General features: G+C 37.1%; 56 protein-coding genes and 1 other annotated feature. Of the genes, 32 read left to right on the top strand and 24 right to left on the bottom strand.

All coding sequences use genetic code 11. From position 1 onward, the window contains the following. Positions 1-255: 255 nt before the first annotated feature. Positions 256-2091 carry a DNA ligase D gene (locus tag M3610_RS21015; protein ID WP_251462215.1) on the bottom strand — a complete coding sequence of 612 codons (1836 nt, stop codon included), beginning with the start codon at positions 2089-2091 and terminating at the stop codon, positions 256-258. Between the two features lie 129 nt (positions 2092-2220). Between M3610_RS21015 and ku the strand changes: the two genes are divergently transcribed. The 4 genes from ku (at position 2221) to M3610_RS21035 (ending at position 5003) form a co-directional block, all read left to right on the top strand. Beyond that, positions 2221-3051, top strand: a complete 831-nt coding sequence (gene ku, locus M3610_RS21020) for a non-homologous end joining protein Ku (RefSeq protein ID WP_251462217.1) — start codon at positions 2221-2223, stop codon at positions 3049-3051. 110 nt (positions 3052-3161) lie between these two features. After that, the gene (locus M3610_RS21025; protein WP_251462220.1) at positions 3162-4124 is read left to right on the top strand and encodes a nucleoside hydrolase; all 963 of its coding nucleotides are present in this window, start codon (positions 3162-3164) and stop codon (positions 4122-4124) included. A gap of 290 nt (positions 4125-4414) precedes the next feature. Beyond that, a complete protein-coding gene (locus tag M3610_RS21030; RefSeq protein ID WP_066256683.1) occupies positions 4415-4615 on the top strand; it encodes a cold-shock protein in 201 nt (66 codons plus the stop codon). 184 nt (positions 4616-4799) lie between these two features. After that, positions 4800-5003 (top strand): cold-inducible protein YdjO-related protein, encoded by a 204-nt coding sequence (locus M3610_RS21035; RefSeq protein ID WP_180230153.1) that lies wholly within the window; start codon positions 4800-4802, stop codon positions 5001-5003. Positions 5004-5038: 35 nt separating this feature from the next. On the opposite strand, the gene M3610_RS21040 is transcribed toward M3610_RS21035, so the two are convergent. Continuing rightward, positions 5039-5332, bottom strand: coding sequence for a DUF6509 family protein (locus M3610_RS21040; protein WP_098575039.1), 294 nt, complete (start codon positions 5330-5332; stop codon positions 5039-5041). A gap of 302 nt (positions 5333-5634) precedes the next feature. Between M3610_RS21040 and M3610_RS21045 the strand changes: the two genes are divergently transcribed. From M3610_RS21045 to M3610_RS21055, 3 genes are read left to right on the top strand one after another with little or no spacing between them, the layout of a single operon-like run. Further along, positions 5635-6387 (top strand): DeoR/GlpR family DNA-binding transcription regulator, encoded by a 753-nt coding sequence (locus tag M3610_RS21045; protein ID WP_098575012.1) that lies wholly within the window; start codon positions 5635-5637, stop codon positions 6385-6387. Next, positions 6384-7298, top strand: coding sequence for a 1-phosphofructokinase (pfkB, locus tag M3610_RS21050; RefSeq protein ID WP_251462223.1), 915 nt, complete (start codon positions 6384-6386; stop codon positions 7296-7298). Before M3610_RS21045 ends, pfkB begins: the two co-directional genes overlap by 4 nt. A 13-nt stretch (positions 7299-7311) precedes the next feature. Continuing rightward, positions 7312-9177, top strand: a complete 1866-nt coding sequence (locus tag M3610_RS21055) for a PTS fructose transporter subunit IIABC (protein ID WP_098575010.1) — start codon at positions 7312-7314, stop codon at positions 9175-9177. Positions 9178-9205: 28 nt separating this feature from the next. On the opposite strand, the gene bcbE is transcribed toward M3610_RS21055, so the two are convergent. Then, complete coding sequence (bcbE, locus tag M3610_RS21060; protein ID WP_285851413.1) at positions 9206-10492, bottom strand: bacillibactin exporter BcbE; 1287 nt, start codon at positions 10490-10492, stop codon at positions 9206-9208. A 222-nt stretch (positions 10493-10714) separates the two neighbouring features. Further along, positions 10715-10963, top strand: a binding site (T-box leader). 60 nt (positions 10964-11023) lie between these two features. On the opposite strand from bcbE, the gene trpE reads away from it, so the two are divergent. The 8 genes from trpE (at position 11024) to mnmH (ending at position 18690) form a co-directional block, all read left to right on the top strand. Then, entirely contained in the window at positions 11024-12412 is a 1389-nt protein-coding gene (gene trpE / locus M3610_RS21065) for an anthranilate synthase component I (RefSeq protein ID WP_098575007.1), read from the top strand. Beyond that, the gene (locus M3610_RS21070) at positions 12409-13020 is read left to right on the top strand and encodes an anthranilate synthase component II (protein WP_251462226.1); all 612 of its coding nucleotides are present in this window, start codon (positions 12409-12411) and stop codon (positions 13018-13020) included. The genes trpE and M3610_RS21070 overlap by 4 nt, the downstream gene beginning before the upstream one ends. Further along, a complete protein-coding gene (trpD, locus tag M3610_RS21075) occupies positions 12992-14020 on the top strand; it encodes an anthranilate phosphoribosyltransferase (RefSeq protein WP_251462230.1) in 1029 nt (342 codons plus the stop codon). The genes M3610_RS21070 and trpD overlap by 29 nt, the downstream gene beginning before the upstream one ends. Continuing rightward, entirely contained in the window at positions 14021-14812 is a 792-nt protein-coding gene (gene trpC, locus M3610_RS21080) for an indole-3-glycerol phosphate synthase TrpC (protein WP_251462233.1), read from the top strand. Continuing rightward, complete coding sequence (locus M3610_RS21085) at positions 14809-15426, top strand: phosphoribosylanthranilate isomerase (RefSeq protein WP_251462235.1); 618 nt, start codon at positions 14809-14811, stop codon at positions 15424-15426. Before trpC ends, M3610_RS21085 begins: the two co-directional genes overlap by 4 nt. 6 nt (positions 15427-15432) lie before the next feature. Then, a complete protein-coding gene (trpB, locus tag M3610_RS21090; protein WP_251462236.1) occupies positions 15433-16632 on the top strand; it encodes a tryptophan synthase subunit beta in 1200 nt (399 codons plus the stop codon). A gap of 3 nt (positions 16633-16635) precedes the next feature. Continuing rightward, positions 16636-17421 carry a tryptophan synthase subunit alpha gene (gene trpA / locus M3610_RS21095; RefSeq protein WP_251462238.1) on the top strand — a complete coding sequence of 262 codons (786 nt, stop codon included), beginning with the start codon at positions 16636-16638 and terminating at the stop codon, positions 17419-17421. Between the two features lie 174 nt (positions 17422-17595). Next, a complete protein-coding gene (gene mnmH / locus M3610_RS21100) occupies positions 17596-18690 on the top strand; it encodes a tRNA 2-selenouridine(34) synthase MnmH (protein WP_251462244.1) in 1095 nt (364 codons plus the stop codon). A gap of 23 nt (positions 18691-18713) precedes the next feature. Here the strand turns inward: mnmH and sda are convergent, their stop codons facing one another. After that, positions 18714-18848, bottom strand: a complete 135-nt coding sequence (gene sda, locus M3610_RS21105) for a sporulation histidine kinase inhibitor Sda (RefSeq protein WP_088088631.1) — start codon at positions 18846-18848, stop codon at positions 18714-18716. A gap of 199 nt (positions 18849-19047) precedes the next feature. Between sda and M3610_RS21110 the strand changes: the two genes are divergently transcribed. Continuing rightward, positions 19048-19251: a DUF6501 family protein gene (locus tag M3610_RS21110; RefSeq protein WP_026563761.1), complete on the top strand. Its 204-nt coding sequence runs from the start codon at positions 19048-19050 to the stop codon at positions 19249-19251. 61 nt (positions 19252-19312) lie between these two features. Continuing rightward, the gene (locus M3610_RS21115) at positions 19313-19903 is read left to right on the top strand and encodes a GNAT family N-acetyltransferase (protein ID WP_251462247.1); all 591 of its coding nucleotides are present in this window, start codon (positions 19313-19315) and stop codon (positions 19901-19903) included. A gap of 73 nt (positions 19904-19976) precedes the next feature. On the opposite strand, the gene yidC is transcribed toward M3610_RS21115, so the two are convergent. The 5 genes from yidC to M3610_RS21140 form a co-directional block, all read right to left on the bottom strand. After that, positions 19977-20771 carry a membrane protein insertase YidC gene (yidC, locus tag M3610_RS21120; RefSeq protein WP_098574998.1) on the bottom strand — a complete coding sequence of 265 codons (795 nt, stop codon included), beginning with the start codon at positions 20769-20771 and terminating at the stop codon, positions 19977-19979. Positions 20772-20799: 28 nt separating this feature from the next. Next, positions 20800-21093 (bottom strand): hypothetical protein, encoded by a 294-nt coding sequence (locus tag M3610_RS21125; protein WP_251462249.1) that lies wholly within the window; start codon positions 21091-21093, stop codon positions 20800-20802. A 175-nt stretch (positions 21094-21268) separates the two neighbouring features. Continuing rightward, on the bottom strand, positions 21269-22021 hold the full coding sequence (pflA, locus tag M3610_RS21130) for a pyruvate formate-lyase-activating protein (RefSeq protein ID WP_098574996.1): 753 nt from the start codon (positions 22019-22021) through the stop codon (positions 21269-21271). A gap of 57 nt (positions 22022-22078) precedes the next feature. After that, positions 22079-24304 (bottom strand): formate C-acetyltransferase, encoded by a 2226-nt coding sequence (gene pflB / locus M3610_RS21135; RefSeq protein ID WP_098574995.1) that lies wholly within the window; start codon positions 24302-24304, stop codon positions 22079-22081. 334 nt (positions 24305-24638) lie between these two features. Further along, positions 24639-25088: a cupredoxin domain-containing protein gene (locus M3610_RS21140; RefSeq protein WP_098574994.1), complete on the bottom strand. Its 450-nt coding sequence runs from the start codon at positions 25086-25088 to the stop codon at positions 24639-24641. Positions 25089-25370: 282 nt separating this feature from the next. On the opposite strand from M3610_RS21140, the gene mprF reads away from it, so the two are divergent. After that, entirely contained in the window at positions 25371-27899 is a 2529-nt protein-coding gene (gene mprF, locus M3610_RS21145; protein ID WP_251462252.1) for a bifunctional lysylphosphatidylglycerol flippase/synthetase MprF, read from the top strand. Positions 27900-28042: 143 nt separating this feature from the next. Then, a complete protein-coding gene (locus M3610_RS21150) occupies positions 28043-29212 on the top strand; it encodes a D-alanyl-D-alanine carboxypeptidase family protein (protein ID WP_251462255.1) in 1170 nt (389 codons plus the stop codon). Positions 29213-29363: 151 nt separating this feature from the next. Here the strand turns inward: M3610_RS21150 and M3610_RS21155 are convergent, their stop codons facing one another. Further along, positions 29364-29606, bottom strand: a complete 243-nt coding sequence (locus M3610_RS21155) for a YkuS family protein (RefSeq protein WP_098575037.1) — start codon at positions 29604-29606, stop codon at positions 29364-29366. A 102-nt stretch (positions 29607-29708) separates the two neighbouring features. Here M3610_RS21155 and M3610_RS21160 point away from each other — a divergent pair, with 102 nt between their 5' ends. Then, positions 29709-29840: a YuzL family protein gene (locus M3610_RS21160; RefSeq protein ID WP_098574991.1), complete on the top strand. Its 132-nt coding sequence runs from the start codon at positions 29709-29711 to the stop codon at positions 29838-29840. Between the two features lie 39 nt (positions 29841-29879). Here M3610_RS21160 and M3610_RS21165 read toward each other — a convergent pair whose 3' ends face one another. Beyond that, positions 29880-31499 carry an ABC-F family ATP-binding cassette domain-containing protein gene (locus tag M3610_RS21165; RefSeq protein WP_251462257.1) on the bottom strand — a complete coding sequence of 540 codons (1620 nt, stop codon included), beginning with the start codon at positions 31497-31499 and terminating at the stop codon, positions 29880-29882. Positions 31500-31687: 188 nt separating this feature from the next. Between M3610_RS21165 and M3610_RS28065 the strand changes: the two genes are divergently transcribed. Next, the gene (locus M3610_RS28065) at positions 31688-31822 is read left to right on the top strand and encodes a hypothetical protein (protein WP_257148543.1); all 135 of its coding nucleotides are present in this window, start codon (positions 31688-31690) and stop codon (positions 31820-31822) included. Between the two features lie 74 nt (positions 31823-31896). Here M3610_RS28065 and M3610_RS21170 read toward each other — a convergent pair whose 3' ends face one another. After that, on the bottom strand, positions 31897-32499 hold the full coding sequence (locus M3610_RS21170; protein ID WP_251462260.1) for an SCO family protein: 603 nt from the start codon (positions 32497-32499) through the stop codon (positions 31897-31899). Between the two features lie 610 nt (positions 32500-33109). On the opposite strand from M3610_RS21170, the gene M3610_RS21175 reads away from it, so the two are divergent. Next, the gene (locus M3610_RS21175; protein ID WP_251462263.1) at positions 33110-35044 is read left to right on the top strand and encodes an endonuclease MutS2; all 1935 of its coding nucleotides are present in this window, start codon (positions 33110-33112) and stop codon (positions 35042-35044) included. Between the two features lie 48 nt (positions 35045-35092). Here the strand turns inward: M3610_RS21175 and M3610_RS21180 are convergent, their stop codons facing one another. Continuing rightward, entirely contained in the window at positions 35093-35230 is a 138-nt protein-coding gene (locus tag M3610_RS21180) for a hypothetical protein (RefSeq protein WP_251462267.1), read from the bottom strand. 46 nt (positions 35231-35276) lie between these two features. On the opposite strand from M3610_RS21180, the gene M3610_RS21185 reads away from it, so the two are divergent. Further along, on the top strand, positions 35277-35495 hold the full coding sequence (locus M3610_RS21185; protein WP_251462270.1) for a cold-inducible protein YdjO-related protein: 219 nt from the start codon (positions 35277-35279) through the stop codon (positions 35493-35495). A gap of 56 nt (positions 35496-35551) precedes the next feature. On the opposite strand, the gene M3610_RS21190 is transcribed toward M3610_RS21185, so the two are convergent. Together M3610_RS21190 and yhfH are read right to left on the bottom strand one after the other, a co-directional pair. Continuing rightward, the gene (locus tag M3610_RS21190; RefSeq protein ID WP_180230149.1) at positions 35552-35725 is read right to left on the bottom strand and encodes a hypothetical protein; all 174 of its coding nucleotides are present in this window, start codon (positions 35723-35725) and stop codon (positions 35552-35554) included. Between the two features lie 139 nt (positions 35726-35864). After that, on the bottom strand, positions 35865-35999 hold the full coding sequence (gene yhfH, locus M3610_RS21195; protein ID WP_081825336.1) for a protein YhfH: 135 nt from the start codon (positions 35997-35999) through the stop codon (positions 35865-35867). Between the two features lie 290 nt (positions 36000-36289). Between yhfH and M3610_RS21200 the strand changes: the two genes are divergently transcribed. Both M3610_RS21200 and fdhF read left to right on the top strand, forming a co-directional pair. Further along, a complete protein-coding gene (locus M3610_RS21200) occupies positions 36290-38446 on the top strand; it encodes a PAS domain S-box protein (protein WP_251462273.1) in 2157 nt (718 codons plus the stop codon). A 143-nt stretch (positions 38447-38589) separates the two neighbouring features. Then, complete coding sequence (fdhF, locus tag M3610_RS21205; RefSeq protein ID WP_396953666.1) at positions 38590-40650, top strand: formate dehydrogenase subunit alpha; 2061 nt, start codon at positions 38590-38592, stop codon at positions 40648-40650. Between the two features lie 62 nt (positions 40651-40712). On the opposite strand, the gene M3610_RS21215 is transcribed toward fdhF, so the two are convergent. Together M3610_RS21215 and M3610_RS21220 are read right to left on the bottom strand one after the other, a co-directional pair. Beyond that, a complete protein-coding gene (locus tag M3610_RS21215) occupies positions 40713-42014 on the bottom strand; it encodes a NarK family nitrate/nitrite MFS transporter (protein WP_251462276.1) in 1302 nt (433 codons plus the stop codon). Positions 42015-42235: 221 nt separating this feature from the next. Next, the gene (locus M3610_RS21220) at positions 42236-43732 is read right to left on the bottom strand and encodes a nitrate/nitrite transporter (protein WP_251462279.1); all 1497 of its coding nucleotides are present in this window, start codon (positions 43730-43732) and stop codon (positions 42236-42238) included. A 180-nt stretch (positions 43733-43912) separates the two neighbouring features. Between M3610_RS21220 and M3610_RS21225 the strand changes: the two genes are divergently transcribed. Then, a complete protein-coding gene (locus tag M3610_RS21225) occupies positions 43913-45064 on the top strand; it encodes an acyl-CoA dehydrogenase family protein (protein ID WP_251462282.1) in 1152 nt (383 codons plus the stop codon). A gap of 75 nt (positions 45065-45139) precedes the next feature. On the opposite strand, the gene M3610_RS21230 is transcribed toward M3610_RS21225, so the two are convergent. Beyond that, on the bottom strand, positions 45140-45319 hold the full coding sequence (locus M3610_RS21230; protein ID WP_098574980.1) for an H-type small acid-soluble spore protein: 180 nt from the start codon (positions 45317-45319) through the stop codon (positions 45140-45142). Positions 45320-45403: 84 nt separating this feature from the next. Continuing rightward, positions 45404-45583 (bottom strand): hypothetical protein, encoded by a 180-nt coding sequence (locus tag M3610_RS21235; RefSeq protein ID WP_098574979.1) that lies wholly within the window; start codon positions 45581-45583, stop codon positions 45404-45406. A 446-nt stretch (positions 45584-46029) separates the two neighbouring features. On the opposite strand from M3610_RS21235, the gene ltaS reads away from it, so the two are divergent. The 4 genes from ltaS to M3610_RS21255 all read left to right on the top strand — a co-directional run bounded on the left by ltaS (position 46030) and on the right by M3610_RS21255 (position 49797). After that, positions 46030-47979, top strand: coding sequence for a lipoteichoic acid synthase (ltaS, locus tag M3610_RS21240; protein WP_251462285.1), 1950 nt, complete (start codon positions 46030-46032; stop codon positions 47977-47979). A gap of 85 nt (positions 47980-48064) precedes the next feature. Continuing rightward, positions 48065-48958 (top strand): thermonuclease family protein, encoded by an 894-nt coding sequence (locus tag M3610_RS21245; RefSeq protein WP_251462288.1) that lies wholly within the window; start codon positions 48065-48067, stop codon positions 48956-48958. Positions 48959-49019: 61 nt separating this feature from the next. Beyond that, positions 49020-49250: a hypothetical protein gene (locus tag M3610_RS21250; RefSeq protein ID WP_251462290.1), complete on the top strand. Its 231-nt coding sequence runs from the start codon at positions 49020-49022 to the stop codon at positions 49248-49250. 34 nt (positions 49251-49284) lie between these two features. Continuing rightward, positions 49285-49797 carry an HD domain-containing protein gene (locus M3610_RS21255; RefSeq protein WP_251462292.1) on the top strand — a complete coding sequence of 171 codons (513 nt, stop codon included), beginning with the start codon at positions 49285-49287 and terminating at the stop codon, positions 49795-49797. A gap of 38 nt (positions 49798-49835) precedes the next feature. Here the strand turns inward: M3610_RS21255 and M3610_RS21260 are convergent, their stop codons facing one another. After that, positions 49836-50312 carry a hypothetical protein gene (locus tag M3610_RS21260; RefSeq protein ID WP_251462294.1) on the bottom strand — a complete coding sequence of 159 codons (477 nt, stop codon included), beginning with the start codon at positions 50310-50312 and terminating at the stop codon, positions 49836-49838. 196 nt (positions 50313-50508) lie between these two features. On the opposite strand from M3610_RS21260, the gene M3610_RS21265 reads away from it, so the two are divergent. Beyond that, positions 50509-53916 (top strand): hypothetical protein, encoded by a 3408-nt coding sequence (locus M3610_RS21265; protein ID WP_251462296.1) that lies wholly within the window; start codon positions 50509-50511, stop codon positions 53914-53916. A gap of 123 nt (positions 53917-54039) precedes the next feature. Here the strand turns inward: M3610_RS21265 and M3610_RS21270 are convergent, their stop codons facing one another. After that, positions 54040-54243, bottom strand: a complete 204-nt coding sequence (locus tag M3610_RS21270) for a hypothetical protein (protein ID WP_251462298.1) — start codon at positions 54241-54243, stop codon at positions 54040-54042. Between the two features lie 29 nt (positions 54244-54272). On the opposite strand from M3610_RS21270, the gene M3610_RS21275 reads away from it, so the two are divergent. Continuing rightward, positions 54273-55433 (top strand): cation:proton antiporter, encoded by a 1161-nt coding sequence (locus M3610_RS21275; RefSeq protein ID WP_251462299.1) that lies wholly within the window; start codon positions 54273-54275, stop codon positions 55431-55433. Between the two features lie 65 nt (positions 55434-55498). Here the strand turns inward: M3610_RS21275 and M3610_RS21280 are convergent, their stop codons facing one another. The 3 genes from M3610_RS21280 to M3610_RS21290 all read right to left on the bottom strand — a co-directional run bounded on the left by M3610_RS21280 (position 55499) and on the right by M3610_RS21290 (position 57503). Then, positions 55499-56965 (bottom strand): cbb3-type cytochrome c oxidase subunit I, encoded by a 1467-nt coding sequence (locus tag M3610_RS21280; RefSeq protein WP_251462301.1) that lies wholly within the window; start codon positions 56963-56965, stop codon positions 55499-55501. Between the two features lies 1 nt (position 56966). Continuing rightward, positions 56967-57203 (bottom strand): cupredoxin domain-containing protein, encoded by a 237-nt coding sequence (locus tag M3610_RS21285; RefSeq protein ID WP_251462304.1) that lies wholly within the window; start codon positions 57201-57203, stop codon positions 56967-56969. Positions 57204-57272: 69 nt separating this feature from the next. Further along, the gene (locus M3610_RS21290) at positions 57273-57503 is read right to left on the bottom strand and encodes a hypothetical protein (RefSeq protein ID WP_251462307.1); all 231 of its coding nucleotides are present in this window, start codon (positions 57501-57503) and stop codon (positions 57273-57275) included. Positions 57504-57671: the final 168 nt, after the last annotated feature.

A 57671-nucleotide genomic window follows, 5' to 3' on the forward strand; every position in this document is an offset into this window, starting at 1 on the left:
TAACCAAGTAAGCGAAGAAGCGAAAATAGCTTCTCTTCTTAGAGTTGGTCAAAAATAAACCAAAACCGAGTTTAAGTAGGGAGCCTTGACAGTTTCGTTCATATCAGGAGGCTCCCCGGCACGCCCGTGGAAAGCGAAGTGCCTGGAGCGCCTATCAACAAGACCTGTTTAAAGTTTATAGACCAATATTATCTGATAAATTAACTCGGTGAAATTTTGAAGCGATTGAATAAAAAAAGAAGTCCCTATCCTCATTTATTTGCCCCCATTTTTTAATACCTCCAATACAGGTCCAAATGGTTGAATGGATTTTGTTTGAAAATAATCTGAAAAGGGATCTCCTTGTTGGCGAATTCGTTTTAATGCATTTTCCATATTAAACGAAATAGGTTTGAGTTTTTCAGTTACTTCATCCCAATATAGGGGTGTGGCGACACCTGCATGTTCATTTCCCCGCATTGAATAGGGGGCAACAATGGTTTTCCCCTCGCTATGCTGCACATAATCAACATAAAGTCTGTTTCCGCGGTTTTTCTTCATTCTTTCAATTGTAAAGGAATCAGGATCCTTTGAAATCAAATATTCAGCAATAAAGCTTGTAAATAATCTTGTATCGTCATAAGTGAATTCATTTTCCGGCAAAGGCAGGTAGACTTGCAATCCTTTATTTCCAGACGTTTTAATGAAAGCGATTAAATTTAATTGATCGAGAACTTCTTTAATTAACAATGCTGCTTTTACCGCCAACTGAAAGTGCTCCTTAGAGGGCGGATCTAAATCAAAAACAATTTCACTTGGTCCCTTGCTATTGATGGTTTGAAAGGGGATGTGGAATTCAATCGCTAATTGATTGCCAAGCCATACGAGCGTTTTTAGATTATTGCAGAGGATGTAGTCAATCCCCTCATCAGCATGTGTTTGTACAAAGTCAGGTGCATAATCTGGACAATTTTTTTGATAAAACGCTTCACCGAACATCCCGTGCGGATAGCGGATGACGGTTAATAAGCGATTGTTCAAAAAGGGCAGTATATAGGGTGAAATTTCTCGCAAGTAGTGAATATAGTCTGCTTTTTTAATAACTAATTTTTCCCATAATGGTTTATCTGGATGGGTTATATCAAGGTCCCCTGGCAGGTTTTTTTGTGCATAGATAAAACGATCATATGTACACTCAGTAGGTTCTAAATCAAAGCGAAATCGATCAAAATGGGGTTCACGAAGTTGGTTTTCATAAAGCTCTAAATATTTCACCTCCAGGCATATGGCCGGTTCGACAATTATTAATTGAGCTTCTTCACGAAGCATATTTTGTTTTATTGTGTGTTGAAGTGCTTGTTTTTCTTCTGGTTTAAATCCGAATAGGACCTGACCTATTGGATGGATTTTTTTGTCCTTATAAACACTTACATAAAAATATCCATTGGTTTTATCATAGGCGTTGATAAAACAACTTACATATTTCCAATTTTTATACTTTAACCACTGTAGGGAGCGTTTTCCCTCCTCCCAAAGACTGTTTTTTTGTTTGGCAATAATTCCTTCCCCATCAGACAATACAACTTTTTCCCAAAGCGGCTCAAATTCTTCATGTGCCTGAACAAGTTGAAGGAGTTGTTCGTTGTAGGGGTCAGCCTCAAGTTCAAAGCCGACTTTTTCGAACAATTTGATGAGTTCCTTTTTGCGTTGTTGAAAATCAAGTGAACGTAATGATTTCCCAGCGCTTTTCAGTATGTCAAACACCATTAGGCGACAAGGGGATTTACTGGCTTGCCCGCGAATCTTTTTTTCTGATCTTAATCGTCCGCGCACTTGAATCATCGCGAAATTGGCTTTGTGTGTGTTTTCTAATGAGACAAGCTCTCCGTCTAATTGTAGTGGTAGAAACGGTTTAAAGTGATTTTCGTGTTTTAATAAAAATTCCTTTATTTCTGGGAATTGGGGGAGAAGAGATTTTTCATTCCGGCTAATAAGTTCAATTCCATGAGAACTCCATTCTAAAAGCGCTCGAAATCCATCATATTTTACTTCGTAGAGCCATTCAGGATGAACAGGGAGATCAAATGTAAGGCTGGGCAGCATCGGCTTCATGGATAAATGGTCCCTTCTTTTTCATTTATTTTGTTTAAAAATACTTAGATTCATTCTTTTCCAAATGTTTTTAGGAATGTGAATGTCTTGGGAACGCAAAATAATAACAAAAAGATTGGAGAAATAAATATGCATACGATGTGGAAGGGAAGTATTAGTTTCGGACTTGTAAATATACCCATCAAACTCCATACGGCAACAGAAGATAAAGATATCAAACTTCGGACCCTGCATAACAAATGTCATGCTCCGATTAAATATGAGAAAATTTGTTCTGTCTGCGAGGAAGAAGTGAAACCAGAGGATATCGTTAAAGCGTATGAGTATACAAAAGGGAAATTTGTCGTTCTGGATAATGAAGAGCTTGAAAAGTTACGTAAGGAAAATGAGGATAAAGCAGTTGAAATTATTGATTTTGTTAAAATGGAACAAATTGATCCAATTTACTTCGATCGCAGTTATTTTATGTCTCCAAGCGAGGGGGGAGGTAAAGCCTATTCCCTGCTGAGAAAAGCATTACTAGAGTCAAAAAAAGTCGGTCTTGCCAAGATTATCATCCGTTCGAAAGAGCAATTAGCAGTTATACGTGTGTATGAAAATGTGTTAATCATGGAAACCATCCATTATCCGGATGAAGTTCGAAAAGCGGGTGATGTGCCAAGTGTACCTGCTGATGATAAGGTAACCGAAAGAGAACTTGATACTGCAATCATGTTGATTGATCAATTGACATCAGATTTTAACCCTGAAAAATATACGGATGATTACAGAACTGCATTACTTGAACTAATTGAATCGAAACGAAAAGGACAAGAAACCGTATCAGCAGCAACGAAGGAAGTCGCTTCAAATGTTACAGACTTAATGGCGGCATTACAAGCATCCATTGACCGGACGAAGCCTCCAAAAACGGCTGCGCCAAGAAAGAAAGCAGCGCCAAGAGTCAAAAAACGAGCATAGGGAAGTGTTGACAAAACCGATTCGAATCAATGAATCGGTTTTTATATTAGTTCTTTCATCCAAAAAATAAGCATATTTTTTAAAAATATAATTTTTTGGGGGAGATACTTTTGGCTTATAATGTGCTCATGATTGCTGATCCGGGGATTGATGATTCTTTTGCCATAATGTATGCCTTATTAAATCCAAAAATCAACCTAGTGGGTATAGTCAGTGGTTATGGCAATACACCAAAGGACAAATCAGTTAAAAATACAGCCTACTTGTTAACATTAGGCGGCAGAGCTGATATTCCAATTATTGCAGGAACCGCAGGACCGTTATTAGGTGAACCGATTACATATTACCCGGAGATACATGGCGAAGAAGGATTAGGACCTATTAAACCTCCTGATACAATAAAGAATGTGAAGGTATATGACATAAACAAAATCAGTGAGATAGTTACCCAATATGAAGGTAACCTTATAATTGTTTCGGTAGGGAGATTGACCGAGTTAGCCTTAATGTTCATCTTATATGGAAATGAAGCACTTAAAGGAGTAAATGCTTTCTTTATTATGGGTGGGGCTTTTTTAGTCCCAGGGAACATTAGTGCTGAAGCCGAAGCTAATTTTTATGTTGACCCAATTGCTGCACATACGGTGATGGAAAAAGCACATAATATCAACTTATACCCATTAAATGTTACCAATAAAGCACTCATCACGCCCGAAATTATTGACTTTCTTAGCCAAAACAGCCCCACACCTTTCCGCCCGCTATTAAAACCGGCTTTTGATTATTACTTTAAAGCCTATCAGAAAAATGTCCTGGGTATAAAAGGAGCACCGCTTCATGACGTAGTCCCGCTGATGGCGCTAAGTGAACCTGATTTAGTGAAATATATCCCAAAACGAGTGAGAGTGGAGCAATTTGGGAATGCCAAGGGAAAAAGCATTGCAGACTTTCGACCAAAGCCAGATCAGGAACCCACTGAAACACTTGATAACATCGGGATGGAAATTGATGTAACGAAATTTTCTGCCAACTTTGTAGAAATATTCTTACAAGGTGAATTTAATAAGGAATAATGAAACTAACTTCGAGTTTCATATACTGTTAGTATGAGACAAGTTTTACAAGTTATTATTATACTGAAATATTTTCTCTGAATTTCCTGGTTTTTGAAATTCAAATTGACGGTATGGCCAAAATCTGTTAAAATGAAGGTACGCTTTTAAGTTGGTTAAATATATATTGGTTTCAGTAGCCGTAACTGCACGAACATGTGGGGGATGTCTATTACCCGAACGTGTCAGTACGTCTTTTTTATTTTTTTTAACTGAAAATTAAAGTGAACAATTATTTTGGGGGTTAATTCATGAATAACGGTAAAGTTAAATGGTTTAATGCAGAAAAAGGCTTTGGATTTATCGAAGCAGATGGCGGTCAAGACGTATTTGTTCACTTTTCAGCAATTCAATCAGAAGGCTTTAAAACTTTAGAAGAAGGCCAATCAGTATCATTCGAAATCGTTGAAGGTGCGCGTGGGCCACAAGCTTCTAACGTTAAAACAGTTTAATTCTATTAAAATAAAAAGGTGATGCACTAGATTTAGCATCACCTTTTTATCTATAAAATTTATATTTGATAAACTAGTTTCAGTTGGCAATGGAACACACTGCTAAATGATGTATTTCCATGTTATTTAGCTAACAAACAAAAGAGTAAAAACAGTCATGCACTAATTATAAGGGGTGATCGTTTTGGCGTTTGGTAGAAAAAGTGATGAGGAAATCAAATTAGAAGAAACGAAAATATGGGTGTGTAACTCAGCAACTTGTAAATGCTGGGTACGTGACAATTTTAAAAGCACGGATGTGCCATTATGCCCGATTTGTAAAAGTGAAATGAGTTTAACAACAAAAGAATTACAAGTGATTCATAACCATAGTAAAAACTTTATGTAATAAAAAACAGGGAGTGATTCATCACTCCCTGTTTTTTATTCTGATGCATGCTCTTTACAATAGGCAAGGACCAGTGCCTCTTCATCTTCCTCAAGTACAAAGTCTAGAACATTTTCACTCCCTTGTTCATAAAGGTAAAAATTGGTGATTTTCTCACCATTTTCATCGCTAACGAAAATAGTTCTTAGGCCAATTCCTTTATCCGAATATAGCTCATCTTCTTCATCAACCTCTAGTTCGAGGAAAAACTCATAGCGGTCACCTGATAATAAACCGAATGGATCTTCTAATTTTTCAACTGTGTGTCCAGTAATGTTCAAGTGTATCATCCTCTGCAAAATATTCATCCATCCTATTATACACATTTTTGTTTCAACAAGAAAAAATTGAATCAATTTTGATATGTTTAGCGTATATTGTGATTTTTATATATAACGCCATAAATCTCTGGCGTTTTTTTTATATATTGAAAAACAGGAAAACCTACATATTATAATGTGGTAATTTATGAACTTTCAGAAAACGTTCAAAAACATTCAAAAAATGATTGGTTTTGAAAGAAAATGATTGAAATATGCAATCGGTTTCAGTATTATGTAGTTACCGAATAAAAAAACTAGGTGGTGATGACATGTTAACACCAGAACGTCATCGGATTATCATGCAATTATTAAAAGAGAAAAATGTAATAAAAATTAATGAAATTATGGAGTTAACAGAGTCTTCGGAGTCAACTATACGACGTGACCTCTCACAATTAGAGGAACAAAAGTTTTTAAAGAGAATTCATGGAGGTGCCTCAAGATTACAAGGTAAACTTCAAGAACCCAGTATGATTGAGAAATCATCCAAAAACCTTCAAGCAAAGCGGTTGATTGCACAATATGCAGCCAGTTTAGTGGACGAAGGTGATAGCATATACCTTGATGCTGGCTCAACAGTTATTGAAATGATAGAATTCTTGAACTTTAAGGATATCGTTGTAGTCACGAATGGCTTAATGCATTTAAAACCTTTATTAGATAAAGGTATATCCACTTACTTAATTGGGGGCTTGGCAAAGCCTAATACCAATGCATTTATCGGAAGAGGAGCTTTAGCAGGTTTGGACCTTTACCGTTTTGATAAATGTTTCATGGGTGTGAATGGTATTCATCCGCAATTCGGCTATACAACACCGGATCAGGAGGAAGCTTTGGTAAAACAAAAGGCAATGGCTCTTTCAAGAGAGACATTTGTGCTATCGGATAATACAAAATTTGCTGAAATTTCATTTTCCAAGATTGCTGATATTCACGAAGCAGTCATTATCACGAATGAATTAGATGACGAAACACAAAAGCAGTACTTAAATAGAACTACAATAAAGGTTGTGACAACATGATTTACACATTAACGTTAAATCCCTCTGTTGATTATATCGTTAAACTAGAGAGCTTTCAGCTCGGGGAATTAAACAGGACAGTGGAGGAAGCAAAATTTCCAGGTGGGAAAGGAATCAATGTGTCAACAGTTTTGAAGCATTTTGGCACAAGCAGTATAGCACTAGGTTTTATTGGTGGTTTTACCGGTGCGTACATTGAACAGTATCTTCAAAAGGAACTGATTGAAACAGATTTTGTCCAGGTTGATGAAGATACACGAATCAACGTAAAACTAAAAACGGGTCAAGAGTCAGAGATTAATGCAAATGGACCGAAAATCACGGCAGAAAACTTTTCATTATTAAAACAAAAAATAAAGAAACTAAGTGCCGATGATTTATTGGTATTGGCAGGAAGCATTCCTAGTAGTTTACCGAAAACTACCTACGAGGAACTGGTCAAAATCTGCAGTGAAAGCAGTGCACAATTTGTGGTGGATGCAGAAGGGGATTTATTAAAAAAAGTTCTTCCTTATCGTCCATTATTAATCAAACCAAATCATCACGAGCTTGGGGAATTATTTGATGCAACTATTACTACTGCTGAAGAAGTCATTCCATTTGGGAAAAGGCTCGTAGAGATGGGTGCGAAAAATGTAATAATTTCGCTCGCTGGCGCTGGGGCGGTGCTGATTAATAGTGAAACAACACTTTTGGCAGAAGTTCCAAAAGGAGAAGTAAAAAATTCAGTAGGTGCAGGTGACTCAATGGTCGCAGGTTTCTTAGCAGCCTATGTAAAAACTCGAAATATTGAGGAAGCTTTTCGCTATAGCGTGGCCTCAGGAAGTGCAACAGCCTTCTCACTTGGTTTATGTACCAAAGAAGAAGTTGAAGAACTCCTGCCACAAGTTCATATAAAAGAGATCCTTTAAGGGAGAGAAAATCATGAAAATTACTGAATTGTTATCTAAAAATACGATTCTTTTAAATATAGAAGGCAATCAAAAAGAAGCAACAATTGATCAGTTGGTTGATGTCCTTTCAAAGGCGGGGAAAATTTCTGATCGTGCTGAATTTAAAGCAGCCATCTTAAAGCGTGAAGAACAAAGTACCACTGGTATTGGGGATGGAATCGCTATCCCTCATGCGAAAACAAAAGTAGTAAATGAAGCAGCCATTGTCTTTGGGAAATCAGCGGCAGGTGTTAATTATGAATCATTGGATGGAAAACCAGCACATTTATTTTTTATGATTGCTGCTCCAGATGGTGCGAATAATACACATTTAGAAGCATTAGCACGGCTCTCAGGATTGTTAATGAAAGCGGAAGTTCGTTATGAGTTATTAAAGGCAACAACTCCTGAGGAAATCCTTGATACTATAAACCGCTATGATAAAGAAGATAAACAGGAAACCGTAACAAAAGAAACTAAGAATAATTTAATTGTAGCTGTAACAGGGTGTCCAACGGGTATTGCCCACACCTATATGGCAGCTGATTCTTTAAAAGCAAAGGCAGCTGAATTGGGTGTTGATATTAAGGTTGAGACAAATGGCTCAGGAGGAGCAAAAAATGTCTTAACTAAAGAGGAAATTGAAAATGCGACAGCAGTCATTATCGCTGCAGATATCAATGTCGAGATGGAAAGGTTTAAGGGTAAGCACGTAATCCAAGCAGCGGTAGCAGAAGGAATCCGTCGCCCTGCGCAATTGATTGACAAAGCGGTTAAACAAGACGCACCAATTTTTAAGGGGAATAACGGGCAAAGTGAAAAAACAGAGGATCAAAAAGGATCTCGTACAGGCTTTTACAAGCACCTGATGAATGGCGTTTCAAATATGCTTCCCTTCGTGGTTGGAGGAGGAATATTAATCGCGATTAGCTTTATGTTCGGATATAATTCTGCTAATCCAGATGACCCATCCTATAACCCTATTGCAGCCGTTATTAAGGCCATTGGTGGGGATAATGCATTCGCATTAATTGTTCCAGTACTTGCAGGCTTTATTGCCCTCAGTATTGCTGATCGTCCAGGTTTCGCCCCAGGTATGGTAGGCGGTATGATGGCGGCTCATGGTGGAGCCGGTTTCCTTGGCGGTTTAGTTGCAGGTTTTCTAGCAGGTTACATTGTCTTACTGTTAAAGAAACTGTTTGCAGGCCTTCCACGTTCTCTTGAAGGAATTAAAAGTATCTTACTTTATCCCCTATTTGGCATTGCGATAACCGGATTTTTAATGCATTATGTCGTAAACAATCCAGTTGCATGGGTGAACAAGGAAATTGCTGATTGGTTAACAGGTCTTGGAACAGGGAATGCCGTATTATTGGGTATAGTACTAGGACTTATGATGTCATTCGATATGGGTGGACCAGTTAACAAGGCTGCCTATGTATTTGGAACAGGATTATTAGCAAGTGGAGTCTATGAACCAATGGCGGCAATTATGGCTGCTGGTATGGTCCCGCCGCTGGCTATTGCACTTGCAACGACATTCTTCAAAAATAAATTTAATGATCAAGACAAAGATGCAGGAAAAGCGTGTTATGTCATGGGCTTATCCTTCATTACCGAAGGCGCGATCCCTTTTGCAGCGGCTGATCCATTACGTGTCATTCCTTCTGTTATGGCTGGTTCGGCCATCGCTGGTGCACTATCGATGGCATTCGGAATTGGTCTCCGTGCCCCACACGGCGGAATATTTGTTGTCCCATTGGTAGAAAATGGTGCCCTGCTTTATGCACTTTCCATTGTAGTGGGCTCTATTGTATCAGCATTATTAATCGGTCTTCTAAAAAAACCAGTAAAATAATATGTATATAAAGAGCTGAGGACTTTCCTCAGCTCTTTTGGTCTTGTGCTTTGGGTTTGATCGCCATCAATGCAACAATGGCTGCAATAATACTTAAACTACCTAATAAGATAAAAATCCAATGGGTTTCTTTCTTTAGTAACAAGGCAATAATTGGTGGTCCTGCCGCCACTCCAATAAATCTCATTGAACTATAAATGGATGAAATGGTGCCTCTTTCTTCCTTTTCAACACCCTCAGTAATCAAGGCATCTAGACAAGGTAGCCCTAAACCAATACCTACTCCGCTAATAAGAAACATGGTAATTACGTACCAAAGTTTTATCGAAAACCACAAGGCACCAATCGATAGGGCTGCAGCAATCACACCACCAAATGTCAACCACTTCATGAGAACTTTGTTTTTCTTAATCACTTTTCCGCTGATAAACGAGGATAAACAAAGAGCACCAAGTGGTAAAGCTAGAAAGAAACCTTTCTTGATATCCTTAATGCCATATTCTTTTTCAAAAAGCTCGGACAGATAAAACAAAATTCCAAAAAGGACAAACATTAAAATTCCACCAATAAAAAAGATGGCGTAAAGCCAGCGTCCCTTTTCAGTAAAGGTTTTTTTCACATTAATGAAGAAATCTTTAAATGGAATGGGTTTCTGTGTTGATTTTGGGCTTTTGACCAAGAACATAATCATCAAAACAGAAATAGCACAAAATACAGGAAAGGAAAAAAATGGCATAAACCAAATGATTCCCGCAAGAAAAGCCCCTAAAATAGGGCTTAATACCTTTCCAAACGTATTCGATGTTTCTATTAAACCCAGACAACAGCTAACATCATCCTCATTTTTAAACATATCCCCAACCAATGGCATAACGATTGGAGCTGCTCCAGCAGCTCCAACCCCCTGAAGGGCGCGGCCAGCTAAAATTATCCAATAAGCATCATTCATTTTCCATGCAGCAAAACCTGAAATCAGCCCGCCAATTCCAGCAATGATAAGGCTTGGAATAATGACTTTTTTTCGACCAATATGATCTGATAAGTATCCGGCAACAGGTATTAGGAAAATAGCAACAATCGAATAAACAGTAATAACCATACTGGTTTGAAAGGAAGAAATCGACAACTTTTTTTCCATTGAAGGTAGAACTGGAATTAACATCGAATTACCCAACGTCATGACTAGTGGAATGGAAGACAGTGAGATGATTGCCCACTTCTGATTAGCTATTTCATTCGATCGCTTTTGTCCCGCTGCTGATTGTTTCTTTTTGGCAGCTTTTGGATTTTGGCTTAAATGTTCAATATGCTCCATTAATCTTCAATCCCGCCTTCGTTATTTGCTACTATTACTATTTGCTTATTCAGTATAAAAAAACCTTGTTGGAATATCCTTTAACTGGAATAAATAAAAAAATAAGCTAGTGGCTTGTAAAATAGAACGGAAAAACTAATTTTCAAATTAATTAAAAAATTTATGAATTTTTCCCTTGACTTTAGAGAGAAATTTGCGTAAGATATAAATCAAAGTTAAATAATTAACTCGTTGAACAAGAGGAGTACACTTATTTATTTCTTCTAAGAGAGTCGGGGGAGGTGGGAGCCCGATAAGAAAGGATTTGTGGAATGGACTTGTGAGAGGCATCTTGAATCTAAGTAGGGATGCACGGGTCTCCACCGTTAAAAGGATAGGATATCGAACAGTTTGTTCCGTATCTGAAGAGGAAGCAGAGCAATCGGCTGCTTCAGACAGAGGTGGCACCACGACCATAGAATCGTCCTCTATATGCGTAAAATTTTTGCGCATATAGAGGACGATTTTTTTTATTTAGAAGGGGGTCCAAACATGAAAACTAAAATGGATTTTTTCATAAAAGAAATTAAAGGAGACACGCTTACACCCATCTCCATCTTAAAAAAAATAAATGGGAAAAAGAAATTCCTATTAGAAAGCTCACATAAGTACAATGCCTCTGGCCGATATTCCTTTATTGGAGCAGAGCCTGCATTTGAACTTATTTCGAGAGGGGATCGGAATGAGATTCTAAAAGAGAATGGTGAAAATGAAGTGATAAAGGGTAATCCTCTAGAAGTGTTAAAGAAACTAATCCCCCCCATGGATTTTGAAGAGTATCCCTTCCCATTTATTGGAGGCGCAGTTGGATTTGTTGGCTATGACATTATTAGGCAGTATGAAGTGATAGGAGAAGAATTTCCAAACGGTATGGAAATGCCGGATGTACACTTAATGTTTTATGAAGAAGTTATCGTCTTTGATCATCTTCAAGACAAGGTTTTGATTTGTGGTTGTCCTTTAACGAAGGAGAGCGACACCGCTGTAATTGAGAAAAGAATCAATCGCAGAATAGAGGAACTCAAGCAGCCTACTTTTTACCCAACAGAAGAGCCATTTGATTTTTCAGGCTTTGACTCTGAAACAACAAAAGAAACTTTTATCAAAAATGTAGAAATCGCGAAGGAACATATATTAGCTGGTGATATTTTTCAAGTGGTTCTTTCTAGGAGGATGAAATCAGCTTTTAACGGAGATCCATTATCACTTTATCGCAAACATCGGGCTAATAATCCAACACCCTATATGTTCTATATTGACTTTGACGGGTATACCGTGATTGGTTCATCTCCAGAGAGCTTAATTAAAACAAGAGCACAAACAGTTATTTCGAATCCTATCGCAGGTACAAAAAGACGAGGGAGGACAAATGAAGAAGATTTGTTGATTGAACAAGAATTGAAAAATGATGAAAAGGAACTAGCGGAGCATAAGATGCTAGTTGATCTTGGCAGAAATGACCTCGGAAAAATTTGCGAATTTGGGTCCGTTCAAGTGGATAAGTATATGGCGGTGGAGAAATACCGACATGTGATGCACCTTGTCTCAGAAGTAAGCGGTCATTTAAAATCCGACAAGACAGCCATAGATGCCCTCGCTGCCTGTCTTCCGGCCGGGACTGTTTCAGGTGCCCCAAAGGTTCGTGCGATGGAGATTATTAACTCATTGGAAAAGTCAAAACGAGGGTTATATTCAGGAGCTGTTGGATATATATCCGCGGATGGAAATATGGATTTTGCCCTTGCGATTCGAACGACGATTTTAAAAGAGGGTTCGGCTTATATACAAGCTGGGGCTGGGATTGTATATGATTCGAATCCAGAGTCCGAATATCAAGAGACGATAAACAAACTAAACTCTTTCTTGGAGGGTGAGAAATGATTTTACTAATTGATAATTTTGACTCGTTTACATTCAACCTCTATCAATATCTAGGGGAACTTGGGGAACAAATAACAGTTTTTAGGAATAATCAGCTAAGCATGGAACAAATCAAGGAATTAAACCCTAAAACAATCATTCTTTCCCCGGGACCAGGGAAGCCGGAGAATGCCGGAATTTGCATCGAAGTAATTCAAACATTTTTTAATAAGATCCCTATCTTAGGAATTTGCCTCGGTCATCAAGCGATCGGTGCAGCATTCGGTGGTGAGATTAAACGGGCACCCCTAATCAAGCATGGTAAAACATCGTTCATATCGCATCGGTGCGATGGATTATTTGAAGGCCTGCCAAGCCCATTAGAAGTGATGCGGTATCATTCATTAATCATTGAAAAGAGTAGTATTCCTGAAGTGCTCGAAAGGATTGCACACTCGGACGATGATCAGGAAATTATGGCAATCAGGCATCGTGACTATCCTGTTTTTGGTCTGCAGTTTCATCCGGAGTCGATCGGTACTCCTACAGGCAAACAAATCCTAAATAACTTTTTAAATGAGATAGAGAGGATGAAGAAAAATGAAGAATTATTTACTCCAATTAGCTGAACGTGAATCATTTTCTGAAAAACAAATGAAAGAAGCCGTTAGTTTCATTTTAGGGGAAGAGGTTTCAGAATCTGAAATTGCTGCCTTCTTAATGGGCTTGAAATCAAAAGGAGAAACAGTCGAAGAAATTACCGGAATAGTTAAAGCAATGAAGGCAAATACACTGAAATTTAATGAGAAATTCTCTGGCGTTCTAGATAATTGTGGAACCGGAGGAGATGGGTCTTCCAGTTTTAATGTGAGTACTACTTCTGCTTTTGTGATTGCCGGTGCGGGGATTCCGGTTGCCAAGCATGGCAATCGAAGTGTTTCGAGTAAAACGGGTAGTGCTGATGTACTTGAATACTTAGGGATTAATTTAAATTTGTCAGCAGAAAGAACAGAAGAAATTCTGCAGGAAATCGGCTTATCCTTTTTATTCGCGCCAAATGTTCATCCAAAATTAAAGAAAGTTATGAGCGTTCGAAAACAATTAAAGATTCCAACGATATTTAACTTTATTGGACCACTTACAAACCCAATTGAGTTGGACTATCAATTGTTGGGTGTGTATCGGAGAGATTTATTGAATGTGTTTGCTGAAGTTCTTTTCAAGTTAGGACGCAAGCGGGCCGTTGTTATCAATGGAGCAGGCTTTATGGATGAAGCATCTCTGCAAGGGGAAAATCATTTAACTATTTTAGAGAATGGCGTAATTACAAGTCAATCATTCTTCCCAGAAGAAATCAATCTTCCACAATATGATAACAGTTGTATTAGAGGCGGAGATTCTAAGGAAAACGCTGAAATATTAATCAATGTGTTAAAAGGGGAAAAGGGCGCTTGCCGTGATACTGTGTTACTGAATTCCGGGCTTGGGATATTTACAGCAGGTAAAGCTAACTCCATTAAAGAGGGTATAATGGTGGCAAGAGAAATTATTGATTCTGGTGCTGCTTATGAAAAACTAAATACACTTATCGAAAAAACACAAGCAGCAGGGCAGAAAGAGGCGATATAAGTGGCAACCATCTTAGATAAGATCATTGACCAAAAGAAAAAAGAAGTTCGGATTCTACGTGAAGGTAATCTCCAACAAGTTGAATTGAACAAGCCGAGAAGATCTTTTATTCAAAAGCTTAAAACAGCTGATCAAATATCGATAATCTCAGAGTTTAAGAGGGCATCACCATCGAAAGGGATCATTAATAACACGATTGATCCTGCCTTTCAGGCGGGGCTTTATGAAGAATATGGTGCATCGGCTATATCCGTTTTAACGGATCAAACCTTTTTTAAAGGCAGTTTCTCTGATTTAAGAGCGGTTCGGAGCCAGGTAAATCTGCCGATTCTCTGTAAAGACTTTATTATTGATGAGGTGCAAATTAATCTGGCTGCTTCAAATGGGGCGGATCTCATCTTACTAATTACAGCTGCATTAGACGATCAAAGATTAGTTGAACTTTTTCAATATGCGAAGGGATTAGGTCTTGAAGTATTAGTGGAAGTTCATAATCAGACTGAATTGGAAAGTGCACTTAAAACAGGTGCGAAGTTGATTGGGGTTAATAATCGCGACTTAAAGACGTTTCATGTTTCACTTGAGGTAACTGAGAACTTAGCCTCGGAGGTAAAAAACTCTGGTGCATATCTCATTAGTGAAAGCGGGATTCATCACCAAGAAGATGTAGCACGAGTTAGAAATGCAGGAGCCAATGGAATATTAGTGGGTGAGGCATTAATGAAAAGTCCTAATGTGAAACAATCGTTTTTAGACTTTCGCTTGCCACTTATTTTAGGTGTCAAGAAATGAAAGTGAAAATCTGTGGAATTACTGATATCGAAACCGGTGTGACGGCGGCACGTTATGGTGCTGATGCCATTGGATTCGTCTTTGCAGATAGTAAGCGCAAGGTCACCATAGAGAAAGCACAAGAAATTATTGCTCATTTACCGAATGAGGTGTATAAGGTCGGTGTTTTTGTAAATGAAACAAGAGATGAAATAGAGAAAATTGCCGCTTCTGTGGGCCTTACCCATATCCAATTACACGGAGATGAAACAGGAGGTTTCAGTGAATCGCTGTCATTGCCTGTTATAAAATCCATTAGTTTTCAAGGAAATGAAGGCTTAGCTGCATTGGCCGATTTTCCATGTGAATTTATTTTATTAGACAGTCCAAAGGGAAAATACAGAGGCGGAAATGGAACGGTATTTAATTGGAATGAGGTCGATCCTCACCTAATTAAAAATCACAATATAATTCTTGCTGGTGGATTGCATGTTGATAATGTGGAAGAAGCGATAAGAATGATCAAACCATGTATGGTTGATGTTAGCTCGGGGGTAGAAACCAACGGGAAAAAGGATTTAGAAAAGATTAAAACATTTATAGAAAAAGCGAAAAGCATACCTGTAGGGAGGTAAAAGGGAATGAACACTTATACATTACCGAATGAGCAAGGCCACTTTGGCATTTTCGGGGGAAGATTTGTCCCTGAGACATTGATGAAAGCAGTAATTGAACTTGGTGAAGCGTATGAAAGCGCGAAAAAGGATCCTTCCTTTCAAGTGGAAATTCAAGATTTATTAAAAAACTATGTTGGTAGAGAAACCCCATTGTATTATGCAGATAACCTAACAAGACATGCCGGAGGAGCTAAGATTTTCCTTAAAAGAGAAGATTTAAACCATACAGGCGCCCATAAAATTAATAATGCGATTGGGCAGGCACTTTTAGCCGTACGAATGGGAAAGAAAAAAATCGTCGCTGAAACAGGAGCTGGCCAGCATGGTGTAGCAACCGCGACCGTTTGTGCCTTATTAAATCTTGAGTGCATCGTTTTTATGGGTGAAGAAGATATCAAAAGGCAAGCTCTTAATGTTTTTAGAATGGAATTGCTGGGTGCAAAGGTTGTTAGTGTTACCTCCGGAAGCGCCACATTAAAGGATGCAGTTAATGAAGCGTTAAGATACTGGGTAGAAAATGTAGATGATACACACTATTTATTGGGATCTGTTATGGGGCCGCATCCATTTCCTCAGATGGTCAGGGATTTCCAAAGCGTGATTGGCAAGGAAACAAAACAGCAGTTTCAACTAAGCGAAGGGTCGCTTCCGGATGCCGTGGTAGCCTGTATTGGCGGCGGGAGCAATGCGATGGGGATGTTCTATCCATTTATCGAGGATGAAGAGGTTAATCTCTATGGTGTAGAAGCAGCTGGACAGGGTGTGGATACAAAGTACCATGCAGCCTCCTTAACAAAAGGAAGTCCGGGGGTATTACATGGAGCACTCATGTACCTTTTACAAGACCAAGATGGTCAAGTTCAAGAAGCACATTCTATTTCGGCCGGGCTAGATTATCCTGGTATTGGACCGGAGCATAGCTATTTACATGATATTGGCCGTGCAAAATACCATTCGATTACTGATAAAGAAGCGCTAGACGCTTTTCAGCTTCTTTCTAAACTTGAAGGAATCATTCCAGCACTTGAGAGCGCGCATGCCATTGCCTTTGCAGTGAAGCTAGCTGCAGAAATGGACGAATCCCAAAAAATTGTAGTGTGCTTATCAGGGCGCGGTGATAAAGATGTTGATACGGTGAAAACACGTTTAAGAGAGGAGAGATAAGAAATGAACCGTTTTGAAAAAACTTTTGCATCATTGAAAGAGAATAATAGAAAAGCGTTTGTCCCTTACATCATGGCAGGAGATGGCGGGCTGGAATGCTTGGTTGATCGCCTTCAATTATTAGAGAAATTTGGTGCAACGGCCATTGAAGTGGGGGTTCCATTTTCGGATCCAGTGGCCGATGGACCAACCATCCAGCAAGCGGGAATTAGATCACTTGGAAATGGTACAACTCTGAAAAGTATTATTACTGAACTTGGAAAGGCACGAAAGGAAATTAATGTTCCTATTCTGCTTATGACTTATTTAAATCCAATTTATCGCTATGGGATCAATGAATTTGTCCAAGATGTACGGAATGCAGGTGTGGACGGGTGTATTATTCCTGATTTACCGATCGAAGAGGAAGGAATTATTACACCGAAGCTAGAAGAAGCCGAAATAGAATTAATTCGTCTTGTCACACTCACAACACCAATTGAGCGAATCAAAACCATTGCAAATAAGGGCAAGGGATTTTTATATACGGTTACAATTAAGGGGATTACAGGTGTGAGAAATGAATATGATTCGGAATTGAATCAATTCTTACAGAATGTAAAAGCTCTAAGTCCAATCCCTGTCTTGGCGGGCTTCGGTATTTCAAGCCAAGAACAGATAGTAGACTTAACAAAGCACTGTGATGGAGTTATAGTTGGCAGTAAAATTGTCGATCAATTTCATAACGGAAAACTGGATGAGATGGAAAAGTTAATGTCTGTTTTTAAACCAATATCCAAAATGGTGTAACCGCACAGATTAATCGTCTTTCCTTGAATGCAAGGGATGTTTCCTGTATAATAGATACGTAATTGACATGAGTTTACTTTTTTTCGAAACTTCCCGTTGTGGAAGTTTTGTTTGTTTTCTAATAGATATTTTAATGTAATCATTAAGAGTAATTTTTTAAGGAGCGTAGATGATATGAAAGAAATGACGGTCGAAGAGCTTTTCGCGACAAAGAACCCAGTAATCATTGATATACGCTCACCAATTGAGTTTAAGGATGGCGCAATTCCAGGAGCGATTAATGTACCATTATTCACAGATGACGAACGGCAAGTAATCGGCACAATTTATAAACAAGAAGGACCTGCAGTTGCAAAATGGAAGGCAATGGAAATTGTTTCTCCTAAAATTCCTGACCTATTGCACACGATAAAGAATACCATTTCCAATGATACCGAGCTGATTATCCATTGTTGGCGAGGTGGGATGAGAAGTAAAGCAGTGGTCACGTTTCTCGAGTTTGCAGGTATTTATGCTAGTAGGCTAGTAGGTGGATATAAAGAGTACCGTCACTATATTCTTGAACAGTTACCAACAATGCTTCCCGGCAAAGCTGTTGTCCTTCATGGACTAACAGGGGTTGGGAAAACAGAGGTCTTAAAAATCTTAAAAAAAAGAGGCTATCCAATTTTAGATCTTGAAGAGATGGCAGGGCATCGCGGTTCGATATTCGGAACAATTGGCCTGGGGGATGGTCATAATCAAAAAACATTTGACTCCTTACTATACAAAGGGCTTACCGAAATAAAGGGTGCTGAATACTTTCTCGTGGAAGCAGAAAGCAAAAGAATCGGAAAAGCAGTCCAAACCGAGGAACTAATGGATAAAAAGATGAGAGGTATTAATATCAACCTAAATACCTCGATTGAACAAAGGGTAGCACATCTTGTGGCGGAATATGTACATCCTTATCAGAATGAGCCATGGTATTTTGATAAGATTTCTGATGGGATTGAAAAAGTGTTAAGACGCATTAAAGCGATTGACATCAGAAATTCACTTATCCAAACGTTATCTGATCGAAATTATCCGGATATGATTCGCAATTTACTTGAACACTATTATGATCCAAGGTATGACCATGCGAAACAAGAGTATGAAGGGGAATTCATTGAGATTTTTGCTGATAATCCAGTGGAGGCAGCGGAAAAGATTGCAGGAGTACTTAAAGAATTATCCTTTTATCCTAACGCGTTTACAAGTAATGAGATGAAAATGAAAAACCGCTGAAGCCTTTCAGCGGTTTTTTCGTGTTAACGATTTTTAAATGGTTTTAGGCCGCGGCGTTTGATTTCATCTTTTAAAATCTTAATCCATTCTTTTTCCTTGTCAGACTTTAATGCATCCCGATACGAAACAACTAATTGCTCATTACTCATAATTTTCATACTTATGAATGCCTCCTCAAGAAAATGGATTGAATATTCAGTTTTTATAATTGTAATGGTTTTTTGACCATTTGAGAACCCAAAATTAATAAAATTTTTAAATAGTTCACAATTTCTTAATGCATTGATTTTGTTGCGCACCACCAGCCATTTTGATTATACTAGGAGTGGGACAAAGAACGAAAGGAAGGGTGCAGCAATGATTCATCTATCATGGCGTGATCGTGAAACAATCAAAAAGATAAAATGCGTTCATACGGATGCCAAAAAATATCTTGTTAATAATGCTTTAACGGCTGGGAAAGTCTATGATGTAAAAAACGAGACTGAAGAATTTTATTACATTGTTGATAATACAGGAAAAGTAGGCGGCTTTTACAAGGAATATTTTCAAGATGCATAAAAGGAGGACTGTGGAGCAAAGCCCGCAGTCTTTTTCTTATGAAAAAGGGAGAGAATGATTAATGACTAAATTATGGAACGATCTATTTTCTTTACAAGGGGAAACGGTAAAATTAATTCCTGTCAGTATGGATCATTTAGACGGTTTGTGGGAAGCAGCGGAACCAGATGAAATCTGGACGTATATGGCGACAAAAATTCGCTCAAAAGAGGATATGGAACGAATGATAGACTCTGCCATAAAAGCACGTGAACATGGAACAGATTATACCTTTACGGTTGTAGACAACAATGAACATATCATTGGGAGCACACGATTCTTAGATATACTCCCAAACCATAATAGTGCGGAAATTGGCTCGACGTGGTATCACCCGGATGTATGGCGGACCAAAGTAAATACTGAATGTAAATTTCTTTTATTAAGACATGCATTTGATGTTTGGAACCTTACTCGTGTTCAATTAAAAACGGACTCTCGAAATATAAGATCCCAAAAGGCGATTGCAAGAATCGGTGCCGTGAGAGAAGGAGTATTACGGAAAGATCGGATTATATCAGATGGATATCTAAGGGATACAGTATTTTTTAGTATCCTTCATGATGAATGGGCTGAGATAAGCACCCAATTAAAAGGCAGGTTGCAAAGGTAAGAAAACTGTCAAATTAATGGCAAATAACTACCCAAAAAAAGAAGCATCCAAGGACGCTTCTTTTTCAATCTGACTATTTTTGTTTGACTTGAACTTTTGGTGTCTTATTGGTTTGATAAAGACTTTTACTAATCATTGTTTGAATAATCAGGAACGTACCACCGACTACCCAATAAAGAGGAAGGGCTGCGGGTGCGTTAAATGAAAACATAACAATCATTAATGGGGAGAGTAAACCCATATATTTCATTTGGTCTGCCTGGGCGGAAGGCATATTTGACTGAGAAACTTTAAATTGGAAGTAGTAAATAACCCCGGCAATAATCGTAATAATGATGTCAGGATTTCCTAGGCTGAACCATAAAAACTCATGAGTTTTTATCTCTTCTGAACCACGAATCGCATAATAGAAACCAGTTAGAATAGGCATTTGGATTAGCAATGGAAGACAGCCCATATTTAAAGGATTAACCCCATGCTTTTTATAAAGTCCCATCATTTCTGCTTGAAGTTCCTGCTTTTTCTTTGGATCCTTTTCGGTTTTCATTTTAGTCTGAATGACATCCATTTCAGGCTTCAACACATCCATTTTTTCCTTCATTGCCATTTGATTTTTATACTGCCTTAACATAAGCGGCATTAGGGCAAGCCTTATAATCAGAGTAACAAGAATTATGGACAAACCATAATTTCCATTAAAAAGTTCCGCTAAATAATGGATAAAATTTGAAAAAGGTTCGACAAAGTAAGTATGGAAAAATCCACTATTGTTGTTTCCACTTTTTGTTTGGGACGAACATGCAGATAATAATAAAGTCGTTAAAGCTAACATTGTTACAAAAATAATAGAAGATCGTTTGTTTTTCATATTTCCTCCTAGAATGGTTTATTAATTTTTATGGACAAAAAAGGGAGGAAACAGGTTCTTCAGAATCATCCTGTGAATATTCTTTTCTACGAAAATATATAACAATTCTTTTCAGAATAAAGCTGCCATTTAAACAACTTTTCTTAAGATAAAGTACCAATGGGTGAATAATATTTGTCCTTGCTGGATCAGATAAGGAACCAACAAAAGAATATTCCACACTCCATGCCCATAATAACTTTAAAGCAATTCCTAAAAAAATACTTACATAAAGAGCGTTAAGGGCATTTATATCTGAACTGTCGATAAGCAATTGAAACAAATATTATCACCTCACTTAAATGTCAATGATATGAGTATATAGGAGATAAGGTAAAGAATCAATTTAATACTTGCCAAAATGCCAGATTATGCAGATATTTACTTATTGGCCTATAGGATAAGTATTAAAGTTTCCAAATTATGCACAGTATCTAAAAACACTGATTCAAACCGAATCAGTGTTTTTGGATTGGTGCATTCCAGTGTGCAGTTATTTTTTTATAGGCAAACTCCACATTTTCCTCTGTGGGCGGCTCAATAGAATGGAGTTGATATTCATGTCCGAGTGCTTCCCACTTATAAACACCGAGTTTGTGATAGGGAAGAATTTCAATCTTTTGGACGTTATTAAGTGTCCCAATAAATTCACCAAGTTTTGTTAAATCATCAGGATCATCTGTTATCGTTGGAACGAGTACGTGGCGCACCCAGATAGGAACATGATGATTGGATAAGAATGTTGCAAATTCAAGAATATGGTCATTAGCCATTCCTGTTAATTGAATATGTTTTTTCCGGTTAATATGTTTCAGATCCAATAGGATTAAATCAGTATACTGAAGCAATTCCTCTAATTGGTCAACAAAAAGCTTTGAATGAGAGAAGCAGCCACCGGAAGAGTCAATGGTCGTATGAATCCCTTTCTTTTTACATTCCTTAAATAATTCTGTTAAGAAAGGGATTTGCAGCAAGGGTTCACCACCGCTCACTGTAATTCCACCACCAGAAGACTGAATAAAAGGCAGATAGGACATAAGATCATCCATGATATCGGAAACAGTCATTTCTTTGCCGCTGCCAATTTCCCACGTATCAGCATTATGGCAAAACTGGCACCGCAATAGGCAGCCTTGTGTAAAAATAACATAGCGGATACCTGGTCCGTCGACTGTACCTAATGTTTCGATTGAATGAATATTTCCGTTCATGTTAATGATCCCCCTTGGTTTACCAGGGACCTAATAAAAGGGCCCCGGTTGGCTTGATTATAGTGATTCGTGGAATGTTCGATTAATAACGTCTAACTGTTGTTCTTTTGTTAATTTAATGAAGTTAACTGCATATCCAGAAACACGGATTGTTAATTGTGGGTAAAGCTCTGGGTGTTCCATTGCATCAATTAATGTTTCGCGATTAAAGACGTTAACGTTTAAGTGATGACCTGATTTAATAGCATATCCATCTAGGATTGATACAAGGTTACGGGTTTGGCTTTCTTCCTCTTTACCTAATGCTTTAGGCACGATTGAGAAGGTATTTGAAATTCCATCCATCGCATAGTTGTATGGAAGCTTCGCAACTGAAGATAGTGAAGCTAGTGTTCCTTTTGTGTCACGGCCGTGCATCGGGTTAGCACCTGGTGCAAATGGTTCTCCCATACGACGTCCATCAGGTGTATTACCGGTTTTCTTTCCGTAGACTACGTTAGATGTAATCGTTAAGATTGATAGTGTGTGAACAGAATCACGGTAAGTTTGGTGCTTACGAAGTTTTTTCATAAAGGTTTTAAGCACTTCTACAGCAATCGCATCGACTCGGTCATCGTTGTTTCCGTATTTAGGGAAGTCCCCAGTTGTTTCGAAATCAACCGCCAGACCATTTTCATCACGGATTACCTTGACTTCACCGTATTTAATCGCACTTAGTGAATCAGCGACAACGGAAAGACCAGCGATACCTGTTGCCATCGTACGAAGAATCTTAGTGTCGTGTAAGGCCATTTCAATTCTTTCATAGCTGTATTTATCATGCATATAGTGAATGACATTTAAGGTGTTGATATAAAGACCAGCAAGCCATTCCATCACAAGATCGAATTTTTGCATGACTTCTTCATAGTTTAATACTTCAGATGTAATTGGCTGATATTGTGGTCCCACTTGAATTTTTAATTTTTCATCTACGCCGCCGTTAATAGCGTATAGGAGTGCTTTTGCAAGGTTAGCACGGGCACCAAAGAACTGCATTTGCTTACCAATTTCCATTGCTGAAACACAGCAAGCAATTCCATAGTCATCCCCATATTCTGGGCGCATAATATCGTCGTTTTCATATTGAATCGAGCTAGTTTTGATGGACATTTTCGCACAATATTTCTTAAAGTTTTCGGGTAACTGCGGTGACCATAAAACTGTTAAGTTTGGTTCTGGTGCAGCACCTAAGTTGTCTAATGTATGCAGGAAGCGGAATGAGTTTTTCGTTACTAGGGAACGACCATCATTTGCCATACCGCCGATTGATTCTGTTACCCATGTAGGGTCTCCACTGAATAATTCATTATAATCTGGTGTGCGGGCAAATTTTACAAGACGTAGCTTCATAATAAAGTGGTCGACTATTTCTTGTACTTCTTCTTCGGTTACTGTTCCGTTTTTCAAATCTCTTTCTACGTAAATATCTAGGAATGTTGACACGCGGCCAAGGCTCATCGCGGCACCGTTTTGTTCCTTAATCGCTGCTAAGTATCCAAAGTACACAAATTGGAATGCTTCAGCCGTATTTTTAGCTGGTTGACTAATATCAAATCCATAGCTGCTTGCCATTTCCTTTAGTTCTTTTAATGCACGAATTTGTTCAGCAAGTTCTTCACGAAGGCGCATATTATCTTCAGTCATTACCTTGCTAGTGTTCTTTTGGTCCTTTTGCTTTTCTTGGATTAAGAAATCAACACCGTAGAGAGCAACGCGGCGATAATCCCCAATAATGCGGCCGCGTCCATAAGCATCAGGAAGACCGGTAATAATTGCAGCTTTACGAGCAAGCATCATTTCATCTGTGTAGGCATCGAAAACACCTTGATTGTGAGTTTTACGGAACTCAGTAAAGATTTTTTCAATTTCAGGGTTTAATTGGTACCCATAAGCTTCACAAGCTGCTTTCGCCATACGGATCCCACCAAATGGCTGCATGGAACGATTAAACGGTTTATCGGTTTGTACACCAACAATTTTTTCAAGGTCTTCGTTAAGGTAACCAGGTCCATGGGAAGTTATTGTAGATACGGTTTCAGTGTCCATATCCAATACGCCGCCCTTTTCGCGCTCTTGTTTGGTTAATTCCATTACCTGTGCCCAAAGTTTAGTGGTAGCTTCTGTAGGACCTGCTAAAAATGAATCATCCCCTTCGAAAGGAGAAAAATTATTAAGGATAAAATCGCGAACGTTTACTTCTTTTGACCAAGCACCTTTTGTAAATCCAGTCCATTGTTCCATTAGTAATCACCTCATATTTTTTATAAAACAATATAACAGTTTGGTTGTTTCTTCTATAAATCGAGTATAACAGGTTTTTTGTGAAAAAAGGCACGTATATTAGTAACAATTGTTAACGTTTTGTGAAGTCCTATTTAAAGGGGATAATTAGTAATGTCATCAGATTGTTAATATAGTTTTATAGAATAAATTTCCAAACTGTACTATAATTATCTTCGTAAATTTCAAAACTGTTATATATGAAGAAATTTATAAAAACAAGGTGTTACCATTAAAAAAGATTGAAACAGCAGTTCTTTTATCATGAAAAAAAACAGGAGAAGAATCCCCTGTTTTAATCCACTACTATATAAGCAATCATTGGACCATTATGTGAGCGATCGGAATGGACTTCACAAATTAACCGATACGTACCTTCTTTTTCAAATTGTAAGGGAACAATTGTTTCTTCGCCCTTTTTGACGGTCCCTTTTATTTTAGTTCCTTCTATATAAAAGGGGTGCTCTTCACCGTTGATTCCGCTAATAAATAACCTTACTTTTTCACCTTTCTCTAAAAATACTGTCCCGGGATCCCAGCGATAAGCCTCCATTTCTTTTCCATTTTTCATTTTCGTACTGAATTCTGCAGTAACCATGTGAATTTCACGGATATCTTTCGATTGCTGATTAAAAACAGTTATATCCCCGGCTTTTAACATGAACCAGGCTGACAGGGAGAAAAGTACAACCCCTATTGCGACAAAGAATAGAAGTGTTTCCTTTTTAAAGACTAAAAATTTCATTTCGTACCCCCTCATAAATTTGTCCTACTTTATACTTATGCTAAGTGGGGGAGAAAACTTGTCTATTTTTTTGTGAGATTTGAGTTGTTTTGGTTAACACTTATACCTTCAAACATGGTTGAACATAAATAAAAATGTCTAGAATAAGAAGTAACACCCTATAGAGTGAGATAATTTTTCTTTGTTTTTCTATTAGAAAAGTTTATAGTAAAAACAGGAAATGTGTTTCTATGTAAATTAGATGTTGCTAATTAATTCGCAAATAATTAGGTGGTTAGCTTGTTGGGGATTAGAAAAGAAAGAATATTAAAGGCGCTAAAATTTATTTTTCCATTGTTACTGTTAATCTTTGCAATTGTCGAAATCAAAAAATTTACTCAAAACATAAATATGGACTTACTTAAGGAAGAACTAAGTCAACTTGATATGGGGCGCCTTCTATTTATAATATTTATCACCTTTATAGCTGTCTTACCCATGTTGCTTTACGATGTGGTTCTAGTACGAATATTAAAATTAAAAGTTCCAATCAGAGATTTATTAGAGCAATCATTTATTGCTAATTCGTTTTCAAATTTAATTGGCTTTGGTGGAATAATCGGGGCAATGTTACGGACGTATTTCTTTCATAAGCACGAACCGGACAAGCGCAAACTTTTAGGGGTTATTGCATCCGTATCATTATTTTATTTAACTGGTATTTCAGTGCTATCATGGATCGTCACAAACAATTTTCGTAACTTTCCGTTGTTTGTTGACACAAAATGGCTCTATTTTGCAGTTGTGGGTGTTGGTTTATATTTACCACTATTTTTATTTATACATATCTTAAAATCAAGAAAAGGAAGTCCATCGCTAGTTAGTGCCAATAGTACCTTGAAGCTAATTATGATATCCATTATCGAATGGTTTGCAGTATTTTTAGCCATTTGGATTTTATGCCGGACTCTAGGAATTTCTATCTCTGCAGCAAATCTTTTTCCTGTTTATATTGTAGCTGCATGTGCCGGTATTATTAGTATGATCCCAGGCGGCTTAGGTTCTTTTGATTTGGTATTTATTTGGGGGATGCAAGATTTACATTTCTCTGAAGAAAAGGTACTTGTATTATTACTATTTTATCGGGTTGGCTATTACTTTCTCCCATTTTTTATTAGCCTAGTTTTCTTTATTAAGCTTTATTGGAAAAAATGGAATCAAACTTGGAATGATCTTCCTAAAGCCGTGGTACAAAGATTAAGTCATGTCATTTTAACCATGCTGATTTTCCTTTCTGGTCTAATCCTGCTGTTATCAGCTAGTGTGCCTGGAATTATGTCCCGGTTAAAGGTTGCACAAGAACTTTTATCCTTTCCAATTATTAATGTTTCGCACCAATTATCTGTTGCCGCTGGATTTTTACTATTAGGTTTATCCCGGGGAATTGAGTATAGTGTTAAGCGAGCGTACGAGCTAACGATGTTCGCTTTAATACTGGCCGCATTGTTCTCTATCTTTAAAGGAATTGATTATGAAGAAGCGATCTTTTTAATTATTGTCGCCTTGTTGCTCCGGATGTCAAAGGGTCAATTTTATCGAGAGAGTTATGTGTTAACTTGGGGAAAAACGATTTTTGATATAATAATTATTCTTGTAATTACATCAATGTATCTCATAATTGGTTATCTGAATTTACCGATTTCTAAAATAGAAATACCACCCAAACTTTTACCCTATGTAATAGTTGATTATCACGATTTATTTATGAGTGCAGCAATTGGGCTTGTTATCGCTCTATTCATTCTTATGTTTGGATATTTAATCAGTTTGCCGAAAAGTTGGATTTTAGAGCGATCTGAAAACCGTGAAAAAGATATTGTTGACCATTTATCGAAGTATCAAGGTAAGGTGTTATCGCATTTAATCTTTTTACATGATAAATTTATATTTTGGAACAGTAAAAAGAATGTATTAATTTCCTTTCAGCAATTTGCAGACAAGCTGGTCATTCTTGGAGATCCCATAGGGGAAAAAGACGAAATATCAAATGCAATAGAGGAGTTTCAGGAAATTGCTGATTTACATGGCTATACGCCTGTTTTTTATCAAGTTAGTGATGATATGCTTCCTTATCTGCATGGGCATGGTTTTGCTTTTTTTAAGTTAGGTGAAGAGGCATTTGTAGATTTGAAATACTTTTCCTTATCAGGATCCAAAATGAAAGGGTTGCGTGCATTACGAAATAAATTTGTTCGTGCTGATTATTCATACGAGATGATAACCCCTCCACATTCAATAGACCTTTTAGAAGAATTAAGAGAGATATCTAATGAATGGCTGCAAGGAAGAGAGGAAAAAGGTTTTTCACTAGGTTTCTTTTCTGAGGATTATTTAAATAAGGCACCAATTGCGATTGTAAGAAATGAACAAAAGCAGATTCTTGGTTTTATGAGCATTATGCATGTATATGATGATTATCAAACGATTTCTGTTGATTTAATGAGGTTTAAACCAGAAGCCGCATCAGGTGCAATTGATTTTCTTTTTTTGTGTTTATTTGATTGGGCAAAAGAACAAGGGTATGCTCGTTTCAATATGGGCATGGCACCATTGGCAAATGTAGGACTCTCAAGATTCTCATTTTTAAGCGAGAAAATTGCTGCGCAAATTTTCCTGCATGGCCATTTTTTTTACCACTTCCAAGGTCTGCGTAAATTTAAAGAAAAATATACAAACATTTGGGAACCCAAATACTTGGCATACCGGAGAAAATCATCATTACCGATGATCATGTCGCAAATTACTATGCTTATATCAAAAAAAAGAAACTAGTCCAATTTTCGGTTGGTGTGATACCAGCCGATTTTTCTATTTCTGTAATTGATTCCCAATAGATATCCTAATTTAATCTATTATTTTGCAATACAATCTGTTAAGATTTAATAGGAAATAATGTAAAAGTTGGGTGTTATTTAATGAAAAAATTTGTATCCGTTATCTTTGTAATCCTACTTGTTTGTTCGAACCATTTAAGCCCGATAGCTGCTAATAATGGACAACCTAACCTAAAAAGTAAAGGGGCTATACTTTTAGATTCTGATACGGGTGCTGTTCTGTATGCAAAAAATGCAGATAAAAAGATGTACCCTGCAAGTCTAACAAAAATAGCCACAGCAATTTATGCGATTGAAAAGGGCAATTTGAATAGCATGGTTACGGTTAGTGCCAATGCTGTGAGGCAAGATGGAACAAGGGTTTATTTAGAAGAAGGGGAAAAGATCACTTTAAAGCAATTGATCCAGGGAATGTTAGTTAATTCAGGTAATGATGCAGCTGTAGCCATTGCAGAACACATAGATGGAAATGTCGAACAGTTTGCTGTGCATTTGAATAACTATTTAAAAACAACTATAGGTGTTAACCACACCCATTTTATCAATCCCAATGGTTTGTTTGATAAGAACCATTATACCACGGCAAGGGATATGGGAATTATAACTAATTATGCGATCAAGAATCCTGTCTTTGCAGAAATCTTTGGAACGAAAGTGCTAAAGTGGAACGGGAAATCATGGAAAACGAATATCCTGACCCACCATAAAATGCTGAAAGGGGAGTTTGCCTACCCAGGAGTAACTGGGGGGAAAACAGGATATACAGTTAAAGCAAAACAAACATTGGCTACTACTGCAGCTAATCCGAAAATAAGGCTGACTGTTGTGGTTCTAAACTCTGAACTGCCAAGAGATAAATATGATGATACGGCCAGCTTGTTTAATTATGGATTTAAAAACTTTCAACATGTAACACTATTGCAAAGTGATATTTATAAATTAGACAATAAAGAATACTTCCCGGAAAAAAATACCTTAATTACAGAATCCACCAAAGGAAGTACAAGGGTATTAAATAATCAGGGAGTACTTGCTATTAAAAGTAATATTAATGGACAAGTAGTTCAGTTCGTTCCACTTAAATTCAAAGAACCAGTTCCTGTTAAGGTTGAAGTGAAAAATGAAACATCCTCTAAAAAGAAACAAAAAGAAAAGCAGTTATCCAATATTAATCTCATATATGGTGTAATAATTATTGCATTAATAGGGATTATAATTGGTTTTAAAAATAAACTTACTAGGAAATTTTAGAAAAATGAAAAAGCTATGATAAGTGAGGCCTTATCATGGCTTATTTTTGTGTAATATTGTTGCGAATAGCATTATAGCAAATAGAATTATACATAAAAGATGAAAACAAAAAAGACTAAAGTAAACCCTTTAGTCTTTGAATTTGGATCAATTATTGTAGTCTGCTTTCAACTTGTTGACATACTTCGTCAGCGGATAGTCCGTTTGCATCGATAACAGAACCCTTTGTACTGGTATCCTGCATACCCATTACATTTGAATCTAGTCCTGTAACAACACAACAATCGCAATTCTGGGCGTCCGACTCCTGCTTTAATTCAACTACATCATGTCCCTTTTCACGCAGAACTTGTTGAACTTGTGTAAGAGATTGTTCTACACCAATTTTTGCCATACAAAACACCTCCTCTTCTAGTTTATCTTGCCTCAGTTTATCTGAATTATTCGGAATAACTAGCATTAATCCTCCAAAAACTAATAGGGGAGGTGTACAAATATGGGAAAACGTAAAAAGGATCCATCAACGATAGGCTTGGCTTCCTCTCAAGTGGAGGGACAAGGAACAACAACAACTGAGACAGGTTCTAGAACAGAACCTTCATCTAGAAGAAAACAAAAGAGAAGCTAATGAAAAAGGGTCACCTCAATCGAGGTGACCCTTTTATCCCTATTTATACATTTCAACTACTTGTTTTTGAATTTCATCATTTTCTAAATATTCATCATAGCTCATTTGTTTATCCATTAAGCCATTTGGGGTTAATTCAAAAATTCGATTAGCAATTGTTTGTATAAACTGATGGTCATGAGAAGCGAAGAGCAATGAACCTTTAAAATTAATTAATCCGTTATTCAATGCTGTGATTGATTCTAAGTCTAAATGGTTGGTTGGTTCATCTAATAAAAGAACATTTGCGCCGTTTAACATCATTTTAGAAAGCATGCAGCGAACCTTTTCTCCTCCGGAAAGGACACTAGCCTTTTTAAGCACCTCTTCACCAGAGAAAAGCATTCTACCTAAAAATCCACGTAAAAAGCTTTCACTGTCATCTTTAGGTGAGAATTGACGGAGCCAATCCACGAGATTTAAGTCGCTGTTTTCAAAGTACTCAGAGTTATCCTTAGGGAAATAAGCTTGTGAAGTGGTAATTCCCCATTTAAAGGTACCACTGTCTGCTTCCATTTCACCCATTAGAATTTTAAAAAGGGTTGTTTTTGCAAGTTCGTTTGTACCAACAAGAGCAATTTTATCCCCCTTATTTACAAAGAAACTGATATTATCTAGGACCTTAACCCCATCAATGGTTTTTGTTAATCCTTCGACATGTAATAAATCATTTCCGATTTCGCGGTCTGGTGTAAAGCCAACAAACGGGTACCGGCGCGAGGAAGGCCTGATATCATCGAGAGTGATTTTGTCCAGTAACTTTTTCCTTGAAGTTGCTTGTTTAGATTTAGATGCATTTGCACTAAATCGTGCGATGAAAGCTTGCAATTCTTTAATCTTTTCTTCTTTCTTCTTGTTAGCGTCGGAAGTTAACTTGGATGCTAATTGGCTTGATTCATACCAAAAATCGTAGTTACCCACGTAGATTTGAATTTTACCAAAGTCAAGATCAGCGATATGTGTACATACCTTATTTAAAAAATGACGATCATGGGAAACAACAATTACAGTATTTTCAAAGTTAATTAAGAATTCCTCAAGCCATTGGATTGCTTTAATGTCCAAGTGGTTTGTTGGTTCGTCCAGTAGTAAAACGTCAGGTCTGCCGAATAAAGCCTGTGCAAGCAACACCTTCACTTTTTCAGAACCTGTCAATTCCGCCATTGTTTTATAATGAAGATCTTCTCCAATACCAAGACCTTTTAAAAGGATGGCCGCTTCAGGTTCAGCTTCCCAGCCGTTTAATTCGGCGAATTCGCCTTCAAGTTCAGCGGCTTTCATACCGTCTTCATCTGTAAAGTTTTCCTTCATATAGATTGCATCTTTTTCTTGCATGACTTCATACAGGCGCGTATGACCCATGATAACCGTCTTTAAGACCTCATACTCTTCATATTCGAAATGGTTTTGTTTTAACACAGCCATCCGTTCATTAGGTCCGAGCTGAACAGTTCCTGATTGTGCTTCAATTTCACCAGATAGAATTTTTAAAAAGGTTGATTTTCCTGCACCATTGGCACCGATTAGTCCGTAGCAGTTCCCAGGTGTAAATTTAATATTTACATCTTCAAATAATTTTCGGTCTCCATATCGTAAACCTACGTTACTTACAGTAATCATATTTAAAACATCCTCCAAAACAAAATATCTACTGATTATACCATTAAAACAGAAGAAGAGCGAATTCTTTTCGTCAATAAAAAGTTTATAAGAAAAATTTTCTAAAAAAATTTATCCGATTTCACACTTTATTCATATTTTTGTTGTAGAATTGGGTATAGAAGCAAGTAAAAGAAGGTGTGAGATGGATGACAAAAAATCAACTAACTGAACTTGTTAACAAGTTAAAAAAGGCTGGTATTAAAGCGAGCTTAACCAAACCAAAATCCAATTACCTCTTGTCACTGCAGAAAATAAAAAATTACCCTTCTTCTGTGAATTAAATAACAAACATAAGCTAGGGACAAAATCTAGAAATTAAAAAGCGATTATTCCAAACGGACTAATCGCTTTTTTGTTACTCTAATTCATCCATGACTTGATCGTAGACTTCTTGTTTGTCAAAGTCTTCTCCCATTGGAAACTTGTTAATAAATTTATTGTTCTCATCAATTAAAAAGGTAAAGGTGGAGTGTACGAATTGGCCGTTTCCAGGATCTTTAAACTGAAACTGCATGGCATCGGTGACTTTTTTGATCTCTGCTCGGTCTTTTTTAATGTTCTGTTTATCTCCTGTTAAGAATAACCAATCCTCATTATTTTCAATCTCAAATCCTTGCATATAATCGGTTAATATTTGTGGTGTATCTCTATAAGGGTCAATGGTAATTGTCAAAAATTCAATATCCTTCCCAAAAACGCCAACCTTCTGAAAATCTTTTTTCAAGGCAATCATCTTTTGTGTTGTAGTAGGACAAATGTCAGGGCAATGGGTATAGATAAACTCTACAAGTTTTAGTTTGGTTTTATCCTTACCAAAATTATAAGAATCACCATTTTGGTTTATCAATGTAACCTCTGCAGGTATTTTAGCATTTGCATCACGTACGAGAAAGAAAGAAATTCCTGCTGCAATTCCGATAAGCACAGCAAGACTGCAAATTAAATAAATCTTTTTCATAAATATCCCTCCTACTTTTAAGATAAAGAAGTTAGCAGAAAAAAGATATGGATAATTTGTGAACAAACCCAAGGACCTGAAAATGAAAACTATATCATTTCATCCTTCTCTACGGAGCATTGGATTTTTATTTGCATATTCTATAAAATGAAGCAAATACTAAATTGACAAGTGTTGTCAGTTATTATATTCTTTATAAGAATTAAATTTTTCTAAAAACTTAGTGTTTAAAGGAGTATGTTTTATGTTAGGTGTCGTTCTTAACTAATCCAATTAATTGGATATGTTCATTCCTAATTCCCCTTTTCAAATTTCACTTGATTAAGGGCTTATTTAGCTATGTTTAGGAATGGAGTTAAGAACAATGGGCATCATTAGCATACATCTTTACCAATGTAGCTGTGTACCTCCGTGTAGACAGTTTTTATTTTGGGTAAATATTTTGTATGTAGGATGAGTGAATGAGTTTATTTCATCTAGCCGCAATGACATTGTTCATTGCGGCTATTTTTATTCTCTTTCACTACTGTTGATTTCCGCTCCAATCAACATAGTGCCAAAATCAAATCAACAATCATTACCATCGTCAATTATTTAGGAGGTTAACAAAGTGAATTCACATACTTTTAATACGTTGGAATTTCAGCAAATCAAAGAAACCATTGCAAATTTTGCCTTAACGAAAGAAGGGCAGGCAAAAATCGAGTGCCTGACACCATCGACCAATTTGAAGCAAATTGAAGCATGGCTTGAAGAAGTGTCTGAGGCTGTCGAGATTTTAAAAAAGAGTGCAAGTGTTCCTGTTCATGGTTTGGATGGGATGGATGCATTGTTAAATAACATGAATAAAGGAGTTGTACTTAGGGCTGACCAGCTAGCTAAGCTTTATGATTTTTTGGATTGCTGTGGGAAGATGCGCAGATATATGAAAGATAAAGTATACTATGCCCCAAGAGTATCTTCTTACGTCGATGGAATTGATGAATTGCCGGATCTTGCGGGTGAGATTATCCGCTGTATCCGAAATGGCCGAGTTGATGATTATGCTAGTAAAGAGTTATTAAAATTGAGGAAACAAATAGCAATTCAAGAGGAAAGGCTAAAAGAAAAAACTCTTCAGTTGATTCGCTCCAATAAATATAAAAATTATTTACAGGAGAATGTAATTAGTCAGCGAAATGGCCGCTATGTGATCCCTATTAAAAAAGAATACCGGAACAAAATAAAGGGAGTGGTCTTAGATACTTCTGCTTCTGGTTCAACTCTTTTTATGGAACCTGAAGAGATTGCGATATTTCAAGACCAATTAAATTGGTTATTCGGGGATGAAGAGGTCGAAGTTCAAAGGGTTTTAAATTATTTAACGGGATTGGTTGAAGAAAAAGAGCGGCAAATTCGTATGGCGATGGAAACGATGGTTCATTACGATTTTTTATTTGCAAAAGCAAAGTATGGGCGCTCGATTAATGGCTCAAAGGTAAGTATAAACGAATCTGGTGAGTTGAATTTAATTTCTGCAAAACACCCGCTTTTAGGGGAAAAAGCTGTCCCTCTTTCCTTTACTTTAAGTAATGAACAGCATGCATTAGTCATTACCGGACCAAATACAGGCGGCAAAACGGTAACGATTAAAACGGTGGGTCTCTTAACCTTAATGGTCCAATGCGGTCTTCATATTCCGGCTGCACCAGAAAGTAGTCTGAATATATTTGAGCGCATTCTAGTCGATATTGGGGATGGGCAAAGTATTACAGAAAATCTAAGTACGTTTAGCTCACGGATCGTTAATATTATTGAAATATTAAAAGAAACCCAGCACCGCACCTTGGTCTTATTAGATGAATTAGGTTCGGGCACCGACCCTGGTGAAGGAATGGGGCTCGCTACAGCGATTTTAGAAACCCTGTATGAAAAGGGGGCGACTATTCTGGCAACAACCCATTATAGTGAAATCAAAGTTCTTGCTGAAACACATCCTGGATTTATTAATGGATCGATGGAGTTTGATTTAACCAGTTTAAGTCCGACCTATCGTTTACACATTGGAAGAGGAGGAGAGAGTCAGGCCTTTGCAATCGCATTAAAACTGGGTATACATCCGAGAATTCTTGAGAGGGCTCATACTATCACTTATAAAGAAGAAAAGCAATTTACAACTGATATTACAGATGCATGGAAGCTAAAGGAATTGGTAAAACAGGTAATTATTAATAAATATAAGGACGTAAAGAAAAGAACGAAAATGGAGGTGAAAATCCCGCTCTTCCTACAGGGAGACAATGTAAAAATTTCACCTGCCAATGAGTTTGGGATTATCTATTCAGGTCCGGACCCTCTCGGAAATTACGTTGTACAAATAAAAGGGGAAAAGCAAGCAATCAACCACAAAAGAATCACTTTATATATCGCAGCAAAAGAGCTATATCCTGATGATTACGATTTTGATATTATTTTTCAATCCAAAGAAAACCGGAAAAAAGATAAACTGCTCTCAAAAGGACATCAGGAAAATATATCAATCGAACATAGAGAAGGAAATCATTAGGAAAAAAATCAAACCCTCAAGCCCGATTGCTTGAGGGTTAGTCATCCTCTATTCCTTTTTAATATCAAGATATCTTTCCGCAAGTAATCTCTTTACTTCATTATAACTCAAACCAGATTGGAGGTTTAACCGCTTTACTTCGTCAATATCAGTTCCTACTGATGTATATCTGCTTTGATTGGTCATCTTTTTCACAACTCCTAAAGAATTCTGGAAATGAAAAGCTGCTTTTTTGTGCATACTAATAAAAAAGGAGGCGGTTCCCATTTTTTACGGTAAAAGAGCTAAAGAAGAAGAAGTTGAAACGATCCTAGTTAATACTGAGATCTATTCATGCATTGCCGAAGCCTGCATAGGGTGGATGAGAAAAGACTTCGTTGCAGATGACTTACTATGCCCAATGTGTGGCAATGAAATGCTTCAAGAAATGAGAGAACTTCCGCAAATTTAAGAAACCACTCTTCACTAAAGACTGTCAAGGATGATTGACAGTCTTTTCTTTTCTTTCTACAGATTTTCATTTTGCTGTTTAATTTCATCGCCGGTGATCAAGGTGTTTGCTTCTTCTAGGTTTCTAAGTTCATCTACAGAATCCCCCGAAACTGTTTTCGTATTATTGATAACAGTCTCTTTTATTACGTTTCTATTTCGATAACTCTGGGAATCAGTCTTTATAGCCATGCATATCATCTCCTTATGTAAAGGTTTTGCATGAAGAAATGGGATTATGCCTTCCTAAATCTCACCTAAAAGGAAAAAATTAATCATTACATGGCATTTGAAATAACAAAAAAACTCTCCAAGCGGAGAGCTTTTCAAGCTATTCTTCTTTTTTTGCTAAACATTTTTCACATTCCATAAAATAGCTCTCTGCTTGTTCCTCCATGTGCTGACCACATTCTGAACATTGCTTCTTAGGTAAAGTACGGAAAAACTCAACTGGACTGATTAACATAATAAAACTCCTCCTTTATTAATACAGTTTATTTATTTCATTCTTGTTATAGTACAGTATAGACGAAATTTATTAAAATGTGTAGACTTTTTTTTGAAAAATCAGCCTTTTTTAAAAAAATCTTTTATCACATAAATGTTCATTCATCCATTTACTCATTCATGGATTGAAGACGTGTAGGTTAAAATAATAGGTAATTGAAGGTTTATGTGAATTTTGTACTTCCATAACAATTCTCATTCCATTACAATCATAGTAGAAAAGCTATAGATATGGGGGGATGCTCGTAAATGAATGCAGTGGTAGGGACTTTTCAACCGTATTTCATCATAATTGCCATTGGTTTAACCATCATGGCATCTTTTACAGCATTAGATATTTTTACTTTAATAAAGTCTACAGAAAAAAATCAGCCACATCTGTTCCTAGGTGGCACATTTTCAATAGGTATCGGGATTTGGATCATGAATTTTATTGGACTTATTTCCGTAGATACAAACAGGTTTGCCAGTTATTATATTCCACTAACGATTTTGTCAATAATCATCGGGTTAGCATTCACAGGCATGGCCTTCCTATCATTATTAGGAAAACGAATGATGTTTTATCATTTGATCTTAGGAAGTTTATTTCTAACGATGGCCGTATTTGCAACCCATTTAATCGGTTTATATGCCATGAATGTTGTTATAAAATATCACGTAATATTGCTTCTTTTTTCAGGTCTTTTAATCTTTGCTTCTTTTTTATTCTCATTATGGATTATTTCTTCTTCGAAAAGTTTTACTCGAAATAACCAGGTTTGGTTAAAACCAATTAGTGCGATTATTATGTCGTTAGCTATTATTGAAGGTCATTTTCTATTGACTCGAGCTTTGAACACGTCAATAAGTGATAGGCTGAATGGGTCAAGTGCAGATAGTCCCTTTTTTATTTATTTGGTATTATTCTTGACCATTCTCATTATTGGAGGGCTAATTGCATCAAGTACATTAATTAGTAAACAACTTGTAACATCCGATGCAAACCTAAAGGACATTAAAGCTGCTCTCGATGCCTCGACCATTGTTGCTATAACAGACCCTCATGGAACGATTATCTTTGTAAATGATAAGTTTGAAGAGATTTCCAAGTATACAAAAGAAGAAATTCTGGGTCAGAATCACCGGATCTTAAATTCTGGTTACCATTCTAAAGAATTTTTTAAAGATTTATGGTCCACGATTCGGTCAGGAAAGATTTGGCGTGGAGAAATCCGTAATAAAGCCAAGGATGGGTCTTTTTATTGGGTTGATACCACGATTGTGCCTTTTTTGAATAAAAAAGGGAAACCTGTCCAATATGTTGCAATTCGCTCGGATATTTCGGACAGAAAAAGGGCTGAAGGCCATCTGAAAGAAACCGTTAAAGAGAATGTTGATATAAAATTTGCACTTGACCAATCCTCGATTGTTGCATTTACGGATGCAAAAGGAGTTATCACCAGTGTTAATGAAAAATTCTGTGAGATTTCGAAATACAAGCGGGAAGAAATAATTGGCAGAGACCATAATATTTTAAATTCAGGTTTCCATTCAAAAGAATTTTTCAAAGATCTTTGGAAGACCATTGGTTCTGGAGGAGTATGGAAGGGTGAAATAAGAAATAAAGCAAAGGATGGTACTTATTATTGGGTGGACACAACGATTGTGCCCTTTTTAAATGATCAAGGAAAGCCATATCAATATCTTGCCATCCGAAATGACATAACCGAACGGAAGAAATCTGAGGAAATCCTCCATCGGCAGGATAAATTGGCTGCGGTTGGTCAATTAGCTGCGGGTGTTGCCCACGAAATTCGTAATCCACTCACTTCAATGAAGGGATACGCGGAATTTTTACAGCTGGATGAAAAGGACCCCGAGCGAATTGAGTTTTTAAGCATTATTCTCGATGAAATTGAACGAGTTAATACTATAGTTGAGGACTTTATGGTATTAGCAAAGCCAAAAGCAGTGGAATTAGAAGAAAAGAATGTAGTTCCTGTAATTAAGAATGTTGTCTCATTGCTTGAATTTGAAGCAAGAAAGAAAAATGTCGGTTTAACATTTGATTGCAATCAGGAAATTATTCAAATTGAATGTGATGAGAATCGTTTAAAACAGGTATTTTTAAATTTCATCAAAAATGGAATTGAAGCTATGCCAGACGGCGGGGAACTACATGTAAAAACAATCATCCACGATAATAATGTTCAAATTTCTATTCAAGATACAGGTGTGGGCATTTCTAAGGAGAAATTAAAGAAACTTGGCGAGCCGTTTTATACAACGAAGAAGAACGGGAACGGTTTAGGATTAATGGTGAGCTTCAAAATCATTGAAAGTCATAATGGGAAGGTCTTTGTAGAAAGCGAACCTAATAAAGGGACCACCTTTAATATCTTACTGCCTGCCAAAACTGCTTAAAAAACGGGAGAACGATTCTCTCGTTTTTTTATTGCTAAATTTTTCAAAAAATAGACACATATATTGCGAAAAAAGAATCTACAATTAAAATATATAGATTATTATTATTATATAGTTACAATGCTTTTTATAGAGGAGTGAACATGTTGGGAGATTCTAATTTAGTCAAAACGATCTGCGGATATTGTGGAACGGGATGTGGCCTAGTCCTTGAAGTTCAAGACAACCGAATCATGAAAATTCGTGGTGATAAGGATGCACCTGTCAACAAAGGACAAACATGTGTAAAAGGTGCATTTGCCTATGAATATGTCCATGCTAAGAATAGATTAACAACCCCATTAATTCGTAAAGCTGGTAAGTTGGTTGAAACGACGTGGGATGAAGCCTATCAATACATTGCCACTAAATTATTAAGCATCAAAACATCATGGGGACCAAATGCAATATCTATGTTTGCTTGTGCACGGAGTACAAATGAATCCAATTATATAACACAAAAATTCATGAGAACGGTCATCCAGAGTAATAATATTGATGGCTGCAATCGAACCTGACACGCTCCTAGCGTTGCCGGTCTGGCAACTGTTTTTGGAAGCGGTTTCCCAACAAATACTCTGGAAGATTTTGAGCGGGCAGAGGTGCTGCTTTTAATGGGGTCGAATACAACAGAGGCACATCCAATTATCGCTAATCGCATTAAAAAGGCAGCAAAAGCCGGCCTGAAAATAATCGTTATTGATCCAAGAAGGATTGATATGGTGAAAGTTGCGCACCGTCATCTGCAAATTAATGTCGGTACAGATATTGCACTTATCAATGCATTCATTCGAATTATCCTGAAAGAAGGCTTATATAATCCTGAGTTTATTAAACAATTTACGGTCGACTTTGAGAAACTTGAAAAACAAGTTGAACCATATACTCCTGAATTTGCTGCAAGCATTACTGGTTTGCAATCAGAAGATATTGTCGCTACAGCTAGGGAGTATGCTTCAGCAAGCTGTTCAATGATAGCATATACACTTGGTATTACAGAGCATCACTGTGGTGTTAATAATGTATTTGATATCGCCAATCTTGCTTTATTAACCGGAAATATTGGAAAACCAGGAACTGGAATTATGCCATTAAGGGGCCAGAACAATGTCCAAGGTGCTGGGGATATGGGATGCCTGCCAAACCAATTAGCTGGAGCAATGAGTTTAGCAAATGACGAATTCCGTAGCCGATATGAAAAAGAATGGAGAGTCGAATTAAATCCGCAGGCAGGCGATACACAAACGCGTACATTTGACCGCTTAGAAATGGGTGAACTAAAGGCACTATATATTATTGGTGAAAATCCTCTACTTGCCGATGTTCATATGAACCATACGAAAAAATTGCTTGAGAAATTAGATTTGTTAGTTGTTCAAGATATTTTCATGACCGAAACAGCCAAAATGGCAGATGTTGTTTTACCAGCTCGTTCATGGGGAGAAGTAGATGGTACTTATACCAACACAGATCGAAGAATTCAAAGGGTTCGCAAAGCAATTGAGGCACATCCAAATGTGAAAGAGGATTGGGAAATCCTTTGTGAATTATCCACAATTATGGGTTATCCGATAACCTATAAAAATAGTGAAGAGATTTGGGATGAAGTGAGGAAACTTGCTTGGGAGATGTATGGTGGTATCTCTTACGAGAGGCTCGAAAAAGAGTATAGCATCCACTATCCATGTCCGGACGAAAGTCATCCTGGAACTTTTATCATGCATGAGAGGTTCCATCAGCATGAAGTGCCAACGAAAAAATCACCATTTGTTCCGGTAGATTACACAGCTCCGTTAGAGTTACCAGATCATGACTATCCATTTACACTAACGACTGGCCGTCGCTATGAATCTTATAATACCCATTCTCAGACTCGTCATTATGCTTCTGGTGTAAAGGTGAAACAAACGGAAGAGACCCTAGATATCTCTCCTTCTGATGCAGCAGCACTAGGAATTATGGATGGAGAAGTGGTCAGGGTTCGTTCACGAAGAGGGGAGCTTGAGGTAAAGGCAAAGGTTACAGAACAGGTGGTACCAGGCTTGGTCTTTATGAGTTTTCACTGGAGTGAAACACCAACAAATGTATTAACATTAAATGAATACGACCCTATTTCAGGAACCGCCGAATACAAAGCATGCGCTGTTGCAATTGAAAAAATCTAAATAAACTATTGTAGACGCAGTTTTTTTAACTGCGTCTTTATTATATAAAAAACAAGCCGGGATTACCCGACTTGCTGTGTAAGAGCTTTAGCTGCAGTTGCTTTTCTTTGATAAAAATACCAGTTAAGCACAAAGGATATAACATAAAAACCGATAAAGAAGTAAAATGCAGTAACTGGTGTGCCAGTAGCGTTAACTGACCATCCGAATAACTTTGGTATAAAGAATGATCCATAAGCTGCAAATGCTGCTGAAAAGCCAATAACTGGTGCTGCTTCTTTCGGAATAAACAGGTTAGGAATCATTTGGAACGTTGAACCTGAACCAATTCCAGAAGCAATGAAAAGTACTAAGAAAGCTACTAAGAATCCAGCAAACTGTTTGCCATTTAGGAAGTAAATAACCCCCGCTGCGCCAATTCCCATGATAACTAAAACATATGAGGTCACCTTTGCACCACCGAGTTTGTCAGCCAACCAGCCGCCTACAGGTCTTGCCGCCGCTGCTACTAAGGCTCCAAGGAAGGCAAGTGAAATATGCTCAGGAAATTGTGATCTTAAAAGGAGCGGGAAAGCCGCTGAATAGCCAATGAATGAACCAAATGTTGCTATATAAAGAGCTGTCATAATCCAAGTGTGTTTACGTTTTACGATGACAAATTGATCCGCTACAGATTGTTTTGCACCAGGAACATTATCCATTTTAAACATAGCTAGTATTGTTAAAATTACAATTGGAATAACCCAGATAAATGCTGCATTTTGTAACCAAACTTTCTCACCATTTGCTAACACTTGATTGCCGCCGACTAGTGCAAAAGTTCCTGAAGTAACAATTAACGGTGTAACAAATTGAACAACAGATACCCCCATGTTACCTAAACCACCATTAATACCAAGTGCTGTTCCTTTTTCTTTCTTAGGAAAGAAAAAGCTAATATTCGCTGAAGAGGATGAGAAATTTCCACCGCCAAGACCACAAAGAGCTGCTAGTAACAACATGATTGAAAATGGTGTCTCCGGATTCTGAACTGCAAAACCAATTCCAATCGCAGGAATGGCTAAGACAGCTGTTGAAATCACAGTCCAGTTCTTACCACCAATTGAGCCAACAGCGAATGTATAAACAAAACGAAGTGTTGCCCCAACCAAACCAGGCACAGCTGCAAGTGTAAAGAGTTGTTCTTCAGTAAAATGGAAGCCAATGTCGTTAAGCCTAACAGCAACCACGGACCAAATTTGCCAGACAATAAATGCGATCATCAATGATGGTACGGAAATCCATAAATTTCGACGTGCATGTTTTTTTCCTTCTGCTTTCCAGAACTTTTCATCTTCTGGGTTCCAGTAATTAATTCGGGCCATTATTTATTCCCCCTAAAGTGCTTTAATTTTTATTTTCAAAGTATTTGTGTTTGTGTTATTAATATAAATCAGATGGTAACATGAAATTTGTGACGTACGTCACAAAAATGGTGAACGAACTGTGAACTCAAGGCGGATGACAAAAAGTTGTAATAATTTGATCCTAAGCATAACGAAAGGAGACCTTCCACACACGGAAGGTCTCCTTTTGTTATGTTTATTTAGGATTTTTCATTATCCTCATAAAACATACCTACATAGTTTTTTGTTTCTCCAACGTCATCTTTAATAGCCGTAATGGTAAGCCATTCTCTGTAAATTTCATTATTTTTACGTTTATTCCAAATGTACCCTTCCCAAACACCATTGGTCTTTAGACTCTCCCACATTTGATTGTAAAATTCATGCCCATGTTCCCCGGATTGAAGTACACTTGGGGTTTTACCTACGACTTCGGCCTGACTATATCCGGTAATTTTCGTAAATGCAGGATTTACACTTTGAATGATTCCGTGAACATCGGTTACACAAATACCGTCTAAAGCATGATTAACAATCTTAGCAGAAATATCTAACTTATCTTGGTAATATAGCCAAACTACTATAACCAGACTTGCTAAAGAAAACTCTGAGAGGGACATGAACCCTATTGCATAATGTCCAGTCCAATTAAAAAGTATGGTAAGAATAACTGGAGGGAAAAAACCACCAAGTCCCCCCATGGCTGAAACAATACCATTCACAATTCCAGCTTGCTTTGAAAAATATAATGGGACTAATTTAAAGATCGCCCCATTTCCAATCCCTGCAAAGAAAGCAACTAATAAGCAGCCAAATGAATAAATTGGCAGCGAGGGAGTAAATGACAATAGAAATCCTGCAAAAGTTAGGCTAAAGAAAACAGCCATTAAAATAAGAAACGGATTAATTTTATCGCCTAACCATCCCCCAATTGGTCTAAAAATTGTGGCTAAGGCAATAAAACCGGCTGTTCGAAGTCCTGCATCCACTTTATCCAATTGAAAGTGATTGACTAAGAACGATGGTAAATAAATGGTGAAGGCTACGAAGGAACCAAACGTGATAAAATAAAATAAACTTAAAAACCATAGTTTAGGATTTTTATACACCTCTTTGATTTGGTCAGGTAAGGAAATGTTTACTTTTCGTTCCTTTCTATCCCCTAATATAAAATTTAAAAGGGCAAAGAGAAGCACGACGAGCAGATAGATTTTTATCGTATTTCTCCAACCATATGCGGTAGCAAGAACAGGTGCTGAAAAGGAAGTAATGGCGGTTCCAATATTACCTGCTCCGTATATTCCATTAATAAACCCATGCTTTGATTTCTCATAATATTTTGGAAGAGAAGTTACACCAACAGAAAAGACTGCACCTCCAATCCCAAGTAATAACCCGCCAATGATAAGCGTACTCAAGGAATTTGCATAGCTTAACAATGCAATAGGAATAAGTAGTATAATGAAACTAATTGTAAATAAAAGTCGAGCACCATAGCGATTTGTCCAATAGCCAATCGGCACACGGAGAAGTGAGCCAAGGATAACAGGGACAGCAGTTGCCCATGCAATTTGTGAGGAAGTAAGTTGAATATCTACTTTTATAAAAGGCATAAGTGATGATATAAGTACCCAAACCATAAAACCAGCTACAAGGCTTCCAGTTTGTATAAAAAGTTGTTTTGATCCTTGTTTCATAAAATCCTCCTTTAATTCCCATGCCATCTTATTATTTCCTCAATCTTACGTTATATATTAAGAAATATGTTCATAGGCATGGAAGATTTTTCTTCTTGTATTATAGAACAACGAGCATTTGACTTTCAGTGAGGTATGACACACATTTGACACAAATATTTTTAATGGGAGAGATAGATAATGAATTTTCTTGAAAAACGAACATTGGATGAACGAATTGAACTTATGAGTAGCCTTTCGAAACAGTTTAAAATGCGTGCACATCAAATAGACATTGAGGGCGCCTTTCCTTATGCAAATATTCTGGACCTTAAAAATTCTGGATACACTACATTAACTGTCCCCTCTAGGTATGGCGGACAGGAAATTGCACTTTACGAACTCATTCGACTCCAAGAAAAGATAGCCGAAGGTGATGGGGCAACTGCTCTTTCCATCGGATGGCATATGGGCATTATCATGAATCTCAATGAAAAAAACTCATGGAAGGAGCCTGTCTTTAAGGAAATTTGTGAACAGGTGAAGAAAGGTGCATTAATAAATAGTGCTCAAAGCGAACCGAAAACAGGTAGTCCTACTCGGGGTGGAAGACCGGAAACAACAGCGGAAAAGTGTAAGAGTGGCTGGAATATTAATGGAAGAAAAACGTTTACGACGATGTCTCCTGTCCTTGATTACTTTATCGTTAGTGCTACCATTAAAGATACAGATGAAGTGGCAAATTTTCTAATCCCTCGAACGTCAAAAGGGATTATGATTGAAGAAACATGGGACAGTATCTCTTTAAGAGGGACAGGCAGTCATGACTTAATTCTTGAGGATTGTTTTGTGGAAGCTGAAAATCTTGTCGAAGAGTTTAGTACCACAGGAAGAAAAGTGAATGGATGGCTCTTACATATACCAGCTTGTTATCTTGGTATAGCAAAAGCCGCCCAAACTTATGCTATTCAATTTGCAAAGGAGTATTCTCCTAATAGTATCGTAGGGCCGATCATCGATTTACCAAATGTACAACAAAAACTGGGTGAGATGGAACTAAAGGTCATGCAGTCCGAGTACTTTTTATATGGGGCGTCTAAACAGTGGGATTCTTCAAACACTGAGGATAGAGAAAAAATGGGCGCTCATTTAGGGGCAGCTAAATTAACTGTGACCAATCTAGCTATTGAAATTGTTGACTTAGCCATGCGTATCGTGGGAGCAAAAAGTCTTTCATTAAGTAATCCATTGCAAAGATATTATCGGGATGTAAGAGCCGGACTTCATAATCCTCCGATGGATGACATGACTCTACAATTATTAGCAAAGCATAGTATCCAAAACATGGAGTAAGGCAGGAATCCTATCCTGCCTTTTTATTGTGTATAAAAAAATCGTTATTTGATTTCACATCACTCACCAAAAAATTTATTCTTCTACTAACTCTCCAATGTCAACAGTTGATCGTTCTTCCAATGGACCGCGTAAATGAACTGTGGCAGTATGTCCGTCTTCATTTAATTGATCAATCCATACTGATGCACCATTATACTTGACTTCGATATCTGCTGAAGAAGACAAAATCTGCTTAACTCGGTTAATATGCATGTGATTCACTCCTAGTCATTTATTAGGTAATTCAAAAAGGTTTTCAATCGCATTCTTTTATTATTTAGTGGGCAATTTTTCATTCTAAGGGTAGTCAATATGTACACCATTGATCGTTCCTGGCTCATCCACCTCTTCCAGGCTATTTAGATAATGATTGAGTTCTATCTGCATTTCCTTCGGTGCACCAGGCTTTAAATGCCAATTTCCTGGTTCATCAACAAAATATGGGCTCTTTGTAAAGTCAGGCCTTATTCTGGGCATGGGATTCTCCTTCTAAATGTTCTTCTTTCCTCTGTGTATATACTTTCCAATGTTTACAAAGTTCATTCAAGTAAACATGGCTCCATTTTTGTAAAAGATAAGGCTAAATTCATATTGCTCCCAAATTCATTCAGGTTTAATATATGTAGAAATGGAAACTTAATGGAACGTATCACGTATTAAATAAAAATTTGAAACTAAAATAAGACTTATTCGTCTTATATAAATGAGGACCTGAAAATAGTCATGTCCAACAAATAAATAACATAGAAATAGAAATGACCAATTTAAAAATGGCTAAGGTATCAGCAAATAATGTAGATTTATGTTGATAAGAATTGGAAGATATAACATGATTTTTGTTTTTATTTTGAGAAGAAATGTGATATAGTAATTGAGGTTCGTTTACCGGAGCTTAATTGGTAAGTGAGGGGAGAAATTTTTAAATGAATAAAATTAAACTACCTAAAACATTAAAAAATAGTCATATTACATTTTTTGCGGCTGCAGTTGTTTTATTTTGGATCAAAACATATGCAGCATATCAAATTGAATTTAACTTAGGTATTGAAAATAATTTACAAAAGTTTCTACTTTTGATAAATCCTTTAAGTTCAGCACTTTTCTTCTTTGGTATAGCACTGCTGTTTAAGAAGCGTTCAAAGTTAATTATGATTTTAATTAACTTCCTTTTATCATTCTTATTGTATGCGAATATCGCCTATTATCGCTTCTTTAATGATTTCATTACGGTGCCAGTGTTGATGCAAACCAAAACGAATGCTGGTCAGCTTGGTGACAGTGCACTTTCGTTAATGTCTCCTTTTGATATTTTTTATTTTACAGACATGTTTATATTAATTGCATTAGCATTAACAGTCTTCAAAAAAGTAACGGTATCGAACAGAAAAACCTATAAAATTGTTCTATTATTTTCAATCACTACTTTTCTATTTAATTTAGGTTTAGCGGAAAAGGATCGTCCACAACTACTGTCACGATCTTTTGACCGAAATTATTTAGTAAAATACCTTGGGGCGTACAACTTTACTATCTATGATGTTATCCAAAATATTAAGTCCTCTAGTCAGCGTGCGTTGGCTGATAGCAGTGATATTACAGATGTGGAGAACTACCGTAAAGCAAATTATGCTGCCCCAAACCCAAAATACTTTGGTAAAGCTAAGGGTATGAATGTAATTTATATTTCTATGGAATCCTTTCAAAGTTTTATGATTAATTATAAAATGCCTAACGGACAAGAAGTAACACCATTTTTAAATTCATTGACACATGATAAAAATACCTTCTATTTTGATAATTTCTATCATCAAACAGGTCAAGGAAAAACATCGGATGCCGAATTCTTAATGGAAAACTCACTTTATCCAATGGCACAAGGTGCAGTTTTTGTTAACAAAGCCCAAAACACGTATCAAGCTATGCCATCGATTTTAAAAGGACAAGGATATAGTTCTGCAGTATTACATGGTAACTATAAAACATTCTGGAATCGAAATGTGATCTATAAAGCTTTTGGCTATGATAAATTCTTTGATGCAGAGTACTATAGCATGTCAGATGAAAATACAAAAAACTATGGAATGAAAGATAAGCCTTTCTTTAAGGAATCTATCCCATTACTTGAAAGCTTAAAGCAGCCGTTCTATACAAAGTTCATTTCATTGTCCAATCATTTTCCTTTTGAAATGGATCCAGAGGATACAAATTTTCCTGCTGGCGATTATGGAGATACGGTTGTAAACCAATATTTCCAATCGGCAAACTATATGGATCAGGCGTTCGAGCAATTCTTTAATGATTTAAAAGCAAACGGTTTGTATGATAATACCATTATTGTTATGTATGGTGACCATTACGGCATTTCTGAAAACCATAACGATGCAATGGCAAAGGTTATGGGTGTAGACGAAATCACTCCTGCAATTAATGCAAAATTACAGCGTGTTCCATTATTTATTCATGTACCTGGTGTGAAAGGCGGTATACAACACCAAGTTGGCGGGGAAGTCGACGTTCGTCCAACCGTTCTTCATTTATTAGGTATAGATACGAAAGATTATATGGAATTTGGTTCAGATTTACTTTCTAAACAACACCGTAATTGGGCATTATTTAGAAATGGTGATTTTGTAACTTCAAATGCCATCCAGATTAATGAGAAATGCTATTCTTCTGCAACGGGTGAATTATTAGAGGATAATACTACATGTAAGGATGTAGATAGCAAAGTCAATATGGAACTTAATATGTCTGATGAGATTGTTTACAAAGACTTACTACGTTTCTATAAGCCAGAAGGTTACACACCAATTAACCCTAACGATTATGAATATTTAGGTCCAAAAGGTGACACTGAGACATCAGGTGAATAACACTGTTAAAGAGAGAAGAAGCGATACTTCTCTCTTTTTCTTTTGCTGCAAAAATTATAGGAAATAACATTAAGGGGAACTTGCAATGTACAAGAGACTTTACCAATTAATCATTTCATTACTCGTCATTATCGCTATTATTCTCACTGGATGTAATAATAGCGAAACCTTAAAGGATAAGAATGACACAGGACCGACTTCTCCTATCAAGAATAAAGAAGTGAATACGAATGAAACGAGTGATTCTTCACCTTCTCAATTAGAAGTCCCAGAGCAGAAAACTGCTCATAAGAAATTGCTTCCTGCTACCATTGTAAAGAATGTCGATGGGGATACCGTTGAGATTAATCTTAATGGGACCGTCGAAAAGGTCAGAATGCTCTGTGTGGATACACCAGAGACACACCACCCCCGATTAGGTGTTCAACCATTTGGACCGGAAGCGTCTGAGTATACTAAGAAGATTCTCGCTGTCGGTACAAAAGTCGAAATAGAACCTGGAATTGGTGAGGGACGGGATAAATATGGCCGGTTACTTGCTTATTTTTATGTAAATGGAAAAATGTTTAATGAAATGCTGCTTGAGGAAGGACTTGCACGAGTAGCCTATATCTATGCACCCAATACTCAATATGTTGATGAATTTTATGCGATCCAAAAGAAAGCACAAAAAAAGGGTATAGGCATTTGGTCCATTGAAAATTATGCCCAAGAGGATGGGTATAGCACTGATAATACTAAGAGCGCTGATGAAAAAAAGTCAAATCCAAGCACATCATCTGGAAAAAGTTATGAAAATAACCCAAATGATGATCAAGAAACTAACTTGGATTGTAAAGGGAAAATTAAAGGGAATGCTAATTCCCATATTTATCATGTACCTGGTGGTAGTTTTTACGAATCCACCACAGACAATATCGTCTGGTTCTGTTCAGAAAAAGAAGCACAGGATCAAGGCTATCGGAAGTCCAAGCGTTAAAATAATTTGGTTATAGGCAGCAGCAGGCATTTACATGCTTGCTGCTTTTTAATAATAGGCTGTGTTAAAGAATAATGTAGATTTTGGAACTCTGTTGATTGGAGTGGAAGGCACGAAGACTCCTGCGGGAGTACGGGGCAGGGGAGACCCCGCAGGCGCTAAAAGCGCTGAGGAGGCTCCCCGGCACGCCCGCGGAAAGCGAAGTGCCTGGAACGGAAATCAACAGACTAGTTTAACACAGCCTAATAATAAAAAAATAGCCATGCACCAATTGTTAGCATATAATAAATAAAATATATTATTTTAAAAAAGTTAGGAGAGATCGCATGAGAGACGTTACCTTATTGAATATATTTGAACATCATATTGCCCAAAAATATTTGAATCGTTCAGGTCTTGCCCATGCGATTGCGGTTGCCTACCATGCTTTTCAACTTGGGAAGGATCATCAACTGGATGTGGACATTGCTGCAAAAGCAGGACTCCTCCATGACATGGGTCATTATACATGGTATAAAAATGGAAAATGGGATTATGACTTATACAAACAAAATGATATTCACCCAATCAAAGGGGCGGAAAGGGCTCATAAGCTCTTGATTCGCCTTGGTGAGAATCCAATCAAAGCCAAGACAATCGCACTTGCTATTTTGTTTCATACCGACTCATTTTTGCCATCCAACGATATTGTTCGAACGCCATTACAGCAAATTGTTAAATGGGCAGATGAAAAGGATGAAGAAGAGGGCGGAATGCATCATTATCGGACGATTGAATATGAACGAGCCAAACAAAGCATTATCCGCTTAGACGAATGGATCGATAAAGAATGTATATAAAGAATGGCGGTGCACATGCACCGCCATGTTTCATTCCATTACTGCTTAGAAAAACCTTCCTCTTTTAAAAACATCTCAGCTTCCTCATAGGTATCAAAGGTTGCATCCAGGTTTAACCCGTAATAGATATTCCAGGATTCATTTTCTTCCACTAGAATTAGAACATTATTTTCACTATCTACCCAACGCTCCTCTTTTGAATCTCCAATAATCGCTTCTTCTGCAGCTGTTTTTTCTACTGGAGATAGGGATTGAATCGATTGTTTTAACAATTTACGGAGTTGGTCTTCGGAGTAATCACGGATATTGACCATTCCTTTTTCATCCGAATCATAATTGTCCAACTGACCAGCATAAATAAACCCATTCCCGTTTGGGTGTAAGTGATAAACAATGTTTTTCTTATCTGAGACACTGCCTTCGAACTGAAAATTGACTCGTCCTAGTGAAACATTTTTTCGTTCCAATTCAGGAAATGATTCGATAATCGCTAATTTTTCATTATATGTAAGCATAGTTTCCTCCGTCTATTTAAGTAAATCCTCTTACATCATACAGATATTTTACCCAAAGGTAAAATTTTTTACGAAAGGACGCCTATGAATACGTTTTTTTGAATATGTATTGGAAAATATTCATAAATGGTGTAAAATTACACCATGAAGAAAAAATGGTATAATTTACATTTTTGTATGATTGTGGGGAGATTTTATGGATTTGAATACACGAGAAGAGCATCGGAAAATTTTTAGAAAAGAGTTATACACATTAAAAGAGGAGGGGTACCTTTCCAATGAAATAGTCGACATAGTTTCAAGAGCACATCACCAATATCATTTAGATTTAATTGAAATGGAGACAAAGCCTCCTATAAATGAAAAAAACGTACAAGTCCATTCGCAAGTGCCAAAAAAACCTTCGAAAGTGATGAAGACACGAACACCAGAAGAGATTCGTGAAAGAAATATTACGTGGTTATTAAACATCGGAGTAATCTTCTTACTTATCGGAGGATTGTTTGTTGCTACAAGTAATTGGGAATCTATGACAAATTTCATGAAAAGTGGGTCCATTGCAATTGTTGCTATCTTATTTTATGGAATTGCCTTTCTAACGAAAAAAATATTAAAAATAGAAAAAACTGCTTTTGCCTTTAGTGTCTTAGGTAGTTTGTTTTTACCAATATTTATTCTCTCTTTGGGATGGTTTGGTCTATTGGGATCCTATTTATCAATTTATGGGGAAGGGCGTTATTTACTCGGAATGCTTGGCAGCTTGCTGCCAGTTATTGTTTACTATTTTTTTGCAAAAAACTTAGCATCAAGATTATTTGTTTGGTTCGCCTTTGTTTCGGTATCTCTAGGAATGGCCTTTCTTTTAGCTAGCTTCCATCTGAAAATTGATTTCTTCTACCTGGGTATGATGATTTTCAATGCCATCTTCATTTTTATTTATCATAAGTTAAAGAATAGGGAATCAATCAAACTTTTCACGAAGGAATTTATCCCGTATGTCCAAGTGAATCTCGTTTTGTGTACACTATTTATGCTTTTTCTCTATGATAACAAGGTTTTATACAGCTTCAATTTGCTATTAACAGCGATTATATATTTATCAATGATGTATGTGAGCGGCAGAAAGGAATATCATTTCATTTTTAGTATCATGATTGTTTACGGTGCTTATCAGTTAATTGAGCACAGTTTCCTGGATTCTTTTGGGGCGATCATTTATGCTCTGGTCGGATTTGGAATGGTCTTTGTTCCAAGGGCTTTGAATAACCAGTTTTCATTAAATAAAGCATTTCAATATACCAGTTCAATAATATCCGGAATGGCATTTATTTATATTAGTCTCGAAGGAATTCTCCTGCGTGCAGGGAATCCGTCGTTAGTTCTTATGCTCGCTTATTTTATCATTGCAGCTAACTTTGTTTATTTGTCCCAGCACGGTTCAAGAAGGTTATTTCCGTATTTAAGCGCTGTTTTTGCAGCCTCCAGCATTTATGAAATTATTGCATTACTAAGCCAGCCTTTTGATGCAATAAATTTAGCTCTACAATTATCTATTACAGGGTTTATCCTATTTAGTATATTAGGTATTGCGCAACTTTCAATGCACGTAAAGAACATTCAGACTGCCTCCAGAGATGTTGGGTTATCGGTCATGGTACTTGCTATAATGATGGCTATTTCGTTGTTATTATGGTGGGAATTAGGTGTTCTCTTATGCCTACTTATGGTTGCTTCCTATTTAGTTTATAAGAGAGAAGCAAGGATTTTCCTAAAGGAAGCTGCTGTATGGATTACTCCTAGTTTACTTGGTCTATCCATCGCTGCTTTTGGAGAAGAAATTAATAGTAATTTTTCTTTTTATCTTAGAGAATTTGGGTATGGAGTTAATTTTGCTATCGCAGCCTTCCTTGTTTTATTATCTAGTTTTGTGTGGAGAGCTGTAGGGGAAAAGAGGTTGGATAAAATCTCTTTGTATACATCCCATGCACTTTATACTGTGGCCATCCTCCAAGCATTGTTTAATCACATAAACCATGTTTGGGTTCAACCGCTTATTTTGTTAGTTGGAATTGGAATGTATTATTATTTGTATAAAAAGCATGGTACGAAGTGGGTTCCTTTTTTAGTAAGTATTACGGCACTGATTTCCTATTTTTCAATCATCCAGGCGATTATGCTATCCTTTACTTTAAGTCATACCATACATTCTTTAATTACTTCTACTAGTGCAGTGATCATTCTGGTGATCGCCTATCTCTTACGGAAAAATGATTTGAACCTATCATTTGCGTTTGGGTGGGTAGGACACAGCATTTATCCACTGACGCTATTATTCACATGGTTCGCATTTCAGACAGACGCTATTTACAGCTTTATCTTGGCGTTGTTTGTCTATGCAATGAGCACAAAGTTGATGACTGTCGAATGGAAAATTAAAGCCTTTCTTTATGGGAGTTTTACTTCCGTATTCTTTATAGTTTCATCTAGCCAAGAGCTAATAATTAATCAATCTTTTGGAAACTATGAGTTTGTGTTTACTAGTGCGCTACTTCTCTTGTTTGTTTTCTTCACAAACGATGAATATAAAAAACGGACTGCTTACTATTTAGTCCCTTATTCAATAATTGGAATTGTGTTAACGTTGATTACTTATCCGTTTGATTTGCTTCCATATCTTGTTACGCTTGCCTATGCTTTAGGAACAGTGGTTTATTTGCATAAAATCCACTGGGATGTTTTAGGAATTGTTCCGTTATTTTTAGTATTTATTGCTACAGTAGAATTTATTTATATGGGGGACATAGGTGATATTGCTAGACAGCTAGTCACTGGAGTGGCAGGAATTGTCCTTTCGATAATAGGCCAATTGGTTTACAAACAGCTAGTTGAATATGGACAAAAAATTCAGCAAATAAAATTAGATGGTTTTACACTAGTTTCATTCATGTTTTTTAGTCTTATGTATATGTTCGAGGATCCATTTATCTGGAGTAGTGCAATACCGGGTGTGTTGATCGCCATTTCTTTTTTTCTGCAAAGAAAAAGAGTGCCTGAAAGGTTATCGGTCCTAATGACCATACTTGGAGGAGCCTATTTATTACAACCATATTATTCAATCATAGCTAAACTTAATATTCCAGCATTATGGGAGCGGGAAGTAATTGTTCTTCCCTTTATAATATTGATAATTTTCATTCGACGTTGTTTAAAGGGGCGATATGCGGAAATAACAAAAGCTGTCCAATGGGGGGTCCTGCTCGTCGTTTCATTATTATTAATTCAAGATGGTTTGGCGAGCAACACAATTTATGATGCAATCATTGTCGGGACACTTTCCTTGTTGTCGTTGATGGCAGGAATGTTCTTACAAATTAAATCATATTTCTTTGTAGGAGTTGGCGTTTTATTATTAAACGTATTCCTGCAAACAAGACCGTACTGGGGGAATATGCCGTGGTGGTTCTATTTATTAATTGCGGGCCTAATCTTAATTACGGTTGCCAGCTTTAATGAATGGAATAAACAAAAAGCGAATAAAGGAGAAACCACTATTATTATGATTCTTAAGGAAAAGGTAATGAGTACAATGAAAAAGTGGGATTGAATATTAATATAAATAATGTTATAATGTGATTAATAAAATAACTGTTGTATCTGGAGGAGCCTGTCACCAAGGGATTACTATGTCCCGTGGTTGACGGGCTTTTTTGTATTCAAAAAGGGTCTGTTAAAACACAGACCCTTTTATTTTTTTCTGTGTTAAACTTGTCTGTTGATTTGCGTTCCAGGCACTTCGCTTTCCGCGGGCGTTGCGGGGAGCCTCCTCGGCGCTTTCAGCGCCTGCGGGGTCTCCCCTGCCCCGTACTCCCGCAGGAGTCTTCGTGCCTTCCACTCCAATCAACGTGACAAAATCAACATTATTCTTTAACACAGCCATTTTTTAAAAGGAGTAGTGATTGGATGGAATTAATTTTAGAATTGGCGATTATTTTATTTGCCTCAAAGATTGCTGGTGATATTAGTGTTAAATTAGGCCAGCCTTCAGTTTTAGGAAAGCTATTAATTGGGGTTATTATCGGACCTGCGGTCTTGGGGTTAATTTCAGAAACGAAAACCATTGCAGACCTAAGCCAAATTGGTGTGATCTTGTTAATGTTTATCGCCGGGCTGGAGACTGATATCCATGAATTTAGACGGACTTGGAAGGCATCAACCTTTGTAGGGATCAGTGGAATCATTGTTCCTTTATTGGCTGGTTATCTGACGGGGATTTTGCTGAATATGTCAACCATCGAAGCATTATTTTTAGGATTATTACTATCTGCAACTAGTGTAAGTATTTCTGTTCAAGCATTGAAAGAGTTAAATATGATTCAATCTAAAGAAGGGACAACAATTTTAGGTGCAGCAGTTATTGATGATGTTCTTGTGATCATTGCTTTAGCTTTCCTCATGAGTATGGCTGGAGACGAAGTGAATTTAAATATGATGATTATGAAAAAGGTCCTCTTTTTCACGGTTGCTATTTTAGTAGCCTGGAAGATTGTACCATGGCTTTTAAAGAAATTTGCTCCACTAAAGGTTACAGAATCACTTGTCACAGGTGCATTAATTATTTGTTTCTTGTTTTCTTTTGCTGCAGAATTAACAGGTGTTGCGGGCATTATTGGTGCCTATATCGCTGGGGTTGCGATTGGTCAGACAGATTATAAACATAAAATATTTAAGAAAGTGGAGACCATTAGTTATTCTATTTTCGTTCCAGTATTTTTCACTTCGATTGGTTTGTCAGTAAGTTTTGATGGAATCTCTCAACATTTGGGGCTTATGTTGGGGCTTAGTATCCTTGCGATTTTAACCAAATTAATTGGTGCAGCAGCAGGTGCAAAAATCGCACGCTTTTCTTGGAAGAACTCCCTAGGAATCGGTGCAGCCATGGTTTCACGTGGAGAGGTTGCGTTAATTATTGCCACAATAGGTTTAGAGAGTAAATTAATCACAGAGGAACTTTTTGCTGTATTAGTAGTTGTTGTACTAGTGACAACCATTGTTACACCACCGATGATGAAGTTCTTTTTCAACCAAAGTAGTAAACGAACAACCATGAAAAACACCGCATGATATAAATAGAAACTTATTAATAGACTAATAAAATCCAGCCAAGTTTGCTTTGGCTGGATTTTTACTTATGATACCGATTTTAATGAATTAGTCTCAGAGTTCTTACCTAAAGTTCTTAAACCAATAATAAATCTTATGGTAAAAATGACTACAGCGATGATAATTAAGACCCCGCACAGTGCTCCAACTTGATCCGCTCCTGTCCACTCTGGTAAGTGTTCAGCCCAGCGACGCGGGGTACTTATTTTTCCAGCATAAAGGAAGGAGCCTGCTAAACCCGTAAAGAAGAAAAAATAGGTAGAGATAGCCAAATTATCGATTCCCTTTTGCTTTTGTGTTCCTTCCGTTTTTGTGAAATAGTACATAAAACCGAAGATCATCGCAATAACACCCATTCCCATGTACGTGTGGAAATGGCCTGGCACCCATTTTGTATTGTGCATCACATGGTTCACTACGATTGTGGCATCAATAATCGCAGGTACTGCACCAGCGACCCAGCCGAACATTGCTAGAAACATCATACTTGAAGCAAAGTCCCATTTAACAGCCGATCGGAACACAATCATCAATGCTCCATATGCAGTGACAACCATGACTGGTAAACCATTCGCATAAGAAAATATTTGACCGATAATTAACATCCATCTTGGGACTGCAAAATCCATTAACAAATGGTGTGTATAAATCATTAAAGTAAACAGAGTGGAAAAATTCCATGCAATTAGGAAGGCTTTATTGGATTTCCAGGGACGTCCAGTATATTCAGAGAGCACTTCATAGACGGCGATAACTGCCATATAAATGGTGCAATTAGCAAAAATATGGCCAAATGCATAGGTTAAATGTTTTGCGAGCATTGGATCGAAGGTGAACTTTGGATTAATTATATTAACAATTGATTCAACTATGGCTGTAGCACCTGCTAAGATTCCAGTGGAGTTAGCGATAATGACCATCGTTGTGGCAACAACAGCAGCAGGTGGTCCATATCCCTTTTTGCCCCTGAAAATATAATCCCAGCCTAGTGATTTACCTAGACCGCCATATTCTTTGATCAGCCTTGCTGCTAAATAAAAATACATGACCAAATAGCCAATGCCTAACAGTAACAGCCCAAATAAAAAGAATAGTGCACCTGCTGATCCATTTAGTTTTGCTGAGGCAGATGGAAGGGGATAAAGGAATGTCCAACCATCAGAAAAATTAAAAACAAAAATAGCGGCAAGTATCATAACCACACCAATCAAAGATAAGATGAGGTTGGTAAAGAAAACCTTTGAATTCAAATGAATATATTTCGATAAATAATACCACATGATGGCGCTTCCGCCCAGTGCGGAGATACCGATCATTCCTGTTCCGTGAATGGTCATTACTTTATAAAACAATTGAGGAGAAATTTTTACGACATTTCCTTGATTTAATAACATCATCACTCCGAAAACCATCATGAAAACCAGAACCACAGAGGTGACCATCAATGAAAATGCAACGCCTTTTTTAATCTGTTTCCGAGCTTTACTTTCCATATTAATTACCTCCCTTTGGCTTGACAACAATGTCTTTAATCATGACATGGTGGCCAGTGCTGCAATATTCTAAACACATAATTTTATACGTTCCCGGTTTTTTAAATGTAATAGAGACAATATTTGTATAGTCGGGCATCGCTTGAGTTTGTGCGATCAAATGCAGTTTTTCATCATACAGCCCAAACCCATGGGTGACATCTTTACTTGTAACACGAAACTGGACAGGCTCCCCCACAGTAAAGTTTTCATTACTTAATTCCCAGGCAAACTGTATCCCACTAACCTCAACAACCTTGCCATTTTCTTATGCCTGTACGTGCTGGTCGTGGTAAGGTAGTTTGCTTAGTGAAATTGCAGAAGCAAATCCCATAATGGCTAGTAATCCAAGAAAATAAAATTTACGAATTTTATAGCCTTTTTCCTGAATAGATCCATACTCTTTTAGTTTTCTCGATTCCCCGTACACAAACGAAAATGCTAGTGCGATAAGGAATACGAAAAATAATGTAGCGTACCACGCAATAGATTGGTACATAGTAAACCCTCCCATAAAAAAATAATCAAACAAGCAGTCCCCCAACCGCTTGTTTCATTTCATTTTCCATTGTAAACACCTTTTTATGAGAAATTAGTGAAAAATATCATACTTTCACTAGGGTATCTATCATAAGTATTAGCCCTTTTTTATTTTTTTTGAGATTAA

The organism is Neobacillus sp. MER 74 (assembly GCF_023714155.1).

Coding starts and splice junctions, on each gene's coding strand:
- M3610_RS21015 (WP_251462215.1), bottom strand. CDS start 2,091: ATGAAGCCGATGCTGCCCAGCCTTACATTTGATCTCCCTGTTCATCCT.
- ku (WP_251462217.1), top strand. CDS start 2,221: ATGCATACGATGTGGAAGGGAAGTATTAGTTTCGGACTTGTAAATATA.
- M3610_RS21030 (WP_066256683.1), top strand. CDS start 4,415: ATGAATAACGGTAAAGTTAAATGGTTTAATGCAGAAAAAGGCTTTGGA.
- M3610_RS21040 (WP_098575039.1), bottom strand. CDS start 5,332: ATGATACACTTGAACATTACTGGACACACAGTTGAAAAATTAGAAGAT.
- M3610_RS21045 (WP_098575012.1), top strand. CDS start 5,635: ATGTTAACACCAGAACGTCATCGGATTATCATGCAATTATTAAAAGAG.
- pfkB (WP_251462223.1), top strand. CDS start 6,384: ATGATTTACACATTAACGTTAAATCCCTCTGTTGATTATATCGTTAAA.
- M3610_RS21055 (WP_098575010.1), top strand. CDS start 7,312: ATGAAAATTACTGAATTGTTATCTAAAAATACGATTCTTTTAAATATA.
- bcbE (WP_285851413.1), bottom strand. CDS start 10,492: ATGGAGCATATTGAACATTTAAGCCAAAATCCAAAAGCTGCCAAAAAG.
- trpE (WP_098575007.1), top strand. CDS start 11,024: ATGAAAACTAAAATGGATTTTTTCATAAAAGAAATTAAAGGAGACACG.
- M3610_RS21070 (WP_251462226.1), top strand. CDS start 12,409: ATGATTTTACTAATTGATAATTTTGACTCGTTTACATTCAACCTCTAT.
- trpD (WP_251462230.1), top strand. CDS start 12,992: ATGAAGAATTATTTACTCCAATTAGCTGAACGTGAATCATTTTCTGAA.
- M3610_RS21085 (WP_251462235.1), top strand. CDS start 14,809: ATGAAAGTGAAAATCTGTGGAATTACTGATATCGAAACCGGTGTGACG.
- trpB (WP_251462236.1), top strand. CDS start 15,433: ATGAACACTTATACATTACCGAATGAGCAAGGCCACTTTGGCATTTTC.
- trpA (WP_251462238.1), top strand. CDS start 16,636: ATGAACCGTTTTGAAAAAACTTTTGCATCATTGAAAGAGAATAATAGA.
- mnmH (WP_251462244.1), top strand. CDS start 17,596: ATGAAAGAAATGACGGTCGAAGAGCTTTTCGCGACAAAGAACCCAGTA.
- sda (WP_088088631.1), bottom strand. CDS start 18,848: ATGAAAATTATGAGTAATGAGCAATTAGTTGTTTCGTATCGGGATGCA.
- M3610_RS21110 (WP_026563761.1), top strand. CDS start 19,048: ATGATTCATCTATCATGGCGTGATCGTGAAACAATCAAAAAGATAAAA.
- M3610_RS21115 (WP_251462247.1), top strand. CDS start 19,313: ATGACTAAATTATGGAACGATCTATTTTCTTTACAAGGGGAAACGGTA.
- yidC (WP_098574998.1), bottom strand. CDS start 20,771: ATGAAAAACAAACGATCTTCTATTATTTTTGTAACAATGTTAGCTTTA.
- pflA (WP_098574996.1), bottom strand. CDS start 22,021: ATGAACGGAAATATTCATTCAATCGAAACATTAGGTACAGTCGACGGA.
- pflB (WP_098574995.1), bottom strand. CDS start 24,304: ATGGAACAATGGACTGGATTTACAAAAGGTGCTTGGTCAAAAGAAGTA.
- M3610_RS21140 (WP_098574994.1), bottom strand. CDS start 25,088: ATGAAATTTTTAGTCTTTAAAAAGGAAACACTTCTATTCTTTGTCGCA.
- M3610_RS21150 (WP_251462255.1), top strand. CDS start 28,043: ATGAAAAAATTTGTATCCGTTATCTTTGTAATCCTACTTGTTTGTTCG.
- M3610_RS21155 (WP_098575037.1), bottom strand. CDS start 29,606: ATGGCAAAAATTGGTGTAGAACAATCTCTTACACAAGTTCAACAAGTT.
- M3610_RS21160 (WP_098574991.1), top strand. CDS start 29,709: ATGGGAAAACGTAAAAAGGATCCATCAACGATAGGCTTGGCTTCCTCT.
- M3610_RS21165 (WP_251462257.1), bottom strand. CDS start 31,499: ATGATTACTGTAAGTAACGTAGGTTTACGATATGGAGACCGAAAATTA.
- M3610_RS28065 (WP_257148543.1), top strand. CDS start 31,688: ATGACAAAAAATCAACTAACTGAACTTGTTAACAAGTTAAAAAAGGCT.
- M3610_RS21170 (WP_251462260.1), bottom strand. CDS start 32,499: ATGAAAAAGATTTATTTAATTTGCAGTCTTGCTGTGCTTATCGGAATT.
- M3610_RS21180 (WP_251462267.1), bottom strand. CDS start 35,230: ATGACCAATCAAAGCAGATATACATCAGTAGGAACTGATATTGACGAA.
- M3610_RS21190 (WP_180230149.1), bottom strand. CDS start 35,725: ATGGCTATAAAGACTGATTCCCAGAGTTATCGAAATAGAAACGTAATA.
- yhfH (WP_081825336.1), bottom strand. CDS start 35,999: ATGTTAATCAGTCCAGTTGAGTTTTTCCGTACTTTACCTAAGAAGCAA.
- M3610_RS21200 (WP_251462273.1), top strand. CDS start 36,290: ATGAATGCAGTGGTAGGGACTTTTCAACCGTATTTCATCATAATTGCC.
- M3610_RS21215 (WP_251462276.1), bottom strand. CDS start 42,014: ATGGCCCGAATTAATTACTGGAACCCAGAAGATGAAAAGTTCTGGAAA.
- M3610_RS21220 (WP_251462279.1), bottom strand. CDS start 43,732: ATGAAACAAGGATCAAAACAACTTTTTATACAAACTGGAAGCCTTGTA.
- M3610_RS21225 (WP_251462282.1), top strand. CDS start 43,913: ATGAATTTTCTTGAAAAACGAACATTGGATGAACGAATTGAACTTATG.
- M3610_RS21230 (WP_098574980.1), bottom strand. CDS start 45,319: ATGCATATTAACCGAGTTAAGCAGATTTTGTCTTCTTCAGCAGATATC.
- M3610_RS21235 (WP_098574979.1), bottom strand. CDS start 45,583: ATGCCCAGAATAAGGCCTGACTTTACAAAGAGCCCATATTTTGTTGAT.
- ltaS (WP_251462285.1), top strand. CDS start 46,030: ATGAATAAAATTAAACTACCTAAAACATTAAAAAATAGTCATATTACA.
- M3610_RS21245 (WP_251462288.1), top strand. CDS start 48,065: ATGTACAAGAGACTTTACCAATTAATCATTTCATTACTCGTCATTATC.
- M3610_RS21255 (WP_251462292.1), top strand. CDS start 49,285: ATGAGAGACGTTACCTTATTGAATATATTTGAACATCATATTGCCCAA.
- M3610_RS21260 (WP_251462294.1), bottom strand. CDS start 50,312: ATGCTTACATATAATGAAAAATTAGCGATTATCGAATCATTTCCTGAA.
- M3610_RS21265 (WP_251462296.1), top strand. CDS start 50,509: ATGGATTTGAATACACGAGAAGAGCATCGGAAAATTTTTAGAAAAGAG.
- M3610_RS21275 (WP_251462299.1), top strand. CDS start 54,273: ATGGAATTAATTTTAGAATTGGCGATTATTTTATTTGCCTCAAAGATT.
- M3610_RS21280 (WP_251462301.1), bottom strand. CDS start 56,965: ATGGAAAGTAAAGCTCGGAAACAGATTAAAAAAGGCGTTGCATTTTCA.
- M3610_RS21290 (WP_251462307.1), bottom strand. CDS start 57,503: ATGTACCAATCTATTGCGTGGTACGCTACATTATTTTTCGTATTCCTT.